Source organism: Danxiaibacter flavus, from assembly GCF_041060425.1.
In the GTDB taxonomy this organism is placed as follows: Bacteria; Bacteroidota; Bacteroidia; order Chitinophagales; family Chitinophagaceae; genus Danxiaibacter; species Danxiaibacter flavus.
In genome coordinates this window covers 432,495-490,165 of the sequence record NZ_JAULBC010000002.1, presented here as the reverse complement: position 1 = coordinate 490,165, position 57,671 = coordinate 432,495, and the positions used below count along the sequence as shown (strand labels likewise).

Below are 57,671 nucleotides of genomic sequence, written 5' to 3'. Positions count from 1 at the left end.
AAAAACAATCGGGTTCTTGAGCAACAGTGTAGGATCTGCTGCAATATGGTAATCAAATAGTTTATTAGTAAGATTGTCTGCAATTTCCTGCGTTACCTCATGCACAATTCCAATTTGTGGAACCGGAATGTTTCGTATTGCATTTTTCGTAACCCAGGGCAGTGTAGACGGATGATAATTGTAAATGATAGCGATCGGCGAATGTTCCGCAATCGCAGAATTCAGGTCACCCATATTGCTGCACTCAACATAAACAAATCTATTGAGCGTTGACTTGCTCAGTGCATTGCCTATATTGTTGCCAAATTCGTGTACACCACATTGTAAATTAGCATGCGATACAAAAAGTACCGTGTTTTTCATGTTGTTGATCGTTAATGAGTTTATTTTTTTACAATCTCAATTTTTGGCAGCGGGAAAATAAAGCCGGTGCCTTTCTCAATTGCTTCTTTTTCTCTTTCTACAAACTCTTCTTTAAAGTGCCATGGCAGTACAAGGTAATAATCCGGGTTCATTGCACGGCTTTCGGCTTCGCTTATTATAGGAATATTCGTGCCAAGAGTCATCGCACCATATTTATCCGGATTTCTTTCAGCTGCATAATCAATGAGTGTATGGTCTATATCACACCATTGGAGTATGGTATTTCCCTTTGTTGACGCGCCGTAAATATGAACTTTTTTGCCTTCTTTCTTAAAGTTTACAAGCAGATCATGCAATTCAACTTTAATTTTATTGATCCTTTCGGTAAACGCTTTATAAGGTTTATCAGTATCCAGTTCAAGGTCAAATTCAGCATGCCGTGTTTCAGTGATCAATTTTTGATCTTCAGCATTGTCGTATCGTGTGTTGGTATCATGCGTTGCATAACATCTGATACTGCCGCCGTTGATATCGTTAAATGCAATTTTGAATATTTTCATTCCGGCTTTCCTCAGAATAATCTCCAGCACAGCTAAGCTATAATATTCAAGATGTTCATGACAAATGGTATCGTATGAGTCAAGCTTTAGCATTGTTGGCATGTAAGACATCTCAAAAATCCATATCCCGTCTTTTGATAAAAGATCTTTAATGCCTTTTACAAAATCAACCGGACTTTCCAGATCATAAAACATAGCGATAGAAGTGATGATGTCAAGCTTCTTGCCGTTTAAAACTTCAACTATTTTTTTTGACGGAAAAATGTCCTGCACAACAGAAGTATTTGGAAGTTTGATCTCCTGAGCCACGTCGGATGGATCAACACCATATTTAAATACATCATCATTGTAATTGCTGAGAAGAGTACCGTCATTACAGCCTATATCCAGTACGCTAAGCTCTTTTTTAGTTGCAACAATAGATGTTACAGATTCAACAATACCTTTTAAGTGGTTGCGCATGGTATTGTTGGTTCCTGAACGGTACCAGTAGGCTGCATATAATATTTCAGGAGGTACACTGTGTTCCATTTGTAACAGACCGCAGGCGTTTTCGTCCAGCTCGGGGTTGCATCTTACGATAACACAAGGTATTTTTCTTGTGGATGGCATTTCTTTCCCTGGCTTAATGAATGAACCCTGTAAATATTGTTCACCAAGATCTATTGCCGGAGTTAAAGAAGCGGAACCGCAAACACGACATGTCTTCCTTGTTCTTATATGCATATATGTTTATTTCTTTAGTTTTTCAGATATAATTGTGGCGAATTGCTGGTTAATAGCATCAATACATTTGTTACGCTCAAGATTAAGTATAGCTAATTTTTTTACTACAACATCCTTTTCTTCAACCGGTACCTTCTCAAATTCATACACTTTTTCCTGTTCGTGCCAAAGGCGGCAGTTAACATCTGCCAACTGATAAAACACTTCGCCAATGGCTCCTGTGACTTCAGCTACTTCATTACCCTCTTTTTTAAATACCTTATTTGCTGCAAAGCTCATTTTTTCAACCGGAATGTTTCCGCTAACAGCATCAAAAACATACTCATTTATTTCTTCCTGAAGCTGAATGCATTGTGTATGCAGGCTTTTCAGACGCTCTGGATCCTCAGTATGATACTCCTTGAGTTTTACGATCGTCAGTTTATCACAAAGCATGCCTAAAGTTTCAGCCATAAGTCAATAAATTTGAGTGGCGAAAATATTATATTCTGCGACATGCCCTTAAAAAATACTGCAAATGTTAACAAACCACCATATGATATTTTAAACTCTCCCAAACCTCTTTTTCATATTTGACATATTAACTCCTATATTTGCCCCTCAAATTTTAATAAAGTGCCTACAAAGTTCTCTAAAGAAACTTATTTATACTGGTATGAGCTGATGCAGCTAATTCGCCAGTTCGAGTTAAAAGCGGAAGAAATGTATAAAATGGCCGGTAAAATTCGTGGCTTTTTCCACGCTTACGTTGGCCAGGAAGCTATCGCCGCCGGTTGTATGACTGCTACACGCCAGGAGGATCCATTTATCACTGCTTACCGCGACCATGGTCTGGGTCTGGCTAAGGGTATGTCTCCTAACTCTTGTATGGCTGAATTGTATGGTAAAGCAACAGGTTGTGCTAAAGGAAAGGGTGGAAGCATGCACTTTTTCAGCAAAGAACACTATTTCTTTGGCGGTCACGGGATCGTAGGTGCTCAGATTGGAGCTGGTGCTGGTCTTGCATTTGCAGAACAATACAGAGGCACTGATAATGTGGCTTTGGTTTTCTTTGGTGATGGCGCTGCCCGCCAGGGAATTCTGCATGAGACCTTCAATCTTGCCATGATTTGGAAATTACCGGTGATATTCATTTGCGAGAACAACAACTACGCAATGGGTACTTCGATTGAAAGAACTTCAAACGTTATTGATATCTATAAACTGGCTGATGCTTACGAAATGCCTGCTGACAAAGTAGATGGCATGGTTGCTGAATCAGTTCACGATGCGGTTGCACGCGCTGTAAAAAGAGCAAGAGAAGGCGGCGGACCTACTTTGCTGGAAATGAAAACCTACCGCTATAAAGGTCACTCTATTTCTGATCCTCAGAAATACCGTACCAAAGAAGAGGTTGACGAATACAAAGCAAAAGATCCGATCACACTTGTTTTGGATACGATCAAAGAAAACAAATTCGCTACAGATGAAGAGATCGCTGCCATTGATGAGCGTATCGGAAAAGTAGTTGAGGAAAGCGTGAAATTTGCTGAAGAAAGCCCATGGCCGGATGACAGCGAAGTGATCAAAGACGTCATGATGGATCAGAACTATCCGTACATCATGGATTTCCAGGGAGTTTAATATTTAAAGCTTGCCAAAGGCATTCAAAAAATGCCTTAAATGAAAACATTTATCAAACACAAAAATTAATTAGCACTATATATGTCTGACAAGAAAGTGCACGAAGTAGGAGAGGAAATAACTCACGACCCGTTATTACAGGTTAAAGGATTCTGGCAGAGATTCCAGAAACCGGTTTTGGGTGTAGTTATTGCCGCAGCAGTTGTTGGTGGCGGATTATATTATTACAAAAACAGCGTTGTAGGTCCGAAAGAGGAGAAAGCAGCAGATGCTATTTACAAGGCTCAGGAGTATTTCAGCGTCGATTCATTGCAAAAAGCATTGGATGGTGACGGTATTGGCAGCAAAGGTTTTGTTGCTGTAGCCAAAGAATATTCAGGAACAAAAGCTGGTAACCTTGCTGGTTATTATGCAGGCATTTCATATCTGCGCCTTGGACAGTTTGATAAAGCTGTTAAATACCTGAAAGACTTTTCAACTGATGCAAAACAAGTGCAGATGATGGCATACGGAGCATTGGGTGATGCATACAGCGAACAGAAAAAAGTTGATGATGCTGTTAGCGCCTACAAAAAAGCGGCAGAAGCATTTGATAAGGACGAAGTGAACGCTTCAGAATACCTTTTCAGAGCAGCGCTTTTAAGCGAGAGCAATGGCAAAACTGCTGATGCTTTAAAGCTGTACAAAGAAGTAAAAGAAAAGTTTCCTAATACAGATAAAGGCTTTTTGGCTGACAAATACATCTATCGTCTAAGCATTGAACCAAACGAATTGAGTGTAAAATAATGGCAACAAAAGGAAATAGCGAATTAAACAAAGGCATCCCTGAAATAAAGGATGCCTTTGTAGTTATAGTAAAAACAGAATGGAACGCCCACATCGTTAATAAGCTGGAAGCGGGCGCCAAACGTATATTGAAAGCTCAGGGAGCGAAAGTGAAAGTGATCACTGTTCCCGGTGCAGTTGAAATTCCCTTTGCTGTAAAGGCATATGCAGAAGGCTCTCAGCCGCTGGCCGATGCTTTCATTACGTTAGGAACTGTGGTACGCGGAGACACTCCTCACTTTGAATATGTTTGCAACGCTGTTACTGACGGAGTAACGAGCCTGAACCTGATGCTGGATGTTCCGGTTATCTTCGGCGTACTGACCGTTAATGACGAACAGCAGGCACTTGATAGGGTAGGAGGCGCTCACGGCCACAAAGGCGAAGAAGCTGCCGTTACTGCGCTTAAGATGATAGAGCTTAACAGGAAGTTGAGAAAGTAGTGAATCACATAAACTAAACTTACCGGCCACAAGTCTCGTGAGTCAGTATATATAGACGTTGCTCACTGAGGCGTTGGGTTGTTATTGCATCGATTGCATTGCTACTAGCATCGTCTGTTGCCACGCTCGCTTGTACTTTCGGTAACGTTACTCACCATGCCTCAGACTTCTTATATTTACGTATATATCTATTAGCATCAACCAGCTTAAGCTTATAGCTATAAGCTGACAGGTGATAGCTAAATCCGCAGTAATCATGAATGTAAGCATTTTCATACCTTGTTTTATAGATCAGTTATATCCGGCCGTTGCTTTCGACATGGTTAAAGTGTTGGAGAAAGCGGGCTGCAATGTTTCTTATAATACCAATCAGACTTGCTGCGGACAACCTGCCTTTAATGCCGGTTTCCAGGGTGAAGCAAAAGATGTTTGTACTAAATTTTTGAAAGATTTCGGGGATGCAGAATATGTTGTTGCTCCGAGCGCAAGTTGTGTTGGCTTTGTACGTAATTATTATGGTCAGTTGTTTGACAACTCATCTGTGCACAATGAGGTGAAATCACTTGGAGAAAGAACTTTTGAGTTCTCCGATTTTATGGTCAATGTACTGCAAGTGGATAATGTAGGTGCAAGATTGAATGGCAAAGCCACATATCATGATAGTTGCGCAGCTTTGCGTGAATGCAAACTTAAAAAAGAACCACGGCAGCTGTTAAGCAATGTGCAGGGACTTGAGCTGGTTGAAATGAATGATGTGGAGACCTGTTGCGGCTTTGGTGGCACATTTGCTGTAAAATTTGAGCCGATAAGCATTGCGATGGCTGATCAGAAAATCAATAACGCAGTTAGTACAGATGCTCAATATTTGATTAGCACAGACATGAGCTGCCTTATGCATTTAGGTGGCTACATAAAGAATAAGGGTGCCAATTTGCGTGTTATGCACCTGGCTGAAGTGCTGGCAAATGGATGGGAATAAAAAGGCTTAAAGCCCAAAGCTCAAAGCCTAAAACAAGTTGAGTTGTAAGTTGTACGTTCCACATTGTATGTTAAGGGGCGACAGGGCATCAACAGATTTTTAAACATGACTAACGACACATTATTTAAGCTCTGAGCTTTAAGCTTTGGGCTTTACGCTTAAAAATATATTCTATGGCATACTGGCTTGTAAAATCAGAACCTTTCAAATACAGTTGGGAACAATTTGAAAAAGACAAACTAACCTTTTGGGACGGCGTTCGCAATTACGCTGCGCGGAATAACCTCAAAGCCATGAAAAAAGGCGATGAAGTGTTATTCTATCACAGCAACGAAGGGCTGGCCATCGTGGGTATTGCAAAAGTAGCCAAAGAACATTACCAGGATCCAACAACGGATGATCCAAATTGGGTTGTGGTTGATCTGAAGCCTTACAAAAGAATAAAAACACCGGTTACACTTGCCCAGGTTAAGTCCGATGAAAGATTGGCGGATATGGCTCTTGTGAGACTCGGAAGGCTTTCTGTTCAGCCTGTTACTAACGAAGAATGGGAAGTAATTATGGAGTTGGGCGACATGAAGAAATAAACTTCCACTGAACAGATTCGACAGCGATAATCAAACACTTCAGTTTATACAAAACAAAGTCTGGTATTTTTTTAATACCGGACTTTTTTGATTTTAAGCTTATTGCAGGAAATGGCTATGAATTCTGCTTTAAGAGAGAATCTTCAAATTTGAATAATTCTCAGGAAGACATTTGCCAATGCAAAAAAAAGGGTCAAAAAAGGAGTATAAATAAGGAACTGTAATTAAACCAGGACAAAGATAATCCCCGGTTGCACTAATTGCAATAGGCGCACGTAATTTTTGCATTAAAACAACGAAGTCTGCCCTTTTGAGGCAGACTTCTGAATAAGTATAACGAAACTAATCGATTAGTATCTGTAATGTTCCGGTTTAAACGGACCTTCCTGAGGAATTCCCAGGTATTCAGCCTGAACATCAGTCAATACGTCCAGTACCACACCAATTTTAGCAAGGTGCAAACGTGCAACTTTCTCATCAAGATGTTTAGGAAGAACGTAAACTTTATTCTCATAGTTCTTGTGGTTTGTCCACAATTCAATCTGAGCAAGTGTTTGGTTAGTGAAAGAGTTACTCATCACAAAGCTGGGGTGACCAGTAGCACAACCCAGGTTAACCAAACGTCCTTCAGCCAATAGAATGATGTCTTTTCCGTCAACATTGTAAATATCAACCTGTGGTTTGATAGTATCTTTTGTGCTGCCGTAGTTTTCGTTTAACCATGCAACATCAATTTCGATATCAAAGTGACCAATGTTACACACGATAGCTTTATCTTTCATCAGGCGGAAGTGTTTGCCTGTAATAAGATCGCGGCAACCGCTTGCTGTAACTACAATGTCAGCTTCTTTAACAGCATCCTCCATCTTTTTAACTTCAAAACCGTCCATAGCAGCCTGAAGTGCGCAGATAGGATCAATTTCAGTTACAATAACGCGGCAACCAGCTCCTGCTAAAGAAGCTGCAGAACCTTTACCAACATCACCATAACCACCTACAACGGCTACTTTACCGGCAAGCATCACGTCAGTTGCACGACGGATAGCATCTACCAGGGATTCTTTACAACCGTATTTATTGTCGAATTTGCTTTTTGTAACAGAGTCGTTTACGTTAATAGCAGGTACAGGTAAAGTTCCTTTAGCTACTCTTTCGTATAAGCGGTGAACACCTGTAGTTGTTTCTTCAGAAATACCTTTAACATGTTGAACAAGCTCTGGATATTTGTCCAATACAATGTTGGTTAAGTCTCCACCATCATCAAGGATCATATTCAGCGGACGCTCTGCACTACCAAAGAACAATGTTTGTTCAATGCACCAGTCAGCTTCTTCAATAGTCTGACCTTTCCATGCAAATACACCAATACCGGCAGCAGCAATAGCAGCAGCGGCGTGGTCCTGCGTAGAAAAGATATTACAAGAGCTCCACTTAACTTCAGCACCAAGTGCAACTAAGGTTTCAATTAGAACTGCTGTCTGAATAGTCATGTGCAAACAGCCAGCAATGCGCGCATCTTTAAGTGGCTGACTTGGACCATACTCAGCTCTTAATGCCATTAAACCAGGCATTTCAGCTTCTGCAAGACGAATTTCTTTACGGCCCCATTCTGCCAGGGTAATATCTTTTACCTTGTATGGCAAACTAAAATCGATGTGTGATGAAACTTTTGTAGACATAATATTTTGATTGTTTAGATCGCTGCAAAAGTAAGTTTATCTCCTTTTATATCAAAGCTTGTTTTTTAAGCTAAAAGCTGTGGATTTGTTAATGAATTTCAATGCATGCCAGGCACAAAATAAGACCTTTTGAGCTTTTGATGACGGGCTGTTCAAAGGATAAGTTTGTCCTTATTTTGAGTTTTGAGATTGTTTTTTCGTATGAATTGGACAGTTTTTTTCAGTTAAAGTGCCAGCTATTAAATTCTGACTGTTTTTTTACTGCTAAACGACTGATTATAAAAAAGTTATAGTCGTATTTCAGAAAGCCATTCCCGCAGTATTTTTTTGAATCGCAGGATTCGTGCAGCTGGTAATTCTATTGAATCTTTGCTGTGTCAAAAAACAAAAAGCTCTTTAGAAATACTGGTCTTGAACAAATCGGAAACCTCAACTCTTAGCTCAACCTTAACCTCTTAAATTCATTCATCAATCCACAAGGAACCCTGAAATCCTAAGCCCGAAAAATCTGCCCTTGTACCCTTATGATATTAAAAGGCTGCTTTGAACAAGCAGCCTTTTTTTGCAATTAGCTTTAGCGTATAGTAATAGCAAGCCATTTTTAATTTAACCCACTACGAAGCAAAAAGGTACATTTAATAGATAGAACAAGCGTTTCGACAGAATTAAACTTAAAGCGAACTGAATTTTCAATCAAACTCTCACAAAAAAATTTGTTCAATTAAATTTTCTGTGTCATATTCGCACAGCAATGGAAAAACAAATCTTAAATAATCATTGGTGGTGGCACACAAACCTCAGTCGGGGCTTGTAGTGGCATTGCCAGTACTATTTAATTTTAAATAATTACGCCTCGACTTATTAGTCGGGGCTTTTTTTTTCCGAAACTAACAACGGTTCATTACATAACATTTTATCCAGGCATGAAAAGAATACCGGTTACAACGAAATTCAAACAAATGCTCTCTGACATTTACACGCCAGTGGGTATTTACTTACGCTTGCGCGATCGTTTCAGAGACACGATTTTATTGGAAAGTGCGGATAGCCGTGCTGCGGAAAACAGTTATTCCTACATCGGCATCAATGCCATTGCAGGTGCAGAAATTATTGATTATTCTTCTATTGAGTTCAAGCTTCCGCTGCAAAAACCTGAAAAACAACCAATAGAAAAGGCAAGCGATATACCATGTCTTTTGTGGGAATTCATGAACCGGTTTGATGTTACTCCATCAGAAGAAAGAGCTGTAAAACTAGCCCAGGGCATGTTTGGATATACAACATTTGATGCCGTGCAGTTTTTCGAAACCATTCGCCTAAAGTCGTCTGACAAAGAAAAAGGCGCACCGGAAATACCGTTGATGCGATACCGTTTGTACCAGTATGTAATTGCTATCAATCATTTCAGAAATGAAATGTTTCTCTGCGAAAATGTAATTCCTGGCCTGGAAAGTGATATTGATGCTGTTGAATCGTTGATAAAAAGCAAAGATGTTCCCAATTATCCTTTTACAATAAAGGATGAAGAAGCCTCCAACATTACAGATGAAGGTTACAAAGAGATGGTTGAAAAAGGCATAAAAAGCTGCCTGAGAGGAGATGTTTTTCAAATAGTATTAAGCAGAAGATTTCAGCAGCCATTTTTAGGCGATGAATTCAATGTATACCGCGCACTGCGCAGTGTTAACCCTTCCCCATACCTGTTTTACTTTGACTACGGCGACTATAAGCTGATTGGTTCTAGCCCCGAATCTCAATTAATTATCAAAGATGGCAACGCCATCGTGCATCCTATTGCAGGTACGTTCAGAAGAACAGGAGATGCTGAGAAAGACAGAGAATTAGCTGCACTATTATTAAGCGACGCAAAAGAAAATGCGGAACATGTGATGCTGGTCGATCTTGCCCGCAATGATCTCAGCCGTTTGTGTGACGATGTTAAGGTTACACACTATAAGCAGGTTCATTACTACAGCCACGTGATACACCTGGTAAGTGAAGTAGTGGGCAAAGTGCGTCCTGATAGCAATCCTTTTGAACTGATTGCAAAAACATTTCCTGCCGGTACTTTAAGTGGCGCACCTAAGTTTAAAGCAATGTCGCTGATTGATGCTTACGAACCCACTGCCCGCAGCTATTATGGCGGAGGAATCGGCTTTATAGGATTTGATGGAAGCTGCAATCATGCAATCATGATCCGCACATTCCTCAGCAAACAAAATACGTTGCATTATCAGGCAGGAGCTGGCGTAGTGGCTGCTTCAAAGCCGGAAAGCGAATTGCAGGAAGTAAACAACAAGCTTGGCGCTCTTAAGAAAGCCGTAAAACTTGCTGAATCCATCTAATGACGAATTTTTTCGAATGATATCAAAGGTTAAAAAAGCACCGATGAAAATACTTGTTTTTGATAATTACGACTCGTTTACATATAACCTGGTACACCTCGTAGAAAAAATTATCCACGAAAGAGTTGATGTATACAGAAATGATCAGATACCGTTAGAGAAAGTAAACGAATATGATAAGATCATCCTGTCGCCTGGCCCAGGAATACCTGACGAAGCCGGCTTGTTGCTTCCTTTGATCAAGCAATATGCCCCATCAAAATCCATACTGGGCGTATGTTTAGGTCAACAGGCTATTGGTGAAGCGTTCGGTGGTAAACTGGTAAATCTTTCAACAGTTTATCATGGTGTTGCAACCAAAATTCATGTTAACGATGACAGGCTTGCTGTAGCCGGAAGTAATGATGTGTTTGAAGGGTTGCCTTCTGAAATTGAAGTCGGAAGATATCATTCATGGGTGGTAAGTACAGATGATTTTCCTGAAGAACTGGAGATTACAGCTAGAGATGAGAATGGGTACATAATGGCGCTGAGGCATAAAAAATATGATGTGCAGGGTGTTCAGTTTCATCCGGAAAGTGTATTAACGCCTGAAGGCGAAACCATCCTGAGAAACTGGCTCAAATAAAGTAGATTCTCAAACCGTTCCGAACGAAAGTTTATCATAGTTATTGCACCTTATTGATTTGCGCCGCTATGGCGAAAAATGAAATAAAAATGAAAAAGATCTTACAATTTCTCTTTGAGCACAAAACCCTGGGCAGGGAACAGGCAAAGGAAATTCTTACCAACATATCAAAAGGCATGTACAGTGAACATGAAGTAACTGCCTTTATTACTGTTTTCTTAATGCGGAGTATTACCATACAGGAATTGCAGGGCTTTCGCGATGCGTTGCTCGAGCTGTGTGTGAAGGTTGATCTCAATGGACACAAAACTATCGATATTGTGGGCACAGGCGGTGATGGTAAAAACACTTTTAATATTTCAACGTTATCTTGCTTTATTGTTGCAGGCGCAGGATACAAAGTGGCTAAGCACGGTAACTACGGTGCTTCGACCATAAGCGGTGCAAGCAACGTAATGGAGCAGCTTGGGTATAAATTCAAAAGTGATAATGTACAATTGGTAAAAGAAATTGAAGAAGCCAATATCTGTTTCTTACATGCGCCAACATTTCACCCGGCTTTAAAAACTGTGGGGCCAATAAGAAAGAATTTAGGTTTAAGAACTTTCTTTAATATGCTTGGGCCAATAGTAAACCCGGCTACACCAACGCATCAATTAGTGGGTGTATATAATCTTGAAATGGCGCGTATTTACAATTATTTGTTGCAGCAGGCTGGTAAATCATTTACCATCATTCATGGTCTTGATGGGTACGATGAAATATCTTTAACCAATGATACAAAGGTTATTTCCAATAAGGGCGAATTCATTATGACGCCGATCCAGCTTGGGAAGCGCCAGGTGGAAGCGAAGGATATTTACGGGGGAAATACGGTTGAAGAGTCTGCTAAATTATTTTCAACTATTATAAAGGGAGATGGCACCTGGGCACAAAATGCAGTAGTGCTTGCAAACGCAGCAATGGCGTTATTTTGCACCGGCGAATTTTCAACCTATGATGATGCCTACCATGCAGCGGTAGAAAGCCTGGACAGTGGTAAAGCGTATCAGTCATTACAAAAACTAATTGCAATACAATGAGCAACATCCTTGAAAAGATAGTAGCAGATAAACAACTGGAAGTAGCACAGAAAAAACAGGCCATTCCCGTTGAAACATATAAAGATTATCCCAACTATAAATTGGAAAGAAGGTCGCTTAAAGCTTCTTTGTTAAAGGAAGGGTCTACCGGTATCATTGCTGAATATAAGCGGAAATCGCCTTCAAAAGGAATTATCAATGCTACTGCGCAGGTTGAGGATGTTGTAAAAGCATACAGCAAAGCGGCCGCAGGAATTTCTGTGTTGACGGATGAAAAATATTTCGGAGGCACCAATGACGATCTGATTGCTGCAAGAAAAGTTGCTACAGTCCCTTTGTTGCGCAAAGAGTTTATTGTTGACGAATACCAGATTCACGAGGCCCGCGCGATAGGGGCTGATCTGATCTTATTAATAGCAGCCTGCCTTACACCGGAACAGGTAAAGCATTTTGCATCTGTAGCCAAACAACTTGAACTGGAAGTGTTGCTGGAGATACATGACGAAACTGAATTGGTGCATATATGTGATGAAGTGGATTTTGTGGGCGTAAATAATCGAAATCTTAAAACATTTTCTGTCGATATAAATACATCTTTACGACTCTTTGATTCAATACCCGCAGATAAACCGGCTATTGCAGAAAGTGGTATCAGTAATACCGATGCAATATTAACTTTGCGCGAAGCCGGATTCAAAGGTTTTTTGATCGGTGAGAATTTCATGAAAGAAAATGATCCTTCTTTTGCTTTTGCCTCATTTGTAGAATCGCTGCAAAGCAGCGTAAAAAATGAATAAAAGAAATGGATGAACAACAACTGAATTCAGGTAAGGAAAATGTACTGACAAAAATCCGTATCAAAGTATGTGGCATGACAATGCCATCACAGGTGCAGCAATTGGATGAAATGGGGGTTGACTTTGCAGGGTTTATCTTCTATCCCAAAAGTCCGCGTTACGCGCTAAAACAAATGACCGCCAATGAGCTTAAAAAGATCAAAGGCAAAATAAACAAAGTAGGTGTTTTTGTAAATGCAGAAGTGGATGAGGTATTGCGTATTGTTGATGAATGCGGTTTATATCTCGTTCAGCTGCATGGAGATGAAACTCCCCGCACATGTGAGATGATCTCTAACTATGTCTCTGTTATCAAAGCTTTTCGCATAAGTGAAGATGATAACATAGAGTGGAAGATACGAGAGTATTATGATGCTGCCGACATGTATCTTTTTGATACGGAAGGAGCTGGTTACGGAGGTACAGGTAAAAAATTTAACTGGCAGTTGTTGAAGGGTCAAAACATTCGCAAATCGTTCTTTTTAAGCGGAGGAATTCAGCCTGGTGATGAAAGCGCGATAGCTGAATTTGTAAAGGATCCGGTAGCTAAAGATCTTTTTTCGCTGGACATCAACAGTAAATTTGAAGTAATGCCCGGTGTTAAGGATATGGATAAGGTGAGGGAATTCGTAGAAAATTTAAAAGGTAAGCAAAGATGATAGTAAGGGAAGCAACTATAAGCGATCTTCCACAGATACTGGAGATTTACAATGATGCAATTGTAAATACCACTGCAGTATATGATTACGAACCACACACGCTTGAAATGAGAAAGCAATGGTTCGATACCAAGCAACAACAGGGCTTTCCTGTATTTGTAGCCGAAGAGGATAGAATCATTTGTGGCTTTAGTTCTATTGGTCCGTTCAGAGCCTGGGCCGCCTACAAGTACTGCGTGGAGAATTCAGTATATGTTAAACAGGGACAGCGTGGTAAAGGCATTGCAACGTTGCTCATGCAACCATTGATCGATTCGGCAAAGCAACTCGGCTTACATAGCATTGTGTCAGGCATAGATGCTACCAATGATATCAGCATTTCACTGCATAAAAAATTCGGTTTTGTTGAAGTGGCCCATTTTAAAGAAGTGGGATATAAGTTTGACCGATGGCTTGATCTGAAATTCCTTCAACTCATCATTTCTTAGAAAGCAGAACAAATGTTGACTGGATGAAATTTAACACATCCGGCAATTTTAAACGTACAACGTATAACTTATAACGTACAACTTTTATGGCAATTCAATCATATCAAAAACCGGATGACAAAGGTTATTATGGAAAATTCGGCGGGGCATATATTCCGGAAATGCTACACCGTAATGTAGAAGAACTTGTTTCTAAATACATGGATATTATCTATTCAGCATCTTTTCAAAAAGAGTATAATAATCTGCTGAAAGATTACGTAGGTAGACCTTCTCCATTATTTCTTGCCGAAAGACTTAGCAAGCAATTCAATACAACCATCTATTTAAAAAGAGAAGATCTTAATCATACCGGCGCACACAAAATCAATAATGCTATAGGACAGGTACTGTTAGCGCAACGCCTTGGTAAGAAAAGAATTATTGCGGAAACCGGTGCCGGACAGCATGGCGTAGCAACAGCTACCGTATGTGCATTAATGGGATTGGAGTGCATTGTTTACATGGGGGCCGTTGATATAGAAAGACAGGCGCCAAACGTAGCCAGAATGAAAATGCTTGGTGCTAAAGTAATTGCGGCGACCAGTGGCAGCCAGACGTTGAAGGATGCAACAAATGAAGCAATCCGCGACTGGATCAATAATCCAACAGATACACATTATGTAATTGGAAGTGTGGTAGGTCCACATCCTTACCCGGATATGGTTGCACGTTTTCAAAGCATTATCAGTGAAGAAATCAGATGGCAGTTAAAAGAAAAAACAGGAAGTGAATTACCTACGCATGTTATTGCTTGTGTTGGTGGCGGAAGCAATGCTGCCGGCGCGTTCTATCATTTTCTTGATGAACCTTCAGTAAAACTGGTGGCTGTGGAAGCAGCCGGTCTTGGTGTAGATAGCGGCATGAGTGCAGCTACAACAAAGCTGGGTTCTATAGGCGTTTTGCATGGAAGCAAAAGCATTGTAATGCAAACAGAAGATGGCCAGGTAGTTGAACCACATAGCATTTCTGCAGGACTGGACTATCCCGGAATTGGTCCATTACATGCACATTTGTTTGATAGCGGCAGAGGCATCTTTTTAAGTGCAACAGATGAAGAATCTGTGCAGGCCGCATTCAATCTTACAAAACAGGAAGGCATTATTCCTGCACTGGAATCATCACATGCGCTGGCGGGATTACATCAACTTAACCTTACAGATAAAGATGTAGTGGTATTGTGCCTGAGTGGAAGAGGCGATAAAGATATGAGTACGTATATGAAATATGTTGACGCTGAATAAAATTTAGGGATAAGTTTCGAATCAGATTTGCAATTGAAGAACTATATATTACAAAGGGCGACAAAGGAAGACAGTCAGTTTTTTTATCAGTTGAAAAAGCTGGTCTTGAGGCACTACGTAGAAACAATCTGGGGATGGGATGAGGAATTTCAATTGGCATTTCATCGCGATAACTATCGTCCGGAAGATACCTTTATTATTAAGGTTGAGGATAAATCTGCAGGCACGGTCGAAGTGAGGGAAGACGAAGAAAAGATCTTTATCTGCAGCCTTTATATTCATCCGGATTACCAGGGTAAATCGATTGGTACGTCAATGATCAAAGATTATCTGGCGTCCGCAGATCTTCAACGTAAGAGAACTGATCTTGAAGTGCTGCGATTGAACACGCGGGCACTTGAATTATACAAGAGATTGGGTTTTGTAGAAATAATTGAAAAGGGGGATGAAGTGAAACATTATTTGAGCAGGCCTTTTGACAACATGTAAAGAAGATTACAAAACGCTGCTTTTCAAAAAAGAATGCAGCTTAAGAAAATAAACTATGAGCAGGATTCAGGAAATATTCAAACATAAGAACAGCAATGTGCTGAACGTTTATTGCACCGCCGGCTTCCCTAAACTTGATAGTACGCTGGAAGTGATGAGGGCCTTGCAGGATAACGGAGCCGACCTTATTGAACTTGGCATGCCTTACAGCGATCCGTTGGCTGATGGACCGGTAATACAGGCAAGCGGATCAATTGCGTTGAAGAACGGCATGACTATCGCCAACCTTTTCAAACAGCTGAAAGATTTCCGTAAGGAAATTAATGTCCCGGTAATCTTAATGGGTTACATGAATCCTGTATTACAATATGGCTTTGAACGTTTTTGCGCAGATGCGGCTGCAGTAGGAGTTGATGGTTTGATATTGCCTGATCTTCCACAATATGAATTTGAAACAGAGTACGGTGATATAATAAAAAAATACGGGCTGGATTTTATCTTCCTGGTAACGCCTGAGACATCAGAAGAAAGGGTTCGCCAAATTGACGAATTAAGCAGTGGATTTCTCTACGCGGTTTCTTCTTCATCAACCACCGGTAATGAAAAAGATTTCGGCCTCGTTGAAAAATACCTGCAGCGTCTGCAAAATTTAAAACTCAAAAATCCTGTGCTGGTAGGTTTTGGAATTAAAGACAAACAGACTTTTGCATCTGCAGCCAAACATGCGAACGGCGCCATTATCGGCAGCGCGTACATAAAGGCGCTAAACGAAAACAGCAATGTGAAGGTTGCGACGAAGGAGTTTTTGCATGCTGTGTTGGGATGAGACGATGTACGGTGTTAGATGTACGATTTTAGATGTACGATATACGATGTGAAGACGCCTCAAGTACGAACTACGAGGTATGAAGTACGCAGGTGTGAAAGTACTAACTTATTGCAAACATTGCTTTGGTGAGGACAGAGGCTGATAGCTAATAGCTGACGGCTGATAGCTTCCTAAGTACGAATTACGAGGTACGAAGTACTCAGGTGCGACAGATCCGGATAAGACGAAAAACATCCGGTGCGGACAAAAAGCTGATAGCTAATAGCTGATAGCTGATAGCTCCCAGAGCGGCGAACCGGGTTCGAACCGGCGACCCTTTGCTTGGGAAGCAAATGTTCTACCAACTGAACTACCGCCGCTTTTGAAAAAAATGAATGATTAACATGTTGAATATACAAAAATGAAACTTACAATCATAAAATATAATGCCGGGAATATACAGTCGGTTTTGTATGCTTTGGAAAGGATTGGAATGGAGGCTGTTGTTACAGATGACCACCAGTTGATCAGGGAAGCGGATAAGGTGATTTTCCCGGGAGTTGGTGAAGCCAGCAGCGCCATGAAATACCTGAAAGAACGGGGACTGGACACGTTGATTAAAAGCTTGCAGCAGCCCGTACTAGGCATTTGCCTTGGCATGCAGTTGATGTGTAAGTACAGTGAAGAAAACAATACAGATTGCCTCGGAATATTTGATGAACAAGTAAGAAAATTTGTTCCGCAAAACGGAGAGAAAGTACCGCAAATTGGGTGGAACAATATTTATGACCTCAAGTCTCCGCTCTTCTCAAATGTTGCCGAAGAAAGCTATTGCTACTTTGTACATGGTTATGCCGCTTCTCTTGGTGAACACACCATTGGAACGACCAATTATATTCAGCCATACAGTTCAGCGCTGCATAAGGACAATTTTTACGGAGTGCAGTTTCACCCTGAAAAAAGCGCCACTGTTGGTGAACAGATCATTAAGAATTTTTGTACCAATATCTAGTCAATGACAATAGCTGCCGTGCCTTTGAAAGATGTTTGGGAACTGCGAAGAGAAGTGATGTACCCAGAATTGTCAATTGACGGGGTAAAACTCCCGGATGATGAATCGGGTAATCATTTAGGGCTGTATGATGGCGATGATCTTGTCAGCGTTGTTTCAGTGTTTGTGACGAATAATGAATTACAGTTCAGAAAGTTTGCAACCCGCGCGGCGATGCAAAACAAAGGTTACGGTACTACCTTGTTGAAGTATGTTATGGATGTTGCAGATCAGATGCAATGCATCAAAGTTTGGTGTAATGCGCGAACATCAGCGACGAAGTTCTATGAGAAATTTGGCATGAAAGCAACCGGCGACACATGGCTTGCAAAGGGACACGAGCTTATTAAAATGGAAAAACAATTATAATCATGCAGATTATTCCGGCAATTGATATTATTGAAGGAAAATGCGTTCGCCTTACACAGGGTGATTATTCGCAAAAAACAATTTATAACGAACATCCGCTGGAAGTTGCCAAGCAGTTTGAAGGCGTGGGATTGACAAGACTCCATCTTGTGGACCTCGATGGCGCAAAGGCAGGCTCCGTTAAGAACTGGAAAGTGCTGGAAACTATTGCCTCAAAAACATCACTTGTAATAGATTTTGGCGGAGGTATAAAGCAGGAGAAAGATGTGCAGATAGTTTTTGAATCCGGTGCGGCGTTAGCTACTGTAGGGAGTATCGCTGTGAAAGACGAAGCTACCTTTGTCCTCTGGTTACAACAATTTGGTGCTGAAAAGTTTTTACTCGGTGCAGATGTTAAAGACGAAAAAATTGCGATAGGTGGTTGGTTAGAGACAACCGATGTCTGGATCTACGATTTCATAGAAAAGTACATTCAGCACGGCGTTCAGCAAATTTTCTGCACAGATGTAAGTAAAGATGGAAAATTGGAAGGCCCAAGTATTGATCTCTATAAAAATATCATCAGCAAATTCCCTGAACTGCATTTCATTGCCAGTGGCGGTGTAAGCAGTATGGAGGATCTGGATGAACTCCAAAATATTGGATGTAGTGGAGCAATTGTAGGAAAAGCAATATATGAGGGGCGAATTTCAATTAAGGATTTGAAATTTGAAATTTAAGACAGTAACTACCACTTGTACAGTCAGGGCGCTATGTTTGTGTTAAATGATACGTATATTTCTGTTTTTGCTTATCTTTATACGTATAAATCTGAGGTATGAAATCCAAGTTAACATTATCAATTGATTCATCGCTAATGGATGAAATCAACAGGCTTTCAAAGCTGGATAAACATATAAACCTGTCGAAAATGGTAGAAAAGTTTCTATCACAGGAGTTTAAGCGCACGCCTCCATCTACAAAGAGTGATGTTCGCAGTTTAAGAGGAATATTGAAGGATGTTAATGCCGGTGAAGATTGGAAAGCTCAAAAAGTAGACCGGTTGACAAAAAAATATTTATAAGGTGAAAGTTTTTATCGACACAAACATTTTTCTTGACCTTTTTCTAGATAGAGAAAAATTTGCCGATGCCGCGGAATCCTTGCTTTTAGAATGCGAACAGGGAAGAATAGAAGGTGTGACCTCAGCAAGTAATGTGATCAATATTTACTATCTGGTAAATCAGCAAAAAACTAAAGTTGAAGCGAAGCGAATTATTAGAAAGCTTTTAAATTTTGTGTCGGTACCAGCAACCCATCATAAGGATTTGTTGCTGGCAATGGAAAGTGAATTTTCTGATTTTGAAGATGCGGTACAATACTTTACCGCTTTAAATGTAGTTGGGCTGAATTATATCATAACAAGGAACAAGAAGGATTATAAAACTTCCTCAATCGGAGTGCTGACAGCTGAAGAGTTTGTAAATAAATTCGGAATCTAGCAATTACAAGTGCCTGCCTGCTAAAAATATTGAATACACCTATAGCCAATAGTAAAGTTTTGAATCTTGACTTTTGAATCAGTAAAAATATGCTAACAAAACGAATCATCCCATGCCTCGATATCAAGGATGGGAGAACAGTAAAAGGAACCAACTTTGTTGATCTTCGTGATGCCGGCGACCCGGTTGAACTGGGTGCATTGTATGCCAAGGAAGGCGCCGACGAACTGGTTTTTTTGGATATTACAGCCACAGTGGAAAAGCGCAAAACGCTTAGTGAACTGGTGAACAGAATTGCGCATCATGTAAATATTCCTTTTACAGTAGGTGGCGGTATTAGCAGCGTAGATGATGTAAGCGTTCTTTTGCAAAACGGGGCCGACAAAATTTCTGTAAATACAGCGGCATTTAAACGTCCGGAGTTGATTGTCGAGCTGGAAAAAGAATTTGGCAGCCAGTGTGTGGTGCTTGCCATAGACACAAGACAGGAAGAAGACGGCGAATGGTATGTTTATCTGAATGGCGGAAGAACCAAGACGGACATGAAATGCCTGGATTGGGCCAAAAAAGGCGTGGATAATGGCGCGGGGGAGATTTTGCTTACCTCGATGAACCACGACGGAACAAAACAGGGTTTTGCATTGGATATTACCCGAACTTTGGCAACGCAATTGCCGGTTCCTGTTATAGCCAGCGGCGGAGGTGGTACGATGGACCATTTCATCGACGCTTTTGAGAAAGGAATGGCGGATGCGGCACTGGCAGCCAGCATTTTTCACTTTAAAGAAATTGCTATACCGGATCTGAAAGCATATTTGAAGGACAAGAACATTGAAGTGAGGGTTTAGAAGTGAATGGTCAATGGTGAATAGTGAAAGGTGCAGACTTGCGGAATTTCCTCTGTCATGTTCCTATTTAATGAAGTGAATGGCAGCAATGCAACCGGGTTTCAAATAATAAAAACTGATGGTATGTTGCTACTGACCTTATTTTTGGTAGTATTATCTTTTTACCTGTTTTACGTAGTGAACAGAAAGAGACGGGAGAAAGAAGAACAGCGGCGGGAAAGATTGCAACAAAAACAGGAAGATCTGATGAAGCAACTGGCAGCAAAAAAACATCAGTCAGGAGAGAATCAGCACGCAAATAATTAAAATACAGCAACAATTTATCGCGGATATAAATAATATGAAAGCGGACTTTACAAAATACCAGGATGGCCTTGTCCCGGCAATAGTGCAGGACTATGACACCAGCAAAGTGCTGATGCTCGGTTTTATGAATGAAGAAGCGTTGCATAAAACAGAACAAACAGGAAATGTTACTTTTTACAGCCGCAGTAAAAATCGTTTATGGACGAAAGGCGAGGAGAGTGGTAACTTTTTAAAATTGAAGTCCATTTTTCTTGATTGTGACAATGATACATTCCTCATAAAGGCACATCCCTTAGGCCCGGTTTGCCACACCGGCGCAGATACTTGCTGGAGCGAGAAAAATCACAGTGACAACTTTCTGTTGTATCTTGAAGATATTATCAAACTGAGAAGGCAATCGTCTCCGGAAGAATCTTACGTAGCCAGGCTTATGTCGAAAGGCATTAATAAAGTGGCACAGAAAGTGGGTGAGGAAGCTGTGGAGCTGGTGATTGAAGCAAAAGATAATAACGAGGATCTGTTTCTGAATGAGGCGGCAGATCTGTTGTTTCACTATTTACTTTTACTTAACGCTAAAGGCTATAATTTGCAATCAGTAATTGATGTGTTAAAACAACGTCATTCAAAATAAAGACCTATGAAGTTAACCGGTTTAGCTGCAGCCTTGTTTCCCGTTTTATTGCTTGCCCAATCACATGGCAATCCAAAGAATTTTACCATAACAGGGAAAATAAAAGGTCTTGCTGAAAATGCGCAGGTATATCTATCATCACTCAACGAGCAGGATACGCTTGCTTCAACCAGCGTAAAAGGCGGCACTTTTGTGCTTAAAGGAAAAGTTGACGATGTGGACAGCCGCTTTCTGCATCTTCCGTCCGTAAATCAACGGCTGGTATTGTTTATAGGTAGTGATAATATAGATATTACTTCTGATGTAAGCGACTGGCCTTCGACTAAAATATCCGGATCTGCTTCCCAAAAAGATTATGAGGATTTTTTGCAGTATGTCAGGCCGTTGAATGACTATGTGGGCTATTACAGAAATTCGCTGCAACAGGCAACCAGCACAGCATCAAGAGATTCTTTGGCAATAATGCTGAATACATCCTACGGCATCTGGCAGGGAGCTATCGACCGCTTTATAGCTCAAAAGAAAAATTCACCGGTGTCTGCTTTATTATTGGCTTACGCATATGATACAGATCCCAACAAGGATGCAAAAATTTTTGAAAGCAGGCTGACCAGCCTTGGACCTGTAGCGCAGGAAAACAAATACGCCAAAAATTTACAGGAGGCATTAAATAGTGATAAGATTGGGGCAGTAGGCACAAAGGCGCTTGATTTTACGCAGAATGATGTAAATGGCAAACCTGTATCTCTTTCGCAGTTTAAGGGTAAATATGTGCTCGTAGATTTCTGGGCAAGCTGGTGCGGTCCGTGCAGGAGAGAAAACCCTACTGTAGTTGCGGCATATAATGAGTTCAAAGAGAAGAATTTTACAGTGCTTGGTGTATCACTCGACCAGCAAAAAGATAATTGGTTGCAGGCTATAAAAGCAGATAAGTTGAGCTGGACACACGTAAGCGACCTGCAATACTGGAACAATGAAGCTGCAAGATTATATCATGTGCAGTCAATACCATTCAATATGCTGATTGATCCTGATGGAATGATTATCGGGAAGAACTTACGTGGAGAAGAACTAATAAATAAACTAAAGGCGATCTTGAAATAGGAAGTCTTGCGAGACGCTGAACATAAAAAAATGAGCGGTAATTTATGGTTGCCGCTCATTTTTTTATGCATACATCCGAAAACTATGCTGTAAGTTTTGAACGGAATTTTTCTTCGTAAGAAGCTGCATCGAATCCTACGCTGATCACTTCATTATTTAATTCAATCACCGGACGTTTGATAAGACTTGTATTTTCTTTCATTAAAGAAACTGCATTTTTCACGGAAGTAACGGTCGCCTGAACCGCAGGATCTATACCTTTCCACGTCGTACTTTTTTTATTCAACAACACTTCCCAACCCACCTGTTTGCTCCACTCTTTAAGTTTCTCCGCACTAATACCTTCCGTTTTGTAGTTATGAAATTCAAAAGGAATATTATGATCTTTCAGCCACGTTAATGTCTTCTTTACCGTATCGCAATTCGGAATACCATACACTTTGTACATCGTTGTAAGAAATTTCGCGCAAAAATAAAACAAATGTACGATGTGAGCACATGTACGATGTTAGATGTACGGTGTACGATGTAGATGCCGGGTGTTGGTGCGCCAATGTGAGTTTAAAGTACGAATTACGAAGTACGAAGTACGTTAGAACGACCATTGATTATTTGTTTTGAACAGCATCAGCTTTGAGATAGACTTGTACTGTTAAACCTGGGTACTTCGTACTTCGTAATTCGTACTTAAGGTGGTTCACATCTTACATCTTACATCGTACATTAATTGTTCTTTACAAACTCCCTATACGATGTTTGAATATACGTGCGCATATCGTCAGTTGATGCTTTGCGACAGAAAGAGTAAGTTGGCCGGTATTTGCTGAGAAAGGATTGAAGAGAATCACCTTTTAACGATGTTAACCTTGTGACCTGTTCAGGTGAGAACCGGAAGTCGATGTAAGAGGCTTCGTCCTCTTTTTTCAAACGTTTTTTTAGATCGCGGCGTTGTTTTTCCTGACGCGAAAAGTAGGTGAAGGGACTGAAATTAATTCCAAAGCCAACCGGAGTGTGGCCGCCCGTTACTCTTGACATTGGCCGGTTATACAACGATGCATATTCACTCCGGCGATTAATGGAATCCACCTTGTACTTGCTAATCACCGTTACTGAATCAAGCATGTTACCTGCCGGCTCAAGAATAATTTTATTATCAGCGTATAAATTTTTTGTAGTTACGGTAAATGAATAAGTAAAATAACCATCCGTTGAAAAAGTAATTTGATCATTTTTTGCCGCCATTATTTTGAAAAAGCCACCCATGTCCGAGCTTGCATAAGTATTATTGGTAAGATTATGGATTGTTACTGACATAAGTATTCTGCCAGAACCCTTTTCCACAATTTTACCTTGCAGAAATTCTTGCGCCGATAGAGGCTTTGCTATAATAAATGATGAAAGCAGAAGAATGGTAGCTGCACGCATATTCCTCTAATTTACCAAGCCCTGGCCAAACGTCTTACCAAATCAATGTTAAAGTAAGTTATCCGAACACAACGCCCAATACGCCGCAAACAGCTTTTGCGAGCATTAACCCGTCAATAATAAACAGGTAGTAAAGAATAGATTTTCGTTGATGCATTGAGTAAGCCACAATCAGTAAGAGAATAAAAGGGATGCTGTTAAACAATATGCGCTGAAACGTAAAATTTCTGAAATAGGCAAATACAAGAAAAGAAAGCCATCCTGCAAGACTAAGTGGAATAATGATGAGAAATATTGTTTTACGTAAACCTGCACGTACTACAAATGTTTTCAATTGCATGTTGTGGTCCGTCGCATAATCCTTAATATCAAACATAATGCATAGCACCGTTATGAACATCCAGTTCTTTATGAACAGCCACACGGCAAAAAAAGAAACCTGGAAAGTGCTTTCTGTCTGAATGATCTTAAACATGATCGGGTAGATGGTCACCACTCCGGCCCAGACTGCACCGATCACAAAGGGTTTAAGAAAACCATTTTCACGAAGATTCAAATGAAAAATATCGCTCCAGGAAAGTCCGTAATAGAGTATTGCAATTAGCGGGGTACAAAAAAGAATAAACCAATTGGATAAGGACAAGGATAGCAAACCCTTATAATAAGTTAGTGCAACGTAAATACTACCCGCGATAACCAGCCATAACAAAATTGTTTGCGTTAACCTGGCTTGTTTAGCATGATTCTGATACCATGCTTTTCTTTTATTGGTGGTTGGAACAACAGATTCGGTTATATATGCAGTATTATAGTAGTACACTGTGCCTGCTGCGAGCAACACGTAAAACAGAAAAGGATTCAGCGTGTATCCGAGTTGAACATTGGTTTCTATAGCCAACGCGACTGCGCATGATGCGTAAAAATAGTTACCAAAAAAGATTAACTCGGTTAGCTTTCTAAACAAAGGATTATTTTAAAAACGTGATAGGAGGAGATGAAATAGTATCGCTCACATGTTGCGCATTATCACGTATCCAAAACCTGAAAACACTGGTATCAGCCCTGAATCCGCAGCCTCCTAAAGACGGGTAACCGGTTCCGATTGAGTTGTAAGAAAATGTCATTGTTATTTCGCCGTTCACGTCGGCCCTGCTGTCGAATTTAGGCATTGCATAAGGAGAAGGGACATCTGACAGTTCATTAGCCCCCTCACCCTTGCAAACTTTAGATATTCGTTGAAACCATATAGAATCTTGTATATCACCCTCTTTATCAGTAACCTGCAGCTTGAATTCCAATACATCACCCTGATTTAATTCAGTGACGTTTACGCTTTTGAATTTTAATTGAGGTTTTGTTGTGAACTTATCCTTGCTACAAGCCGCCAAAACTGTTACCAATATGCTGAGGATTAATAATTTTGCTTTCATTTTCTTTACTTTCATGTCAAATTTATATAAAACAAACCATCAGTTGAAACATAGTTCGCCTGACGTTAACAATATTTTCACCGGGAAAATTGATTTTACAGCCACAGCGCTGAATTTCTTTAATTATCAGTATGCCGAAAATAGTGTGTATCGCCAGTGGTGCGATGTTACTAAAACAGATAACGTTCAAACGTTGCAGCAGATTGCCTATTTACCGATCTCTTTTTTCAAGACGCATGCGGTTAAGACGGGAGAATATGAACCACAAATTGCTTTCAGTAGCAGCGGCACAACTCAAACAATAAACAGCAATCATTTCGTCAGGGATGTGTCAGTTTATGAAGAGAGCTTTATCAAAGCATTCGAATTATTTTATGGCGACATAAAGGATTGGTGTATTATTGGGCTTCTTCCTGCATATTTAGAGCGGAAAGGATCTTCGTTGGTATACATGGTTGATAAGCTTATCGGCTTATCCGGTAATCCTTTGAGTGGTTTTTACCTCGATGAATTCGGAAAGCTTGCTGAAGTTTTGAAACAGACAGAATCTAATGGGCAAAAAGTGTTATTGATAGGGGTGACGTTTGCGCTGCTCGATTTTGCAGAACAATTTCCCATGCCGTTAAAACATACCACGATTATGGAAACCGGCGGCATGAAGGGGCGCCGGCGTGAACTAACGCGCCAGGAAGTACATGGCCTGTTACATAAAGGCCTGGGCGTTAGTGCCATTCATTCTGAGTATGGTATGACAGAACTATTAAGCCAGGCTTATTCAAAAGTTGAGGGGCGGTTTGTGTGCCCGCCGTGGATGAAAATATTGGTAAGAGATGAGGAAGATCCCTTTCTCGTCAAAACCTCAGGGCGAGGCATTATAAATGTTATAGATCTTGCCAACCACGACAGCTGTTGCTTTATAGCGACGGATGATGTGGGAATTGTTTATGAGGATGGGAGTTTTGAAGTGTGGGGAAGACTTGATAACAGCGATATCCGTGGCTGCAGTTTGCTGGTGGTATAAATTGAATAGTGTTTCCTGGCTACTCCCGGTTATTTTGTAGTGCTTAACCTATACAGATATATTCCGTACTAAATTTCCATCCCAGCCATAAATGGAGTATTTTAAAGTAGCGTTTGATTCTCGATTGTTGTTGGACTTAAACATTCTCCAGGCTATGAAACTAAGAAACTATTTCGCGATTGCCGGTTGCATGCTGTTGGCTACTGTAAATGCCCAGTCATACCAGGATTTATATCGTCCTCAGATCCATTTTTCGCCAAAGAAAAGCTGGATGAATGATCCCAATGGGATGGTTTACTATAAAGACATTTATCACTTATTCTTTCAATATTACCCGGAAAGTACGGTGTGGGGACCTATGCATTGGGGGCATGCTACCAGTAAAGACATGGTGCACTGGCAGGAGCAGCCAATTGCCCTATATCCTGATAGCCTTGGTTACATTTTTTCCGGAAGTGCCGTTGCAGATGTCAATAACACTTCAGGATTTGGAAAAAATGGCAAGGCGCCGCTTGTTGCTATTTACACCAATCATGATCCCGTAGGAGAAAAGGCTCAACGCAACAATTTTCAAACACAAAGTATTGCGTATAGTATTGACGAAGGAAAATCCTGGACAAAATACGAACATAACCCGGTCCTTGCCAATCCCGGGATCACTGATTTCCGGGATCCCAAAGTGCGATGGTATGAAGCCGGGAAAAAGTGGATCATGACGCTGGCGACAAAGGACAGGATTACTTTTTTTTCTTCCCCCAACCTTAAGGAATGGACCAAAGAAAGCTCTTTTGGCCAAGATCGTGGGGCTCATGGCGGCGTGTGGGAGTGTCCCGATCTTTTTCCGCTTAGTTATGAAGGGAGGACAATTTGGGTATTGTTGGTCAGCATAAATCCCGGTGCGCCCAATGGCGGTTCCGGTACGCAGTACTTTACAGGAACTTTTGACGGTCATTCATTTATGCCAGACGATAACCAGTTAAAATGGATTGATTATGGAAGAGACGACTATGCCGGCGTAACATGGTCAAACACAGGCAACCGCATAGTTTTTCTTGGCTGGATGAGCAACTGGATGTACGGGCAGGCTGTGCCAACGCAAGCCTGGCGCAGCGCGAACACAATTCCGCGGCAACTGAGCCTCAAAAAAGTAAATGGCAGCTATTACCTCGCTTCTGATCCGGTTAAGGAACTGAATACACTTGTCGCGAATAGCAAAACGGTCAACGCTGTGGATGGAAAAAATTACAACTATCCTGGCAAGCTAAATGGTCCATTTCGGCTCTCTTTTAATGTAGATAACCTGGTAGATCATAATATTATTTTATCCAACAGCAATGGCGAAAAACTGATCATCGGTTATGAGAAAAGTTCAAATCAATTTTTCATCGACCGCAGCAAATCGGGTGAAACAAATTTTGAACAGTCGTTTGGGAACAAGCAGATCGCGCCGAGGATAGCTACTTCTGCCAAATCTTCCATCACATTATATATTGACGTTTCTTCCGTTGAATTGTTTGCAGATAATGGCCTTACAGTGATGACGAGTATTATGTTCCCATCAAAACCTTATGATAGTTTTTTAATAGAGTCAGGAGCGAAAATGACGATCCAGAATTTATCGGTTGATGAATTGAAGAGTATTTGGAAATAGTTTCTGAATTGTTAGACAACCGCTGTTGTTGCAGTGCAGGGCACGCATGGTGGGCGAAGCCTCAATAACCAGTTAGGTGATCAATATTGATGAAATATCGGTCAGCACTCCGAGTTGTTGGTACGCTTGGCTCAAACCATTGCGGCATACCAACAACTACGGTCTTCCTTCTGTTTCAGATTACTTTGCCATGTGTTTTGACTGTTTAAGTTTGTAGGTCATGCCTTGGCTGCTAGTATTGGCATGTACTCGCCGTTGTTGGTATGCAGGGTTGGCTTAGTATGTGGCGTACCAACAACTAGTTAGGCCTATCCTCCATTTTATCCAATCCTTAAAACAACGAATAAATAAAAGGCGCCAAAGCAGAACCGCTGGTTGCAAAAATGAGCAAGCCCATCAGTAAGAGAAGCAGGATAAGTGGAACAAGCCAGTACTTTTTTCTTGTGCGGATAAAGGCCCAAAATTCCTTGAAGAACATAATTCTTTTTTGTCGGGTGAATAATTTGTTACTACTTAAGATCCCTTCGTCTCTACTGCTACAAAAAGTTAAACGTCCGGGAACTTAAGTACTTTGTACCCGTCCGAATGCGCATCGGCGCGGGCGGGCTTCATAAATCGTACTTGAACCCGCTCATTATCTAAACGGAGCAACATCGCCTATTGATACTTCTTTGCCACAGTTTCATATCCCAACTGGCGATAGAGCATTGCAATCTGGCTTCCTGAATTTTTTGATGCGTCTTTTGCAAATGCTTTCTTCAAAGAACAAACTTGTTGTATCACCTGTTGTATGTTCATCAATGCCTTCTTTGATAATGAATGACTGATGTTGTAATTCAGGTAATACAATGCGAGCTCAGGTTCATCAGATTGTAAATGCATGTTTGTTAATTCTTTTGCCAACTCACCACTTGGTTGTAATTGAAATGCCTTGTGCAGATACAATGCAGCCTGGCTGGTCTTTGATAATAATTGGCTGTACTTCCCGGCAAATACATAAAAGGTTGCATCGTTAGGGTATTCAAGCATGGCAGTTTCTGCAACCTTTAAAGCATTTACATAATCGTTTTTCTGCTCGTAGTAGGGCAGCAAAGTATCTAATGTCTGATTCCAGGTGACTTTGCCGGTCAGCATATCCGAAGCAAGTCTTTCTTCAAATGTATTCACCTGTAATTGTTGTTTGGGTTGATTAAACGGCCATCGCATTTTCAATGCGGCAATTTCATAAGCCCCTTTAATAGAGTCTACTTTAGTTACGGGCATTGCTGCAAACAAATTATCTAACGTAAAAGTTTGTGATGGAGAAGCCTTTAACAATTGATGTTGTTTTAGGGCGACATAAAAAGCCTCACACAACAATGCATAACCCGTAAGGTTTGGATGAACATGCTCCAATAATGTCTCGTTGCCAATTACGCCGTAGGGTGAATGTTGTTGAAAGATCTTTTCAGCATCAGCAACGTATACGCCTGCGTATTTAACAGGCAGTTCTTGAATGATGCTGTTTAATGTGTCAGGAGCTCTAAAGCGGAGGAGATCTAACTCTTTCGCAAGACGATAATATTTTTTTGCTTTAGAATAATCACCGTGTTGGTGTGCTTCGTTTCCTTTCTTGAATGCATCGTTAGCAGAGCCCTCTCCACTGGCATTTATAAAAGGGGCAAGATCTTTTTCATTACTTACCAATGTGCCTATGATGACTGGAATATTCTTTTTACTTAGTACTTCGCATGCTTCTCCCATGTTCCTGTTGAACTGTTCAATCCCTTTTTTATATAGTGGAGATTGATAAGGAATTTGTTGTTCTTTAGCCATGCGTTCCATTAGTGTAACGTCAATTTCATCATTCTTTGCATCGTGTCTTTTTAAAGAATGAATACCATTGGAGATAAGCTGCATTACGCGAAGTTCACGCAGATGAATCATTAGGTTTATCATAAAAGCGCTTCCTGCAGTTCTGCTTGTCGAACCAACGCCACATGCACCATAATACTCATTATGTCCGCTGTAGATCATGACAACATCGGGTGAGTAAACAGCAACTTCTTTTGCAAATTCCTTTACTGTGTATGAGTTAACTGCAGTAAGTGATACGTTGATGATCTCGGTATTCAGAGATGGATACTCATGCAGCAAGCGATATTGAAGCAAGCGATGAAATGATCCGTTATGCATGTAGGGATAACCGATTGTAGTAGATTCTCCCAGCACAAATACACGAAAAGTTCCCGGTGTTTTTTCCTTTTTAAAACGTTCTGCATTTCCCCTGGTTGCGTTTTCCGGGTTACTGAAAAACCGTTCAGATGCAAAGCGATTCATTACAAGATATTCTTCATTGTCCGTGTCGGTTATAAAAAGCTGCATGGAATGTCCATAACCAGCTACTCTCAAAATTATTTCCAGCAACACAATAAACAGCAAAGGCAAATAGGCTGCAATGCAGCGAAAGAGCCATTGCTTTTTTTTGCTTACTGGTTTCGTTTGTGATTGATCGCTGTTCATTTAATTTAGTTGAGCATTATTTCAGCTTTTTGTAAAGAAGTTGAATGATGTACCTGTTTGCCATTAATCAGTATATTGAACCCCTTGCCCCGGCTATATTTCTTTCCAGTCTTATCGAAGAAAATTGTAATTATTTTGCCATGGTATAAAACGTTATCCAGGCAGAAGTAATCCCACTGATCTTCACTTATAAGCGGATGGACAATTAACTTGTTGTCTGTAGATGGACGTATGCCAATCAACCCAGAAATAACCAGATCGCAAAAAGTTGAATGGTTATAATCTTTGCCGCGCTCTTTGCCACCTTTGTCTTTCGGCCATGGAGATCCGTTCCAGTTTGCCAACCTTGTTCTTGAGATCCAGTCTCCTGTAAATGGATTCAGATTTTCATCGATCCATGGAATGGTTTTGCCATTGTCAAGCGTCCGTCGCTGACTGTTGGAATAGATGCCCATCAGTTCGAAATAATCTTTTTTTGTTACCGGAGAATTCTTGTAGTTGTTTAACACATTGGCCATTGCAGTTAATGTTTGCGCAGTAGCATAAGGCCATGAAGGTCCGTTCCACTGACATTCATGATCGGTATAAGCAACGGAAAAATACTTGTGTCTGCGTTCACATGTTGTTGGTCCGTATGGCGCATTGAATCCGGATGTATCTTTTAACTGCAGCCATGCATTTCCATAAATGTTGTTATCATCGGGAAGATTAAAATACCAGGGAACAAAGCCAATCAGCTCTCTAACGGGCATGGGCTTTGCGTCATCTGTATCTTTGTCAAGTGGAATTGTGCCAAAAAAATGCAAACTGTCGCTCCACAAATTTTGTTGCACTTTATGTTTAATATCGGCAGCTTCGGATAAGTATTGTTTTGAAAGTTGTTTGTTTCCGGCGTTCAATGTCAAGGTGCCTAGGGCCCTTGCATCTCCATACATATAACTGTTAATGGTTGGCCTTATGCCTTTGTAACCATGAGCGGGAAGGCCATTGTTGTCGATCTGGCCACCCACACTCACTTCCATACCATCAGCTCCATCAACCTGCCAATAGAGATTATGCACCTGCTCACCATGCGTTTCCTTCCATGCCTCGTAGTTTTTTTCAAGCTTGCTTAAAATATCTTGCGACGTTGTGACAGAATTGTGTACCGAAGTGAATGCCAGCCACGCATCAGCGGACCAAAAGCTATAGCGTCTCAAATTATCCCCCGCGTCATTTAACCAGAAATGCATGTAATCGTTCAAAAAAAGGCTATTATGCAGCCAGCGGCCTTCATAAAAATGATGCGAAGCAGCACAACTGATCGTATTGTATTTTCCTGCCCAGGAAACGTCCGGCAAAAATTCGGATATCACAAAACCGGAGGGTGTTTGTTTGATATGTTTCCGGTATGTCCACCACCGGAAATAATAAGTTTCTTCCAATTGTTTATCGGGACACTCAAAAAAGGGGATATTGTTTTCTAAAAAAGTCCAGGCCTGGTTGTTGGGCACAAATTGTTTATACAGTTCATCATCATTTGCATTAAAGCTATCAATGTAATGTTTAAAAGATGCAGAAGACAATACTTTGCTTTGTGCAAAGATCGCCGTGCAGCTAACGATGAATATGTATAAGCAGGTTGCAAATTTCATAACAGCATAGTTAGTAACGGCGTGAACAGGTGCATTCACGCCGTTTAAATTTATCTTTTTCCTACTACCGGAAATTGTGAGATACGTAATTGCGTGCAGCCATAAGGGATTAGTTCAATGTCATCTTCTTTATCAGATTTCTCCAGCCTGTATGTTATGCTGTAAGGAATTGGTCCTGTCATTTCGTTGTATAATTGCCACGATGGTATTCTGAAAGCTTTTGTCTTAAGCGTAACCGGAGCATTTTTCTGCGTCCACGGATAATCTGCTAAAGCAGATTTCTTTTCCATTTGAAATGCGGATTCAAGCTTGTCATCGGCAACCAGTACCAATCCGTAATTCCATGGCGATGCAGAATGCACTTCATAGTAGTAATCACCAAACTCTTTTGGATCTTTTGTATTGCTTACTTTCTTAACCTCTTCCTGCATTTTTAACGCATAAGTGATCGGCCCGCGCTCGACTGATACAGAATTTTCGTACCATGTATTTTTGAAAATATGCATCGGTAATTGAAGCTCCACTACATCACCTGATTTCCATTCGCGATTTATTTTGGCAACCTGGTTGCCTTCAACTTCACGCACAACATTTCCATTCACTTTTATGGTTGCTTTTTTACACCATTGCGGCACGCGCAGGTGAAAAGGAAAGTTTACGGATTTGCTGTTTGATGGGAGTGTTACTGTAAACCTGATGCTTTCATCAAAAGGATAATTTGTTTCTTCCCTGATGTTTACTTCTGTTTTGTCTCCTACCAATGCTGTTACACTGCTTGCGGAATAAAGTAATGCCGCAATTCCTTTATCGGCTGTGGCATACCAAAGGTTCTGCGTGAATTTTGGCCAGCCCTGGTGCATGTTCGATGTGCAGCACGGATAACCGGACAGCAGACTATAGCAAACATCCGTTCCATCATGATTGACATCGAAGTTGCGCATATGGCGGGTTGCCATCACCTGGTTGGCCTGTTGAAAATACTGGCGGTTCACAAAACCTTCCATCACTTGAGACGGCAACGCATTGAACGCAATTTTTTCGATCTGATCAGCGTAATCAACATCTCCACTTACTTCCAGAATACTTTCCAGGCTGTACATCATTTCAACCGCAGTACATAACTCTGAACCTTGCGTAGGATTGGCACCATGCAATGCTTCGTCTCCTCCATACAGCCCATGCGCCATTCCATTGAATTTTCGCAGATCACTGAATCCTTTTTTTGTGGCCGAGATATATTTTTCTTCTGGATGTTGTTGGTAATAGATCATGGGTTCCTTAATACCCTGTGCAAGATTTACACCGTGAATGCTTCCCACAGTCTGTAAAAGGTCCGTGTTGAGAAAAGCATTGGTGTAATCAAAAGTCTGTTTGTGTAACAGATCACCAAGATCAAGCAAAAACCTGTCACCGGTAATATTGTACAACCAGTAAACGATCATTAAATTATCACCTGCGCGGTATTTCGCCCAGAAGGTCCAGTGATCAAGTGGTTTTGATGGCAATTCTTTTAGCTGGTACTTAAAATATTTTGTCATCAGGTCAATCACTCTCTTATCATTCGTTGCTTCATAATATTGCTTCAATACTTTAAGCATAACCATTTTGGGCCACCAGTCGCGACTGTTGTCGCGTTGAATACCGGCTTCATGCGGATAGTCTTTTGAAGGACCAAAATAGCCATCCGGTTGCAGGCTGTTTAATGACCATTCAACCCATGGCTTAACCTTTGCGATCAGCACAGGATCTTTCAGAATGTATGCAAGTGGCAAGAGCCCGTCAATCCAGTAAGGTCCGCGTTCCCATTGGTCTCCGTCGCCTCCCAGCCAGCCATTCCTTTGATTCATCACCAGCGGATATAATTCATCCAGATGTCCTGTTGCGCCTTCTTTTTGTTGCAGGAGCATTGTCTTCAACCATCCTTCCGGTTTAATAGCACCTAACGGTAGCTGGATATATGTTTTCTGCTTCAAAGGAACTCGATTATTGATGTAATTAGCCCCGGATTTATTGGCAGTAGTATTTTGCGCATTGGCCAGAAAAAATGTAATCAGTCCGAACGCGACTAGAAAATAGAACCTTTTCATTAAGAGATTTGAAATTTGAGATTTGAAATTTGAGATTATCCAGTTCATCCTTAAACTGCCAATACAGGCTTTTTAATTGACAATAACGATGCTGCATTTTTCACTTTTGACTATTCACCATTCACTATTCATTGTCCTTTCCTTAAGAGGTCACGAAAAACAAAGCAATCCTAAAATCAGGTACTTCGTACTTCGTAAATCGTACTTGATAAATGCCAATTATTCTTAAGGAAACGACATTGATTCAATATTCACTTTCTTTATTTCGTTCCCACTCTTACCTCAGTCGCTCTTCTCGGCATCCATACCTGCATTTCACCTTCACCTCTGTTGGCCCAGCTATAGTAGGGAATAGCGGTTACTTTCCTGCTGCTTGTCTCAACGGTTTTGCCATCGTTGGAAACTGTTACTACCGGAGTTTCTGCTTCAAGCGTTACTACTCCCTGTAACAACGAAGGATTGTATTCAGCTCTAAATATGGCATCGTCAGGAACGATGATATTCATTGTATTTCCGCCATTGTCAGGATGCTCAAAACAATAAACGATCGGGCCTCTTTGTAATGCCACGCGATTCACATTTTCTTTCACATCAGGAATCGCAATCACCTTGTTTACCTGCATTGGGAGGTTGATCGAGACTACATCGCCTTTTTTCCATTCTCTTTCAATTACTGCATAACCTTTTTCCATTGTATATGGTGTTGGTTTGCCGTTGACAAGTATTGCAATAGAATCAGCCGATGAAGTGTTTGCGACATTCATAAAAAAGTAAGTATTGCCGGGAACAGGTTTGTTTTGTGTCCACTCCGGAATGCGCACATGCAAAGGGAAGCTGACTTTCTTATCAGGAGAAACTGTCAGTGTAATATCGCCTTTCCATGGATATGTAGTTGTTTGTTGTAATCCAACTTTTGTTTTTTTAAGCGGAATTGTTGTATTGCTTCCAACAAAAAGATTAACCCAAACGCCGTTGTCAGAAGTTGCATAAATATAGTCACCAAGCGAAGCTACCAGGCGTGCTATGTTAGAGGGGCAGCAGGCTGTTCCAAACCATTCGCTTCTTTTATATCCACCATCGGAAGCAAGCGGATTGCCATAGAAGAAATGATCACCACTTAAAGCAAGACCGTCCAATGCTCCGTTATACAGACTCCTTTCCAGCACATCCATGTATCGTGCGTCACCTGTTAAAAGGTTCATGCGCTGGTTCCAGAAGACCATTCCCACTGATGCACATGTTTCACAATAAGCGCTGTGATTGGGCAGATCATAGTCATGCGAAAAACCTTCATTCCGTCCTGAGGAACCAATACCCCCCGTGATATACATGTTGCGATAAACCACATCTTCCCAAACAGTTTTCATCGCTTTCATATAACCGGTATCATTTTTAGCTGAAGCCACATCTGCGACTCCTGTATATAAATACATGGCCCTGACTGCGTGACCTGTTATCTCAGATTGATTTTTTACAGGAACATCATCCTGGCAATATTTTGGATCTTTCCATTGGTCCCATATAACTCCTTTACCATAGCCATGTCCACGTTCCTCAATGTACCATTCAGACAGGTCAAGATATTTTTTGTTGCCTGTAGTTTTGTAAAGTTTAACCAGCGCCAGTTCTATTTCTTCATGACCGGAAACCCAGTGGCGGTTTTGCTGACGGAAAGTTGAATCGATATGATCAGCAAAACGAATGGCTACATCCAATAATTTTCTTTTGCCTGTCGTATTATAATAGGCAACAGCCGCCTCAATCAAATGGCCTGCACAATAGTCTTCATGCTTTTCCATATCGGTCCAGCGCTTATCCAGTCCGTTCAAAGTGTAATAAGTATTGAGATAGCCATCAGGAAGCTGGGCTGCCGCAATCTTATCAATCCATTCATCTGCCGTCTTTTCAACGGTTGCATCAGGTTTATTCTTTAATGAATAAGCTATCGCTTCAAGCGCCTTATAAACATCGGAATCATCAAAATAAATACCTTCATGTTTTTCCCCTTTTTTTCTTGCAACCTTTTCAAAATTGCGGATGCGGGGAGTTTTGACTTCTGTCTGATCGATGCAAACCGGCACTGTTACGGTTGCGATCTTTTCAATGCGTGGCTTCCAGAATGCATCATTAATCTGGACCTGCGAAAAATTTACTGGCTCTATTTTCGGAAACGCAGATTGTGCTTGTGCCACCTGGCATCCCAGCACAAGGGCGATGCCGATGCTGATCTTGTTATTCATGTTAAGCGTCTTTAGGTGCAAATAATAAGGCAAGGGTTGCATGTTGCTTTGCCTCCGAAGGTATGTAATTGTACTGTTCCAAACAGTTACACCTGCTTCAGGAGGCGCCGCAACATTTGCCATGAAAAATAAGAGTGAAGGTGTCTATTGCAAGTTTGGATTTGCATTTACTGCGGACTGCGGTATCATAAACGTTTTTCTGTCATCACCTGTTGGCTTGTGTGAGAGCCAGCTTTTCTTTGTATACACGCCAAAACGAATATCATCCCTTCTGCGATGTCCTTCCCAGGCAAACTCCCAACCAAGTTCGTCAAGCATGCCGCCGTAAGGGATGGGAGATGTGTCGCCCGCATCTACTATTTTATAATTTTCTACATAGCCATACTTATACCTGCTGTTTGCTGTTAACTGTGCTGCAGTTACCGTTGCTTTTCCCGGATTGGCTTTAAAGGCTCTTGAACGAACGTTGGATACAACTGTTGCAGCCTCACCTGCATTGCCGGTTCTAAGCAGGCATTCTGCTTTCATCATTAATACTTCGGAATAGCGGAAGAACGGAAAATCATTACTCAGGCTTCCGCGCGCGCCTGTCTTCACTTCAAACTTATTCATGCGGTAGCCTTCTGACTCTCCTGTGTACAAACCATCAGGAATATCTTTTGTAAATACCAATGGTTTGCCGGCCTGATCGTATGATCCTTTAAGCGGTGTTACTCCGTCTGATGCAAATTGTGGTCCATACAGCCATGTGTCTGAAAGACGGCTATCCTGTGCATCGTATGTATCTATAAACTGTGAAACAGCCATTGCAGAACCAGAACCCCATGGTGTAGCCTGCATATTCACTTTATCTTTTAATGCGCCGTGCCAGGAGTACATGTGCGGCGATTGTCCTCCAGCCTGGTTTTCATCAAAAGGAATCGAGAACACAATCTCTGTTGAGTTCTGATTATCTGTAATAAAATTGCTACGATAATCAGCTTCTAATTGATATTTGTTGGATGCGATGATGTCGTTACACTGCGTAAGACAATCGGTCCATTTTGCTTCACCTGTATAAACCTCAGCGTTTAGATAAACATTTGCCAGCAATGCTTTAGCTGCCCACTTGTTGAAGCGGCCGTACATCAGCTGATTTTTGTCTTCGCTTAAGCCTGGAATAGCCTGCGTTAATTCTGTTACTACTAAGTTGTAAATATCCTTCCTTGTTGATTTTGCAGGAAGATCTTTACTTGTGCTGGTGATCAATGCGGCGTCTCCAAAGTTGTCCATTATCAGCCAGTAAAAGAAGGCTCTTGCCGCCCTGATCTCAGCGCCGAGTGCTTCTTTTGTAACGCCGGATGGCAAAGGAATTTTATCAGCATCCAGTTGTTCCAATAAGCTATTGGCATTAATAACACCGGGGTACAAGCTATTCCACATATTGGTTAATTGCGGATTCTCTGAGTTCCACGTATGCAGGTGCATTCTTTTGTAAATTCCACCATCGTCCCAGCCCGATGCATTGGCAGGCATTACCAGTTCGTCGCTGGATGTTTCATTGGCCATGTAATAGTTAACGTGATTAAAGAGACCTCGCATATTCGCATACAGTATGCCTATCGCCTGGTAGGCATCGGTATATGTGTAAGTTTCTTCCGTTACATCATGATACACTTTTTCATTTAAATCCTTGTTGCAGGAGTAACCACAAGCTGCAGCAAGGGAGAAATATATAATGTAGTTTTTTATCCGTTTCATTTCAAATTGTTAATGCGTTATAAAATATAACCGTTAAGCCTTTATGCTGCAGTTTAAAAGGTAAAGAATGCACCCAGTGTATAAGTGGTTGTTGCAGGGTATCTGTACTTGTCATCTACTCCCGGATCCATTCCCAAAATGTTCACTTCCGGGTCAATCCCTTTATATCCTGTAAAGGTTTTGATGTTGGAAGCGGAACCATATACCCTGATCCTTTTTACATACTTTGATTTGATTGGTACATTATAGCCCAGTGTTATATTATCAATTTTCCAATAATTGCCATTCTCTATGTAGTAGCTTACGTATTGCAGCTCCTGGTTGTCAGCAAGCACATGTTTTCCATACACTTTGTCGTATGCATTAGACAGCAGGTTACCTCTTGTGAGCATTACAGGCACTTCGTAGAACATACGTGGAGAGTTCAATATCTGGAAACCAAATGCGCCACGCATGGTTATGTTCAGATCAAAATTCTTGTAAGTGAATGTATTATTGAAAGCCAGGTATGTTTTAGGTAAACCGTTGCCCAGGATCTGTTTGTCATCAGCCTGTTGTTGCGCGATTGGTTTGGGCTTGCCATCTTTACCCTCAATGATCCAGTGGCCATCTTCATCTACATCTACACTTTTAAATCCCCAGAAATTACCGATTGGCTGACCAATCTGTACGCGGTGTGTGGATTGTTGAATGGGCTCGCCGGTATAGCCTTTATCAAAATAACCGCTGGCTAACTGGAAGTTCTTGTCTGATAATGACAGCATTTTATTGCTGTTGGTTGAAAAGTTAACCTGCGTGTTCCATACAAAGTTTTTTGTCTCAACCGGAATGGCATTCACCTGGATTTCCAATCCTTTGTTTTCCATTGATGCGGCATTCGCAAAAATGTTGCTGTACAGGTAAGGTGGTGTTGCTACCGGATAGTTGAACAGCAGATCTTTTGTAGTGCGCTTGTACACGTCAATTGAACCTGTGATACGGTTTTTCAGGAAGCCGAAATCAAGACCGATGTTGGTTTCTTCTTTCCTTTCCCATCTCAGATCGGGGTTAGGGTTTTGAGCAAGGTTAACTACCTGGATCCATTGACCGTTGATGTAAGTGTACGTGTCGAAGTTTAATCTTTTCAGTGATTGATAAGGCGCCGCAGGTTCGGTACCGGTAATACCAAAACCACCTCTCAGTTTTAGTGCGCTAATAAAACTTACATTGCTCATGAAAGCTTCTTTCTGGATGTTCCATCCTGCAGAAATAGCGGGGAAGTTTCCATATTTGTAGTTGGCGCCGAATTTAGACGAGCCTTCGCGGCGAATACTTGCAGCCAGCAGGTATTTTTCCTTGAACGCGTAGTTGAGTCTTACAAAATAACCGATCAGTTTATTTTGCTCCTGTGTAGAAGATTCCGGCGCCTGGCCTCTTTTCAAAGCCAACCCTGCACCCATGTTGTTGTAAGAGAACTGATCTGTCGGAAAGTCCCAGTTTTGCATCCAATAATCCTGGTAGTTCAATTCACGCCAGCTATAACCAAGCAATGCTGTAAGATGATGGTCACCAAAGAATTTGTTGTATGTGCCGGTAAGTTCCATGAGGTCCTCCTCTGTACGTGTAGTACCTCTTGATGCATAACCATTTTTGCCATCATGCACATTGGAGTAATGTTTCTTTGTTTCAGAATAACCTCTTACGCTGTTGTATAGATCGCGGGAACCAAGCAGTTTAATACTAATATCGTTGATAGGGGCGTAAGTAATCGTTGCTGAAGTTCTTAGATTCGTATTCTGATTTAAGCCGTTGGTTTCCTGTAATAATGCGACCGGGTTAGCATAATCTGTTTTGTCCGTATGTTCTGTCCAGCTTCCATCGGGTTGTTTAATGGGATCTGTGGGATTGTATGTAAGTGCGTTTTTGTAAACGGTAGTGTTATAGCTGCCACCATCAGATCCTGAGAAATAATGTTGCTCATAGCCACTAAGATTGGCATTCAATTTTAGCTTTCCATCAAACATCGAGTGATTTACTTCAATGCGGGGATAAAGCAAGATGTTGTCTGATTTTTTGATAATGCCATTTAAATTCCTGTAGTTGAGGTTCGCGATATAACTTGTATTCTTCGAACCGCCTTTCAGGCTGATATTGTACACCTGTGAAATAGGTGTTTGTGTTATCTCATCCAGCCAGTTTGTGTTCGCTCCGTAGTCGTACGCGCCGGGTTTACCTTCAGCCACCAACTGACGGTATTGGGTGGGATCCATAAATGATAACTTCTTGGTAATTTTCTGTGTGGTAACATACGCGTTCAAATCAACTGTCGGCTGCATGGCGCCATTCACTTTTTTTGTTGTGATAAGAATAACACCATTTGTACCCCTCGTTCCATAAATAGCGGCGGCAGAACCGTCTTTCAAAACATCGATGGATTCAATGTCTTCGGGTGCAACAGTAGTCAATGTTCCGGGAACACCGTCAATAATAACAAAAGGAGATGTGCTGGAACTGATGGTTGTAATACCCCTCAGGTTAATCTGGGAAGTGCTTGTAGGGTTGCCGTCGGGTGTAACAACAGCCAAACCTGCAACCTTGCCTCTAACAAGTTGTGCGGCGTCGGTAACTGCGCCTTTTACAAAGTTTTCAGACTTAACGCTTGCAATAGCTGCAGTAACATCCGCTTTTTTCTGCGTACCGTAACCAACCACCACCACTTCATTCAAACCGGTAACTATCTCTTTTAAAACGACATCAACAGGAGTGTCGCCGGTAACTTCGCGGCTTTGCTGTTCATATCCCACATACAAAAAATCAAGGGTGACTTTCTCATCAGAAACCGAAAGGCTGAATTTGCCATTCTGGTCGGTTGTGGTACCTATGGTTGTATTGTGCACCATTACAGATACACCCTGTATAGGGTCGCCTTTTTCAGTTTTTATGGTTCCGGTAATGACAGTTTTTTTCAATGCAGCCTGCAATAATTCCTGCAGGCTGACGTCGGAAACGGTGGAAGTATTTTTTGCAGGCTTGATGGAGATTACAATGTTTCCGCCAATTTGCTCGTATTGCAGCGCCGTGTTCTCAAAAAGAAGATCAAGCGTTTCTTTTACCGAACGTTCTTCCGCCGGAATGTCCTTTATCTCAATATTTATAACGTCCTTCTTGTTATAGGCAAAAGTGAAAGGCGTTTCCTTTTGTATCTTTTTTAAAGCATCCAGCAGGGAAGAATGCTTTACTTCCAGTTTAACCTTTATCTTGTTCATGTCCTGGCCGTTGGCATCTTTAGCCAAAAGCATGGTAGCAGAACAGGATACAAGTAGCATGATAAACAAACTCAATCTCATAAGACGGAGCAACCTTTTGTTGTTTTGAAAAAGCAGTTTTTTCGCGAGAGGCACGGGCGTGCCGGACCATTCTCCTGCAAATGCAGAAAAGTTCATAAATTTGATTGTTTAAATAGTTTGGCGAAATTGTTTAAATCGCCTCCGGCCATCCATGGCCGAAGGATCGCAAAACCGTTTTGGCCTCGACTCCAAAGCGGTTTTTTGTTGGTGGTTTTAAGGAGAGTGATTGTAGTTCATATTTTCTGTTTTATAGCAGGCTTTTAATTGGGAGTTATTATTATTTCGTTTCCTTTCCTGGCGTAATGCATGCCGTTTACTTTAGTAATTACATTCAGCATTTCATCAAGCGTTTCGTTGTTGTGAAAAATTACGGTCACATGCTTTTGTTTTAGAGCTGTGTCTGTAAAAGAGAATGATACGTTGTACTGCATTTCCAGCGCCACCGCTATTTCTTCCATCGGCAGGTCGTCAAAGATCAATTCTTTCTGTTTCCATTCAACCGCTTTATCTGCGTTAACTGTCTGTTTTACACTGGCGTTTTCGTCAGCGTTTACAGTCACTTGTTGATTAGGTGTAATGATGGCTACAGGGTGATGGTTGTTTTCAACTTTCACTTTTCCCCGGGTTACAGTAACTATAATATTCTTTTGATAGGCATTAATGTTGAAAGCTGTACCCAGTACAGTAGTTGCAACAGATCCCGTATGTACGATAAAGGGTTTATTTTCAAGATGCTGAATGTCAAAATACCCTTCGCCGGTCAGGTAAACTTCTCTCGTTTTTCCATTGAAAGCGGGCGACCAGGTTAAGGTTGAGCCGTGGTTAAGTACTACACGGCTCCCATCCGGAAGCTGAATATACCGGCGATTCTGTGATTGGGCAGCAGCCATAATATTCTTTGAAGGACGAGGAGTGGCTGCCTGCTCCTTGTTGATAAAATACCAACCTAAACCTGCCAGAACTGCGATGGAAGCTGCTACAGCAAAGCGTTTCAGCATAACTTGTACGCGTCGCGGTTTCGGAATTGCTAATTCTCCATGTGATAATATATTCCGGAATATTTCATCCGCCTTGTCGTCTGATTGTTTGTACAAAGGCGTAGTGTTCCAGGTTTCCTTTATCAGGTCATGAAGCTGTTCTTCCGTTTGATTTTGGGTGATGTATTCTGACAATTCGTTGTATTCAGCAGAAGTTATTCTGCCGGAAACATAACGGTCATACAAATACTTGAGTCGTTTAGGTTGCATTTTCGGTTATTTGAGAAATCAGTTTGAAAGACCGGCATTCTGTTTTGAGGCCTTTACATCATAATGACGACGGAGAGAGAGGATAGGAGTAGGGCAGGTAAAATTTTTTTTGAAAAATGCTGTGCACTTAGAAAAGATATAATGAAATGACTGCAAGATGCAAATGTGGCAGCAAATGTTTCCTCATCGCGCGTAATGCCTGTACCAGATGTGTTTTAACGGTATTGGTTGAGATATTAAGCTGGCTGGCTATTTCCTCGTGTTTCAGGCCTTTTTTGCGGCTTAAATTGTAAATGAGTTGTTGTTTGGGTGAAAGTGTATCGATGGCTTCATCAACAAGGTGGTCATATTCCCTTGCCAATAACAGCTCCTCTGTTTCATTCGTGACAACTGTTAACGGAACCGCGTTTTTGAAAGTGTTTTCGCGCATCTGGAACTTGAGCGCATCTATCATTTTGTTCCTCGCAACGGTATACAGCCATCCCCTGAAATGTAGAATGCCATTAAGTTGATCGCGCTGCAGCCACACTTTCAGGAAAACATCCTGTATGATCTCATCCGCCAGTACCTCATTTTTAAGCAGGTGCATGGCATAAGCATATATAGGTTTCCTGTAATAATCAAAGATTTCACGGAATGCATATTCATCACCCGCTGCAATTTCCGAAAGAAGTCTTTTTTCGTTAGGCAATGCAATAATGGTATATGGTACGTTGCTGCTATTCATGTACACATACTTGTTTTGGGGATGCTGCCAGCGTCAGTGGCCATTGGTTACAGTCTGATTTTGGCTCCGCAATCGTTTACGTTGTAAATATAAGTATAGTTTGAAATTCCGTCGGGATAATTTTTTTCGATGGATTTGCTCAAACTTTTCACCTGATTTAGAAGAATAGCTTACCCTCCAGCTGAGCTTTTGGCGATTCTTTTTCCGGACAGAAGCAGGATGCTCATATAGACCAGGTTAGGGAAAAACCTTTATTAGATAAACATGAGTTTTAACTTATAAGTCTGTTGGGCGATATTATCATCAAATAAAAAAGAACAAAGGCATCGCCCCTGTTCCTTGTCTTACCCATTATTACTGATTGAAATTATTTTCCATCAGGCGCCATAATACTTATGGCAGCACCGCCACCGGCAGCAAGCGGTATCGAGAGCACTGTTTCGCTTGTTACAGTTTGGCTGCTGATGGTGTACGCTTCCGGATTATTCTTCCAATCGGCATTTGGCGCGTCCGCATAAACTGTTGCAGTGTATTTTTTCCCTTTATCCAAAAAGGAAAGTGGTATAGTTGCCGTCCGTTTATTTTCATTTGTTATTGCACCTGCAAACCAGTTGTTTTTGTTCTTTTCCTTGCGTGCGATAGTGAGATATTCACCGGGCTCAGCATTTATAATTTTGGTGTCATCCCAATCAACCGGAACATCTTTTATAAAACGAAATGCATCCATATGCGTTTCATAATTCTCAATAAGATCGGCAGCCATTTGCAAAGGGCTGTATAACGTTACATACAAGGCCAGCTGTTTGGCAAGTGTTGAATGGACCTGTCTGCCGGGCACATTCGAGTATCCCTGTATCTTAAAAATGCCAGGCGTATAATCCATCGGGCCACCCATTAATCTTGTGAATGGCAATATAGTTTCATGCGATGGTGCATTACCAACGCTGAACCCGTTATATTCATTTCCTCTTGCAGCTTCTGAAGCCATCCAGTTAGGATAAGTACGCTGCAGGCCTGTTGGTCGCATAGGTTCATGCACATCTATCATCACCTGGTATTGCGCTCCTTTTTCAGCAACACGTGTGTAATGGTTGATCATCCACTGCCCGTCATGATGTTCACCGCGCGGTATGATCTTTCCTACATAACCTGTTTTTACAGAGTTGTAGCCATGCTCTTTCATAAAACGGAAGGCAGTATCCAATCTTCTTTCATAATTGGTGGCAGATCCCGATGTTTCGTTGTGCATGATAATGCTAACACCTTTTGATTTTGCATAGCTCATCACTTCATTAATGTCAAAATCCGGATAGGGAGTAACAAAATCAAACACATCTTCCTTCCATTTACCAAACCAGTCTTCCCAGCCGGTGTTCCAGCCTTCCACCAGCACACCCCGGATGCCATTTTTTGCTGCAAAATCAATATAACGTTTTACATTAGCCGTGGTTGCTCCGTGACGGTTATTCGGGATGGGGCGGCCCTGGGCATCAGTGCTGTCCGCAAAATCTGAATAGCTCCAGGTGCTTTTACCGATCTGCATTTCCCACCATACGCCTACGAATTTCATGGGTTTTATCCATGATGTGTTTTGAATTTTTGAGGGTTCGTTCAGGTTGAGAACAGTTTTGGATGCGAGGATGTCCGTTGCTTTGTCACTTATAATAATCGTCCTCCATGGCGTGCTGAAAGGTGCATGCAGGTAAGCTTTGTTGCCAACTGCATCCGGCACCAGGCTGGACGATAATGAATAAGTGGCTCTGTCAACATGCAACTGCATGGCGGGATAGTTCAGCAATGCCGCTTCATGTACATTAATGTACACCCCGTTAGCTGTTTTCATCATTAACGGAGTTTGCACGGCATAAGGGTCAGGAGCAACACGTACGGCAATGTCGGTCGATTTTTCTACCAGCTCTTTATTGTCTACTGCGCTTAGTTTGGAAAGCGTGTAAGAATATTCATTCGTGTCATAATCCCCGGGGATCCAAAATGTATTGTGATCGCCGGTCATGTTGAACTGTGTAAGTTCATTCTTTACCACAAAATAAGTGAGGTTGGCTTGCTTGGGAAAACGGTAACGGAAGCCCACACCATCTTCAAATACACGAAAAACAAGATCCAGCAGGAGAGAAGGATTGGCTTTTCTTCTTAGGTGGATTGTCATCTCGTTATAGTGGTTGCGGATATTTTTGGTTTCACCCCAAACAGGTTGCCAGGTTTGATCAAATGTCGCACGTTCTGTTCCCACCAGTTCAAAATCTCTGTAAAAAGCACTGTCCTCCTGCAGTACAAAGCCAAGGCGGGAAGGTTGTACAACCTGTTTGTCCTGGAAAAAAACTTCGTATTCCGGCCGTCCTTCTCCGTCAATTGAGAATAACAGTTTTATTTTGTTCATTTCAACTGTTTGCTTTTGCTGTCCCCCGCATATCAGAAACGCCGGAAGAAGCAGCAAGCAGATGATCGTTTGTTTAATGAACATATTCTTCTTTAGAATTTATTTTTGATACTTCACTGGCGTTTGTCGAATATTTTGCGAACCAATTCCGATTCCACAGGTGGAGTCTACCCGGCAAACTGGGCAACCCCTTTACCTGTGAGTCGGTCGGTTTTCGTATTTGTTGTCAGTGTTTGTAATTGGAATCGATGGGGTATTTGCTGTGGATCATCGGGGCCTTCATGTGAACTGAAAAAACAGCAGTCAACAACATAAAGCCATAACGGTTATTCATTTATGCAAGCATTTTTTCCGGGAAATGTTACTACAATTGTGTAGCCGGACAAATCCTCAGAAGCATCGTTCTCATTTACCAACCAAAAGAAAAGAATATAATCGCGAAGTGCAACTAATAAACGTGATGTATAATGAAAATCAGGTGATCGCGCGGATTTTATAATTCTACAATGTTGATATTCAAATAATTGTAGTTAGTTTAAAATAATTTATATATAATGCGAATTAAAGGATTTTTGACTATTATAGCTTTAAATAGTGTTTTTTTCAGTCCCCGTTCTGATCTTAAACCGTTCTGATTTTCATGATTCGCTTTTCAAATTCTTCGTTCGGAATGGTTGACTTGTTCTTGACTTTTGTCTTATAGGTATTAATGGTATGAACAGAATATTCCAAAATTTCTGCTATTTTGTCTGTATCGTGCACGCCCATCCGGATAAGTGCAAAAATCCGCAGATCAGTATTCAGTAATTCATTTTCTTTCAATCTGATCCAATCGTGTTCTGCAAACAAGGCATTGAATTCGGTCACAAAATTGGGGAACAGTTTCAGGAACACAGTGTCGAAGTTTTTCAATAGTTCCTCTTTTTCCTTTTTAAGGTTGATGTTATTAACTGCAGCGATAATATCATCTATTTTGCGGTAGGCTATTTTTTGTTCAAGGTTCTTTTTAAACTTTTCGATCCGGCTAAAGAAAGCTGAGTTGGTACCAAAAAAGTAACCGATATACTCTTCCTTTATTTTGTTGGAGTCTGATAATAATTGATTGAAATCTGACAGGCGCTGGTTGATTTCACGTTCTTTAAGATGCGCTTCAGAAATTGTTTTTTGCGCAATCTTCAATTTTTTGATCTGGCGAAAAATAACCACAGTAAGGCCAACCACGGCGATCAACAGAACTGTTACCAAAACAGCATATAATACAAGTTGCTGTTTTTGGCTTTCCACCAGGTTTAGCTTTTCCGACTCGATTAATGGCAGGATGGTGCTTACCTGAACCTTGCGCTGACGGGCGCCGTAAAACACTGCATCTGTAATAGCCTTGTTGATGCAAACGAAAGCATTTTTCACATCGCCTTTTTTATACAGCAGATTCGCAAGATTGAAGGCTGCTGAAGTTTCTTTCGTGGATGATTGTATATCGGCAATTGTTGCACGCACCAATAGGTTAATTGCTTTTTCTGTTTGGCCCTGTTGCACATAAATGTCGCTGAGCGTGGATGCAGTGATAGCCAGCTGGTGGGGTGTGAGTGTTTGCTGTGCCAGCAAATTCTGAAACAGCCGGATTGCATCATTTGAGTTACCCGATTTGAGATCTTTTAGTCCTTTAAAATAGTCAAACTGGTAACTACCTGGCTTCCAAAGAACCAAAGCAGAGTCAATATATTTTCCTGCGCTGCTATCATAAACAGGCGTATGTATTTTATCGTTGGCATAATCACCAAGGTCATAGTAATATCTCCCCATCACTGAGTAATACTCAGCCTTAATGCTATCGGACACGCCGGAAATGTCGATCCTGTTTAAAGCGTCCAGCGTTTCTTTGAACATGCCGGATGAAAGCAGACCGAAGCAAAGTTGAATGTCGGCCCTGACGCCGCGCGGATGATCGTTCATCAACACTGCCACGTCTTTCATTTTGTGGGCATACAGAAAAGCAGAGTCATAGTTGAATACTTTGTATTCTTCATACAGGTTATTGTAAACATCAAAGATCGCGTCGGAATGTTCGTTGTTGCTATTTCCTAATTGTTGTCGGAGGGTCGCAATTCTTTTGTTTTTTGTTGAATCGTAAACAGGCGCTTTTTGAATTGTCTCGGTCAGCTCAGCCAGCATTTTATTTGTTTCAGGGCCGGTACAACCTGGCAATACACAGGCAAGCAAGCAGAAAAAATACAGCAATTGTTTCATAACTCGGAAATAGGGAAAAATCTCTATATGACGTTTCGTTTGCACAATAATACGACAGATTGTTGTCGAATATTTTTTAGATATCTGTAATATTTATTTTGCGGAAATAAAGATTCCTCTATATTTGCAGCCCTGAATGCCCAGGTGGCGAAATTGGTAGACGCACTGTGTTCAGGTCGCAGCGTCCGCAAGGATGTGCTGGTTCGAATCCAGTCCTGGGCACTCAAAAAGAAGCCTTGTAATTTTGAATTGCAAGGCTTTTTTGTTTTGGCTTTTGCCACGAAGGCGCAAAGCCAGGAAGTTGCACAAAGTTTCTAGTTGACAAACGAAAACGGCTGTGTATTCCTGATGCTCCTTTGTATCTTCGGGTCTTTGTAGCAGAATAATAGACAATTGAAACTTCCTGCCCGGCTGAGTTCATTCAGGATAATTGAACATGTGGATTCTTTCAATTTAGGGCTAAACTCTTTGTGCCCCCTTTGCGCCTTCCCGCCTTCGTGGCAAAAAACTTAGCGTTTCGCTCTGTCGCCATGCCTCCGTGGTTAAATCCTTTGTGCTTCTTTGCAACTTCCTGCCTTCGTGGCAAAAAGCTTAGTGTTTCGCTCTGTCGCCATGCCTCCGTGGTTAAATCCTTTGTGCTTCTTTGCGACTTCCCGCCTTCGTGGCAAAAAGCTTAGTGTTTCGCCCTGTCGCCGTGCCTCCGTGGTTGAATCCTTTGTGCTTCTTTGCGCCTTCCCGCCGTCGTGGCAAAAAACTTAGTGTTTCGCTCTGTCGCCATGCCTCCGTGGTTAAATCCTTTGTGCCCCTTTGCGCCTTCCAGTCTTCGTGGCAAAAAGCTTAGTGTTTCGCCCTGTCGCTGTGCCTCCGTGGTTAAATCCTTTGTGCCGCTTTGCGCATTCAGGTCTTAGTGGTAGAATTACTATTTTTGCAGCTTAAACAGTTTCTTTTGAGCACTCCGGTTTTTCTTATAACACCACCTTTTACGCAGTTAAATACGCCTTATCCGGCGACAGCTTATCTGAAGGGATTTTTAAATACAAAGAATATCAGCTCTTTCCAGGCTGATCTGGGTATTGAAGTTACACTGGCGTTATTTTCCAGTCGGGGACTGGTCAGGGCGTTCAAAGAGGCTTCGACCAACAGTGCAGCGCATTCTGAAAACATCCAGCGAATTATCGCTCTTCAGGACGATTATATTCAAACCGTTGATGATGTAATTCTTTTTTTGCAGGGTAAGAATCCAACATTGGCTCATCTTATCTGCAAGAGAAATTTTCTTCCGGAGGCTTCGCGCTTTCAACAATTGGATGATTTGTCCCACGCTTTTGGTACAATGGGTACCCAGGATAAAGCCAAACACCTGGCAACGATGTACCTGGAAGATCTTTCTGATTTTATTACAGAATGCATTGATCCTCACTTTGGATTAAGCAGGTATGCAGAAAGACTTAGCCGTAGTGCCAACAGTTTTGATGAGTTGCATGATGCCTTACAAAAGGAATACACTTTTATCGATCAGTTAATGATCGATATCCTGGAACAGCATGTTGCAGATCTAAAGCCTTCGCTTGTAGCAATCTCGGTTCCGTTTCCCGGAAATCTTTATGCCGGGTTGCGTTGCGGTCAATGGATTAAACAGCATCATCCGCATACAAAAGTGGCAATGGGAGGAGGGTTTCCAAACACTGAGCTCCGTTCGTTGAGTGATGCCCGCGTATTTGAGTTTGTCGATTTTATTACATTGGATGATGGCGAGGCACCGATGGAAAACCTGGTATTGCACTTATCAGGACAAAAAGAGCAGCAGGAGCTGAAAAGAACATTTGTACTGAAGGATGGGGTAGTTACCTATATAGATAACAAATCATGCAGTGATTATAAACAAGGGCAGGTAGGAACGCCTGATTACAACGATTTTTGGCTGGACCGGTATGTGTCTGCAATCGAAGTCGTCAATCCCATGCATAGTTTGTGGAGCGATGGGCGTTGGAATAAACTTACCATGGCGCACGGTTGCTATTGGGGTAAGTGCACTTTCTGCGATATTTCCCTGGATTATATCAGGCTCTACGAGCCAATAACGGCGCAGTTGTTGTGTGATAGAATGGAGGAAATTATTGCACAAACCGGCCAGAACGGTTTTCACTTTGTGGATGAAGCAGCGCCGCCTGCTTTAATGCGTGCGCTTGCATTGGAGATAATCAGGAGAAAACTGAATGTGAGCTGGTGGACAAATATCCGGTTCGAGAAAAGTTTTACGCGTGATCTGTGCCAGTTGCTCAAAACATCCGGCTGTATTGCAGTTTCAGGTGGACTGGAAGTGGCGTCGGATCGCTTACTGCAATTAATACAAAAAGGCATCACCGTTGCCCAGGTGGCGAAGGTGAATAAGAACTTTACCGAGGCTGGCATTATGGTGCATGCATACCTGATGTATGGATTTCCCACGCAAACTGCGCAGGAAACAATTGATTCACTGGAAATGGTTCGTCAAATGTTTCAGGCGGGTGTGCTGCAGTCTGCTTTCTGGCATCAGTTCGCTATGACGGCGCACAGTCCGGTTGGTCTGGAGCCTGAAAAATTTGGCGTGAAGAGGGAATCCGATGCAATCGGCACATTTGCTAACAATGATGTGGTACATGTGGATCCAACAGGGGCGGATCACGACAGTTTTAGTTACGGGCTGAAGAAGTCGCTCCTTAATTATATGCACGGTGCATGTTTTGATTACCCGCTGCAAAAATGGTTTGAGTTTAAAGTACCCAAGACGAGTGTTGCACCGGATTATATAATTAAAGCATTGGAAGAACAGGAATATTTATCCGCAAAACCCACATCAAAAGTTGTATGGGTAGGGAAAGATCCGCAGGTAGAAAGTTTTACCAAATCGAAAAAAGGTAATCAGTGGGAGATGGCTTCACTTACTTTTCAAGGAAGACGGGAAATGCTGAATATTAAGGTTGACCAACAGCAAGGTTTGTGGTTGGCAGATATGCTTTCAAAGCTATCTGTCAATAATCTTAAAACTTACACGCTGCAGGAAGTAAAAGAAAACTATGAAGCTGCCGGTCTCGAAGATTTTGAGCTATTCTGGGATAATAAACCGGTGAATGGGCTGTATAAGATGGGGCTGTTGAGACTTTAGTAAGCTCAAAGCCTAAAGCCTAAAGCATTGAGTCGACAGACCTGGAACGTTTTCGGTTTATTGAAATTAAGGAAAGGATCAGGAGATGCAATATATTTATATAACGAATCACATCTTTAGAAGACTAAACCAGTTTTAAGCTTTAGGCTTTAAGCTCTAAGCTTTCTCTTTAAGGTTTAGGCTTTAAGCTTTGAGCTTCTTCAAAAATTTCCGCTATGAGCCAGGCATTTGTAAAAGAAAGTGAAGGAGAGTGGCTGCATGATATTACACCCACTTTGCCAGCATTGATCAATTATCTCACAAGAGAAAATAACGGTGTGCGGGTTTATGAACAAAAAATGATCACAGACAAATCCGGTCGTGAAGTGCATGTTATGAGTAACGGCCTTTCCTATGCAAAGGATAAAGAGGGAAAGTGGGAGATTGTGTGGTGAGGGCAGCTATCAGCTATCAGCAGTCAGCAATCAGCCTGGAATACAGTGCGTCAGGGATCAGGTAGGAGGTATGAGGCATAAGGAAATGTAAGATGTACGGTGTACGATGTAAAATGTAGCTATACAATGTTGGATGTGTGCAGTGTTTAATTTAACTGCTACACCGGAAAAGATCAGACATCAGAAAACCCGGCATTAGACATCGGCATACATCTTACATCGTACATCTAACATCGTACATTTTTCAGAACAGTTTCTGCAATATCGCACTTAAAAACGCATGGCAGGCTTCATAGTTTCCGGGTATTTGCGTTATTTCATTAACCTGCTGAATGTATCTTCCTTCAACGATTTCATCTTCTCCAAATTCAAACATGGTTGCGATATCTCTTGTAGTCATTTCAGGATGAAATTGCAGTCCCGCGATATTTTCTCCATAAGTAAAAAGCTGGTTGCTGCAGCCATCAGATGAAGCATGAAGTATCGCATCTTCCGGAATTTCGAATGTCTCGCCATGCCAGTGAAAAACCTTTAATTTATGTGGTGCAGGGGCATTCATCCATCTGCCGAGAGAAGATTCTATAGTTATATCGAACCAGCCGATTTCCGTGAACGTACTTTTTGAAATTGGTGCGCCAAGACAACTGGCAATAAGTTGGGCACCCAGGCAAATACCCAATATGTTCTTTCCGGCATCTATGCAATCTGTAAGAAACTTTTTTTCGGTACTTAGCCAGGCAAGATGATGCTCATCATTCACGCTCATCGGGCCTCCCATCAAAATAAGGCCGTCAATTGAATTGAGCGATGGAAAATCCTGGCTTTCCCAGACTTGTGTGGAACTAACGGTATGGCCCTTGTGTTGAAGCCATTCCTCTATAAAACCAAGTCCTTCAAAAGGTGCATGTTGAATGTAGTGGATATGCATGTTTAGTGGTGGTTGTGATAGTAAAAGTAAGCGATAGACACTATTGCAAGGAAGGCTTTTTTCAATTGAAAATTGAAAATTCCTGCCCGACTGACGTCATTCAGGCGGGGACAATTGAAAATGGGGGCAAACCAAATGTGTCCGGCGGGGAATGTAAACCTGCGTCCTCTGTGAAAACAACTCCATTACCTCTGTGGTTAAAAAGTGATTCAGTGGTAAAGTACATGCACAAAAAAAGGCTCCGTTTAACGGAGCCTGTAACTAACCCACTGAATATCTTACAGGTGAGCCTGAATTTTCTTCTCAAGCATTGACTTAGGAACAGCACCTATTTGTTTGTCAACTACCTGGCCACCTTTTATGAATAAAATGGCAGGAATAGATGTAATACCATAATTTAAACTCAGGTTTGGATTATGGTCAACATTTACTTTACCAACGTTTATCTTACCATCGTATTCTTTTGCTAAATCCTCGATAACCGGACCTATTGCACGGCAAGGTCCACACCACTCAGCCCAAAAATCCACTACTGTTAATTTATCGCTTTCAATCACTGTATTTTGAAAGTTGGCATCTGTTAATTCTAAAGCCATAATATGTTTGTTTTAATTATTAATTAGTGGTCAAAAATAACTCCAAATCGGTATATACTGATTAAATGACTTATCCACCTCCGTGAATATGACAAAAATATTACCTCTATGACAAGGCTGCAGTATAATAAAGGTTATGACAATAAATTTTGGCGGGCAAGAAATTCCAGCTTTTTATTAGCGTCCAGTAACTGGTCGGTAAGTTCAATATTTTCTTTTCGAAGCCTGTAAACTTCGTAGGCTTTTTCAACATAGTTACGGATGTCATCTTCGTTCCATGGTTTGGTCAGATACTTATATACCTGGCCACGGTTAATGGCATCAATCACTGCGTTAATATCAGTGTAGCCTGTGATGAGGATTCTGATAGGATCTGGATAGCGACTAATAATAGATTCAAAAAATTCTATACCTGTCATTTTGGGCATGCGTTGATCGCTCAAAATAACATGTATCTCCCCCTCAGCCTCTAATATTTTTCTCGCCTCTTCTGCAGATTCTGCAGTAAAAACGCGAAAAGTTCTTCTAAATGCTGCTTTGAATGCTATTAAATTATGCGGCTCATCATCAATATATAAAACTGTTATCATTCTGTCTGGAGCCTATTTTTTGAAAAGGATTTTTGAATGCTGGTTATATTTGTTCGCTAATTAATTATATCTTATTTTCACAAATATATATACCACAAAATTACTACTATCCGTGCAAATTTTACCAGTTTTTTACAGAAGAAGGAAAAGTAATGAAGATGAACAATATGAGCTGCTTTTACGGGAGAAACCTTACATTAAAATATTCGACGGCATCCGGTCTCAACTGAAAGAGTTTGTTAAAACTGCCAATCCCTCTCAAAAACTGTCACCCGGTGATATTGACCAACTGGTTAGCAACGAGCTTGCAGGACTAGAGGAAAAGGATTATGGCGTGTGGGTCTATTATCCCTGGTCTGAACGAATGGTTCATTTGCTGGACGAACAGGAATTTTCTATACTGAGAACAAATCGCAATAAATACAAAATAACGGATGAGGACAGGGAAAATCTTTCCGGCAAAAAGATAGGTGTAGTTGGAATGTCAGTAGGGCAATCGGTTGCACTTACGCTGGCGATGGAAAGGAGTTTTGGTGAACTGCGCATTGCAGACTTTGATACGCTTGATCTAAGCAACCTGAACAGGATACGCGCAGGCGTTCATAACATCGGGGAATTGAAGGTAAACATAGTAGCACGGGAAATAGCTGAAATAGATCCTTTTCTCAACGTAACGACATTTGAAGAAGGCTTAACGATCGACAATATTGAAGAGTTCTTTTTGAAAAATGGCAAGCTCGATGTGATAATTGATGAGTGCGACAGCCTTGAAATGAAAATATCTTTACGTTTCTTTGCACGAAAGCATGGTATTCCTGTAATTATGGATACCAGTGATCGTGGCATGCTGGATATAGAACGCTTTGATCTGCAACCAGACCGTGCCCTGTTCCATGGCAGAATTCCTGAAGAATCCCTAACTAACCTGGAGAATTTACAACCGCATGAAAGATTTCAGCTCACGGCTGCTATCGTTGGCGTAGAGCAAATATCTCAAGGGTTGAAAAAATCGCTGGGCGAAATTGGAAAAACAATTTCAACATGGCCTCAATTGGCTTCCTCTGTTTTGGCTGGCGGCGCTAACGCAGCCCACGTATGCAGGAAGATCAGTTTGGGAGAAGATGTTCCTTCAGGTAGGTTTTACATTGACGTGGATGATATCGTGACAAACAAACAGTAATATACAAGAAATGGTGCAGGACAAGGATAGCAGAATGACTGTAGATATCCGGATATTCAGAGCTGATGAAAATCCGGATGACACCATGAGGTATATTCAGGGGCACCGTAAAATCCTGGAAGCATACGGCGTTACACAGGTAACATCTGCCAGCCTTGACTGGATGAATGAACCTTATACTTTTATCGTAATGGTGGAGTCTGCAGAGCTTGGAAAAGTAATGGGTGGCGCCCGCATTCAAATTGCGAGTGGCCAGTTGCCGTTACCTATCGAGACTGCCATCGATGATCTTGATACATCTATTTTTGACTACGTAAAGGCTAAGATACCTGGCCGCACTGCCGAGTTCTGTGGATTGTGGAACTCCCGTGAGGTGGCAGGATTTGGCATTGGAAGTATTTTTCTTGGAAGAGTGGGAGTCGCAATTATTGAACAGTTAAGATTGGGAAGTTTGTTTGCATTTGCCTCACAAGCCACTTATAAAAACTGTATGCGTGTTGGTTTTCGCATCATAAAAAAACTTGGAATAAATGGTACTTTCTATTATCCAAAAGAAGATTTGCTTGCGACCGCGCTGATAATTGAAGATCCGGCAGATTTAGAAGGTGCAAATGAAGAAGACAGGGAAAGAATACTCGATATGAGAAACCGACCCGTTCAGACAGCCATTGAAAAAGGACCCAAAGGCGAAATCATTGTAAATTATGATTTGCGCGTAAATTCGGCAAGTGTACTTAACTTGCCGTTAGAATCCCATTTTGCTACAACATGAAGAAATTTGTCAGCTTAATTGTTTTACAGCTTTTCACCATACTTCTGCACGCAGCCCCCGATGCACTTTCTCTGAATGAGAAAAGCACGGTTTTGATCAATAGCCAACACATTTCTTTGTTTGAAGATAAAGCGGATACAGCCGGTTTTAACTATGTGATGAATTCCAATAATTGGACCCCGGTTGAAGGACGCGTTCCCAATAAAGGAATTTCAAACTCGGCTTTCTGGTTGAAATTTTCAGTAACCAATACTACTTCAAAATCGGAACTGATGATTTATGTGCATAATTCCCAGCTGAATTATGTAGATCTCTATTACCAGGACGATTCTATCACAAAAGCGATTCATTCCGGAAACCAGGTTTTGATAAGCAAACAAACCTATAACAACCAAAACCCTACATTCTTTGTAAAAGTGCCTAAAAACACTACCAAAACTTTTTATCTGAAAATAAAAAGTCATGGTCAAATAATCATACCTACCTATGTAGGTTCTCACGAAAATGTTCAGGCAGATCTTGGCCGGGATGACTTCCTTTTCGGCATCTACATCGGGATAATACTTGTAATGTTCTTCTACAACATATTTGTATACTTTACCGTAAGGGATATCAACTATCTCTACTATGTAATGTATATCTTTTGTGTGGGCCTTGCGCAATTCTGCATTTATGGTTACGGTTACCGTTTTGTATGGGGGGAGAACAATTACATCATCAGCCAGAGCCTTAACTGGTCCGGTGCCCTGTCCGGTATTTCAGTAGCTCTTTTCTTAAGGGTATTTTTGCAAACATCTCACAACATACCCGTTTTTGATAAGATATTGCAACTGTTTATTTTTTCTTACTGCATAAGTCTTGCACTTACGATGTTTGGTTTATATAACATCGGCTACATTATCATTGACGTAGTGGCTTTTGTTGGCTGTATCTCCATCTGGATTGCGGGCTTCAGACTTTCGTTAAAGGGCAACCGTGCGGCGAGGTTCTTTATAGTAGCCTGGTCTTTCTTCCTGCTTAGTGTAATTTTCTTTGTGTTAAAAGATCTGGATATAGTGCAATACAACCTTTTCACTAATTCGTTGTTGTTGATAGGTTCAGCACTTGAGGTAACCTTGCTGTCATTTGCATTGGCCGATAAGATCAACATCTTACAGAAAGAAAAAGAATTATCGCAGGCTGAAGCGCTTAGGGTATCGCAGGAGAATGAAGGTCTTGTGAGAGAGCAAAACGTTATCCTGGAAAGAAAAGTAGCAGAGCGAACAGACGAGTTACAAAACTCAAACAATCAGCTTAATAGTGCGCTTACGGAGTTGAAGGATGCACAAACGCAACTCGTTGAAGCGGAGAAGATGGCCTCTCTCGGTCAGCTTACTGCCGGTATTGCGCATGAAATTAACAATCCGATCAATTTTGTTAAATCGAATATCAAGCCGCTGCAACTGGATATAAATGATCTTTTCGATATAATTGACGAGTATAACAAGCTGCATGAAGTAAACGGCGATGATGTTAGACCCCATCTGAAGAAAATAAACAGCTTACAGCAACAGATCGACGTGCCTTTTGTGAAGAGTGAAATAAAAAGCCTTATAAAAGGAATAGAAGAAGGTGCGGATAGAACAGCTGAAATAGTTCGTGGTTTAAGAACTTTCAGCAGGCTTGATGAAAGCGAAATGAAGACAGTAAATGTGCATGAGGGTATTGACTCCACGCTGGTGTTGCTGAAAAATAGCACTCCCTACAACATTGCCATTAAAAAAGACTTTAAAGCCAACGGAGAGATTGATTGTTATCCCGGAAAGCTGAACCAGGTGTTTATGAACATTATCAACAACGGTATACAAGCTATCATGGCCAAAAAGCCGATGGGCGATAGTGAATGTATCACGATCAGCACGCGGGATACAGAGGATGAAAAAATACAGATCTCGATAAAAGATAGTGGTATAGGTATGACTGAAGAGGTGAAACAGAAAATTTATGAGCCGTTCTTTACAACAAAGGATGTTGGTGAAGGAACGGGGTTGGGAATGGCCATTGTGTTCAAAATAATTAACAACCATCATGGTAAAATAGACATTATATCCAGTCCGGGTAACGGGGCAGAATTTGTGTTAACTCTCCCTCATACCCTAACCTAAAAAACCAGTAACCG

Annotated in this window: 52 protein-coding genes and 2 tRNA genes (1 of these 54 only partly in view); 31 read left to right on the top strand and 23 right to left on the bottom strand. The window is 41.3% G+C overall.

Features of this window, described 5'->3' with window-relative positions; translation table 11 throughout:
* The 3 genes in view from QTN47_RS07730 to QTN47_RS07720 are tightly spaced (at most 20 nt apart) and all read right to left on the bottom strand, a layout consistent with a single transcriptional unit that may run on beyond the window.
* Positions 1-363, bottom strand: partial view of a methyltransferase domain-containing protein gene (locus QTN47_RS07730; protein WP_369328774.1) — the 5' portion only. 1,404 nt of this gene lie to the left of the window's left edge; only the first 363 of its 1,767 coding nucleotides appear in the window; its start codon is at positions 361-363; the stop codon falls past the left edge of the window.
* Between the two features lie 20 nt (positions 364-383).
* Entirely contained in the window at positions 384-1,649 is a 1,266-nt protein-coding gene (locus QTN47_RS07725) for a class I SAM-dependent methyltransferase (RefSeq protein WP_369328773.1), read from the bottom strand.
* Between the two features lie 6 nt (positions 1,650-1,655).
* On the bottom strand, positions 1,656-2,102 hold the full coding sequence (locus QTN47_RS07720) for a hypothetical protein (RefSeq protein ID WP_369328772.1): 447 nt from the start codon (positions 2,100-2,102) through the stop codon (positions 1,656-1,658).
* Between the two features lie 162 nt (positions 2,103-2,264).
* Here QTN47_RS07720 and pdhA point away from each other — a divergent pair, with 162 nt between their 5' ends.
* The 5 genes from pdhA to QTN47_RS07695 all read left to right on the top strand — a co-directional run bounded on the left by pdhA (position 2,265) and on the right by QTN47_RS07695 (position 6,106).
* Positions 2,265-3,272 (top strand): pyruvate dehydrogenase (acetyl-transferring) E1 component subunit alpha, encoded by a 1,008-nt coding sequence (gene pdhA / locus QTN47_RS07715; RefSeq protein ID WP_369328771.1) that lies wholly within the window; start codon positions 2,265-2,267, stop codon positions 3,270-3,272.
* Between the two features lie 81 nt (positions 3,273-3,353).
* Entirely contained in the window at positions 3,354-4,058 is a 705-nt protein-coding gene (locus QTN47_RS07710; RefSeq protein WP_369328770.1) for a tetratricopeptide repeat protein, read from the top strand.
* Positions 4,058-4,540: a 6,7-dimethyl-8-ribityllumazine synthase gene (gene ribH, locus QTN47_RS07705; protein WP_369328769.1), complete on the top strand. Its 483-nt coding sequence runs from the start codon at positions 4,058-4,060 to the stop codon at positions 4,538-4,540. The genes QTN47_RS07710 and ribH overlap by 1 nt, the downstream gene beginning before the upstream one ends.
* Before the next feature lie 256 nt (positions 4,541-4,796).
* A complete protein-coding gene (locus tag QTN47_RS07700; protein WP_369328768.1) occupies positions 4,797-5,519 on the top strand; it encodes a (Fe-S)-binding protein in 723 nt (240 codons plus the stop codon).
* Between the two features lie 173 nt (positions 5,520-5,692).
* Complete coding sequence (locus tag QTN47_RS07695; protein ID WP_369328767.1) at positions 5,693-6,106, top strand: EVE domain-containing protein; 414 nt, start codon at positions 5,693-5,695, stop codon at positions 6,104-6,106.
* A gap of 350 nt (positions 6,107-6,456) precedes the next feature.
* Here QTN47_RS07695 and ahcY read toward each other — a convergent pair whose 3' ends face one another.
* Complete coding sequence (gene ahcY, locus QTN47_RS07690; RefSeq protein ID WP_369328766.1) at positions 6,457-7,785, bottom strand: adenosylhomocysteinase; 1,329 nt, start codon at positions 7,783-7,785, stop codon at positions 6,457-6,459.
* Between the two features lie 923 nt (positions 7,786-8,708).
* On the opposite strand from ahcY, the gene QTN47_RS07685 reads away from it, so the two are divergent.
* From QTN47_RS07685 to trpA, 9 genes are all read left to right on the top strand, one after another.
* Positions 8,709-10,130 carry an anthranilate synthase component I family protein gene (locus QTN47_RS07685; protein WP_369328765.1) on the top strand — a complete coding sequence of 474 codons (1,422 nt, stop codon included), beginning with the start codon at positions 8,709-8,711 and terminating at the stop codon, positions 10,128-10,130.
* 43 nt (positions 10,131-10,173) lie between these two features.
* On the top strand, positions 10,174-10,758 hold the full coding sequence (locus tag QTN47_RS07680; protein WP_369328764.1) for an anthranilate synthase component II: 585 nt from the start codon (positions 10,174-10,176) through the stop codon (positions 10,756-10,758).
* An 89-nt stretch (positions 10,759-10,847) separates the two neighbouring features.
* Positions 10,848-11,840, top strand: coding sequence for an anthranilate phosphoribosyltransferase (trpD, locus tag QTN47_RS07675; protein ID WP_369328763.1), 993 nt, complete (start codon positions 10,848-10,850; stop codon positions 11,838-11,840).
* The gene (trpC, locus tag QTN47_RS07670; RefSeq protein WP_369328762.1) at positions 11,837-12,637 is read left to right on the top strand and encodes an indole-3-glycerol phosphate synthase TrpC; all 801 of its coding nucleotides are present in this window, start codon (positions 11,837-11,839) and stop codon (positions 12,635-12,637) included. Before trpD ends, trpC begins: the two co-directional genes overlap by 4 nt.
* Before the next feature lie 5 nt (positions 12,638-12,642).
* Positions 12,643-13,335, top strand: coding sequence for a phosphoribosylanthranilate isomerase (locus QTN47_RS07665; RefSeq protein ID WP_369328761.1), 693 nt, complete (start codon positions 12,643-12,645; stop codon positions 13,333-13,335).
* Complete coding sequence (locus QTN47_RS07660; protein ID WP_369328760.1) at positions 13,332-13,823, top strand: GNAT family N-acetyltransferase; 492 nt, start codon at positions 13,332-13,334, stop codon at positions 13,821-13,823. Before QTN47_RS07665 ends, QTN47_RS07660 begins: the two co-directional genes overlap by 4 nt.
* Positions 13,824-13,909: 86 nt before the next feature.
* Entirely contained in the window at positions 13,910-15,106 is a 1,197-nt protein-coding gene (trpB, locus tag QTN47_RS07655; RefSeq protein WP_369328759.1) for a tryptophan synthase subunit beta, read from the top strand.
* 105 nt (positions 15,107-15,211) lie between these two features.
* The gene (locus tag QTN47_RS07650) at positions 15,212-15,595 is read left to right on the top strand and encodes a GNAT family N-acetyltransferase (protein ID WP_369328758.1); all 384 of its coding nucleotides are present in this window, start codon (positions 15,212-15,214) and stop codon (positions 15,593-15,595) included.
* Positions 15,596-15,650: 55 nt separating this feature from the next.
* Positions 15,651-16,421 carry a tryptophan synthase subunit alpha gene (gene trpA, locus QTN47_RS07645; RefSeq protein ID WP_369328757.1) on the top strand — a complete coding sequence of 257 codons (771 nt, stop codon included), beginning with the start codon at positions 15,651-15,653 and terminating at the stop codon, positions 16,419-16,421.
* Between the two features lie 289 nt (positions 16,422-16,710).
* On the opposite strand, the gene QTN47_RS07640 is transcribed toward trpA, so the two are convergent.
* Positions 16,711-16,783, bottom strand: a tRNA-Gly gene (locus QTN47_RS07640).
* Positions 16,784-16,824: 41 nt separating this feature from the next.
* On the opposite strand from QTN47_RS07640, the gene hisH reads away from it, so the two are divergent.
* The 9 genes from hisH (at position 16,825) to QTN47_RS07595 (ending at position 22,193) form a co-directional block, all read left to right on the top strand.
* Positions 16,825-17,415, top strand: a complete 591-nt coding sequence (gene hisH / locus QTN47_RS07635) for an imidazole glycerol phosphate synthase subunit HisH (RefSeq protein WP_369328756.1) — start codon at positions 16,825-16,827, stop codon at positions 17,413-17,415.
* Positions 17,416-17,418: 3 nt separating this feature from the next.
* Positions 17,419-17,823 (top strand): GNAT family N-acetyltransferase, encoded by a 405-nt coding sequence (locus QTN47_RS07630; protein ID WP_369328755.1) that lies wholly within the window; start codon positions 17,419-17,421, stop codon positions 17,821-17,823.
* A gap of 2 nt (positions 17,824-17,825) precedes the next feature.
* A complete protein-coding gene (hisA, locus tag QTN47_RS07625; RefSeq protein ID WP_369328754.1) occupies positions 17,826-18,542 on the top strand; it encodes a 1-(5-phosphoribosyl)-5-[(5-phosphoribosylamino)methylideneamino]imidazole-4-carboxamide isomerase in 717 nt (238 codons plus the stop codon).
* 98 nt (positions 18,543-18,640) lie between these two features.
* Complete coding sequence (locus QTN47_RS07620; RefSeq protein ID WP_369328753.1) at positions 18,641-18,886, top strand: DUF6364 family protein; 246 nt, start codon at positions 18,641-18,643, stop codon at positions 18,884-18,886.
* 1 nt (position 18,887) lies between these two features.
* The gene (locus QTN47_RS07615) at positions 18,888-19,304 is read left to right on the top strand and encodes a type II toxin-antitoxin system VapC family toxin (protein ID WP_369328752.1); all 417 of its coding nucleotides are present in this window, start codon (positions 18,888-18,890) and stop codon (positions 19,302-19,304) included.
* Between the two features lie 89 nt (positions 19,305-19,393).
* Positions 19,394-20,152, top strand: a complete 759-nt coding sequence (gene hisF, locus QTN47_RS07610) for an imidazole glycerol phosphate synthase subunit HisF (RefSeq protein WP_369328751.1) — start codon at positions 19,394-19,396, stop codon at positions 20,150-20,152.
* A 57-nt stretch (positions 20,153-20,209) separates the two neighbouring features.
* Positions 20,210-20,458, top strand: coding sequence for a hypothetical protein (locus tag QTN47_RS07605; protein WP_369328750.1), 249 nt, complete (start codon positions 20,210-20,212; stop codon positions 20,456-20,458).
* A 34-nt stretch (positions 20,459-20,492) separates the two neighbouring features.
* Positions 20,493-21,089, top strand: coding sequence for a bifunctional phosphoribosyl-AMP cyclohydrolase/phosphoribosyl-ATP diphosphatase HisIE (gene hisIE, locus QTN47_RS07600; RefSeq protein ID WP_369328749.1), 597 nt, complete (start codon positions 20,493-20,495; stop codon positions 21,087-21,089).
* Positions 21,090-21,095: 6 nt separating this feature from the next.
* Positions 21,096-22,193 (top strand): TlpA disulfide reductase family protein, encoded by a 1,098-nt coding sequence (locus QTN47_RS07595; protein ID WP_369328748.1) that lies wholly within the window; start codon positions 21,096-21,098, stop codon positions 22,191-22,193.
* 82 nt (positions 22,194-22,275) lie between these two features.
* Here QTN47_RS07595 and QTN47_RS07590 read toward each other — a convergent pair whose 3' ends face one another.
* The 4 genes from QTN47_RS07590 to QTN47_RS07575 form a co-directional block, all read right to left on the bottom strand.
* Complete coding sequence (locus QTN47_RS07590) at positions 22,276-22,641, bottom strand: Spx/MgsR family RNA polymerase-binding regulatory protein (RefSeq protein ID WP_369328747.1); 366 nt, start codon at positions 22,639-22,641, stop codon at positions 22,276-22,278.
* 275 nt (positions 22,642-22,916) lie between these two features.
* Positions 22,917-23,618: a carboxypeptidase-like regulatory domain-containing protein gene (locus tag QTN47_RS07585; protein ID WP_369328746.1), complete on the bottom strand. Its 702-nt coding sequence runs from the start codon at positions 23,616-23,618 to the stop codon at positions 22,917-22,919.
* A 58-nt stretch (positions 23,619-23,676) separates the two neighbouring features.
* Entirely contained in the window at positions 23,677-24,582 is a 906-nt protein-coding gene (locus QTN47_RS07580; RefSeq protein WP_369328745.1) for a UbiA prenyltransferase family protein, read from the bottom strand.
* Between the two features lie 4 nt (positions 24,583-24,586).
* A complete protein-coding gene (locus QTN47_RS07575; RefSeq protein WP_369328744.1) occupies positions 24,587-25,063 on the bottom strand; it encodes a hypothetical protein in 477 nt (158 codons plus the stop codon).
* A gap of 28 nt (positions 25,064-25,091) precedes the next feature.
* Here QTN47_RS07575 and QTN47_RS07570 point away from each other — a divergent pair, with 28 nt between their 5' ends.
* Both QTN47_RS07570 and QTN47_RS07565 read left to right on the top strand, forming a co-directional pair.
* Positions 25,092-26,069, top strand: coding sequence for a LuxE/PaaK family acyltransferase (locus tag QTN47_RS07570; RefSeq protein WP_369328743.1), 978 nt, complete (start codon positions 25,092-25,094; stop codon positions 26,067-26,069).
* A 154-nt stretch (positions 26,070-26,223) separates the two neighbouring features.
* Positions 26,224-27,720 carry a glycoside hydrolase family 32 protein gene (locus tag QTN47_RS07565; RefSeq protein ID WP_369328742.1) on the top strand — a complete coding sequence of 499 codons (1,497 nt, stop codon included), beginning with the start codon at positions 26,224-26,226 and terminating at the stop codon, positions 27,718-27,720.
* Between the two features lie 331 nt (positions 27,721-28,051).
* Here QTN47_RS07565 and QTN47_RS07560 read toward each other — a convergent pair whose 3' ends face one another.
* The 11 genes from QTN47_RS07560 to susR form a co-directional block, all read right to left on the bottom strand.
* Complete coding sequence (locus tag QTN47_RS07560; RefSeq protein ID WP_369328741.1) at positions 28,052-28,198, bottom strand: DUF5989 family protein; 147 nt, start codon at positions 28,196-28,198, stop codon at positions 28,052-28,054.
* 179 nt (positions 28,199-28,377) lie between these two features.
* Complete coding sequence (locus tag QTN47_RS07555; RefSeq protein WP_369328740.1) at positions 28,378-30,222, bottom strand: hypothetical protein; 1,845 nt, start codon at positions 30,220-30,222, stop codon at positions 28,378-28,380.
* A 5-nt stretch (positions 30,223-30,227) separates the two neighbouring features.
* Positions 30,228-31,856, bottom strand: coding sequence for an MGH1-like glycoside hydrolase domain-containing protein (locus tag QTN47_RS07550; protein WP_369328739.1), 1,629 nt, complete (start codon positions 31,854-31,856; stop codon positions 30,228-30,230).
* A 50-nt stretch (positions 31,857-31,906) separates the two neighbouring features.
* Positions 31,907-33,943 (bottom strand): beta-L-arabinofuranosidase domain-containing protein, encoded by a 2,037-nt coding sequence (locus QTN47_RS07545; protein WP_369328738.1) that lies wholly within the window; start codon positions 33,941-33,943, stop codon positions 31,907-31,909.
* Between the two features lie 260 nt (positions 33,944-34,203).
* Positions 34,204-36,306: a glycoside hydrolase family 127 protein gene (locus tag QTN47_RS07540; RefSeq protein ID WP_369328737.1), complete on the bottom strand. Its 2,103-nt coding sequence runs from the start codon at positions 36,304-36,306 to the stop codon at positions 34,204-34,206.
* Between the two features lie 21 nt (positions 36,307-36,327).
* Complete coding sequence (locus QTN47_RS07535) at positions 36,328-37,923, bottom strand: RagB/SusD family nutrient uptake outer membrane protein (RefSeq protein WP_369328736.1); 1,596 nt, start codon at positions 37,921-37,923, stop codon at positions 36,328-36,330.
* 53 nt (positions 37,924-37,976) lie between these two features.
* On the bottom strand, positions 37,977-41,345 hold the full coding sequence (locus QTN47_RS07530; RefSeq protein ID WP_369328735.1) for a SusC/RagA family TonB-linked outer membrane protein: 3,369 nt from the start codon (positions 41,343-41,345) through the stop codon (positions 37,977-37,979).
* 164 nt (positions 41,346-41,509) lie between these two features.
* On the bottom strand, positions 41,510-42,496 hold the full coding sequence (locus QTN47_RS07525; RefSeq protein ID WP_369328734.1) for a FecR family protein: 987 nt from the start codon (positions 42,494-42,496) through the stop codon (positions 41,510-41,512).
* 127 nt (positions 42,497-42,623) lie between these two features.
* Positions 42,624-43,223: an RNA polymerase sigma factor gene (locus QTN47_RS07520; RefSeq protein ID WP_369328733.1), complete on the bottom strand. Its 600-nt coding sequence runs from the start codon at positions 43,221-43,223 to the stop codon at positions 42,624-42,626.
* Between the two features lie 367 nt (positions 43,224-43,590).
* Entirely contained in the window at positions 43,591-45,621 is a 2,031-nt protein-coding gene (locus tag QTN47_RS07515; protein ID WP_369328732.1) for a glycoside hydrolase family 97 protein, read from the bottom strand.
* 621 nt (positions 45,622-46,242) lie between these two features.
* A complete protein-coding gene (susR, locus tag QTN47_RS07510) occupies positions 46,243-47,868 on the bottom strand; it encodes a SusR family glycan utilization regulator (protein ID WP_369328731.1) in 1,626 nt (541 codons plus the stop codon).
* 138 nt (positions 47,869-48,006) lie between these two features.
* Between susR and QTN47_RS07505 the strand changes: the two genes are divergently transcribed.
* The 3 genes from QTN47_RS07505 to QTN47_RS07495 all read left to right on the top strand — a co-directional run bounded on the left by QTN47_RS07505 (position 48,007) and on the right by QTN47_RS07495 (position 51,447).
* Positions 48,007-48,090, top strand: a tRNA-Leu gene (locus tag QTN47_RS07505).
* 724 nt (positions 48,091-48,814) lie between these two features.
* Complete coding sequence (locus tag QTN47_RS07500) at positions 48,815-51,013, top strand: B12-binding domain-containing radical SAM protein (protein WP_369328730.1); 2,199 nt, start codon at positions 48,815-48,817, stop codon at positions 51,011-51,013.
* A gap of 215 nt (positions 51,014-51,228) precedes the next feature.
* Positions 51,229-51,447 (top strand): hypothetical protein, encoded by a 219-nt coding sequence (locus QTN47_RS07495; protein WP_369328729.1) that lies wholly within the window; start codon positions 51,229-51,231, stop codon positions 51,445-51,447.
* Between the two features lie 244 nt (positions 51,448-51,691).
* On the opposite strand, the gene QTN47_RS07490 is transcribed toward QTN47_RS07495, so the two are convergent.
* The 3 genes from QTN47_RS07490 to QTN47_RS07480 form a co-directional block, all read right to left on the bottom strand.
* Positions 51,692-52,375, bottom strand: a complete 684-nt coding sequence (locus QTN47_RS07490) for a type 1 glutamine amidotransferase (RefSeq protein ID WP_369328728.1) — start codon at positions 52,373-52,375, stop codon at positions 51,692-51,694.
* A gap of 278 nt (positions 52,376-52,653) precedes the next feature.
* Complete coding sequence (gene trxA / locus QTN47_RS07485) at positions 52,654-52,971, bottom strand: thioredoxin (RefSeq protein WP_369328727.1); 318 nt, start codon at positions 52,969-52,971, stop codon at positions 52,654-52,656.
* A 134-nt stretch (positions 52,972-53,105) separates the two neighbouring features.
* Entirely contained in the window at positions 53,106-53,561 is a 456-nt protein-coding gene (locus tag QTN47_RS07480; protein ID WP_369328726.1) for a response regulator, read from the bottom strand.
* A 112-nt stretch (positions 53,562-53,673) separates the two neighbouring features.
* On the opposite strand from QTN47_RS07480, the gene QTN47_RS07475 reads away from it, so the two are divergent.
* From QTN47_RS07475 to QTN47_RS07465, 3 genes are read left to right on the top strand one after another with little or no spacing between them, the layout of a single operon-like run.
* Positions 53,674-54,741, top strand: a complete 1,068-nt coding sequence (locus QTN47_RS07475) for a ThiF family adenylyltransferase (RefSeq protein ID WP_369328725.1) — start codon at positions 53,674-53,676, stop codon at positions 54,739-54,741.
* Positions 54,742-54,751: 10 nt separating this feature from the next.
* The gene (locus tag QTN47_RS07470; protein ID WP_369328724.1) at positions 54,752-55,513 is read left to right on the top strand and encodes a hypothetical protein; all 762 of its coding nucleotides are present in this window, start codon (positions 54,752-54,754) and stop codon (positions 55,511-55,513) included.
* Entirely contained in the window at positions 55,510-57,657 is a 2,148-nt protein-coding gene (locus QTN47_RS07465; protein ID WP_369328723.1) for a sensor histidine kinase, read from the top strand. The genes QTN47_RS07470 and QTN47_RS07465 overlap by 4 nt, the downstream gene beginning before the upstream one ends.
* Positions 57,658-57,671 lie beyond the last annotated feature (14 nt).

Bases quoted from the DNA above. Each gene is read 5' to 3' on its own strand.
- ahcY (WP_369328766.1), bottom strand. From the start codon at position 7,785: ATGTCTACAAAAGTTTCATCACACATCGATTTTAGTTTGCCATACAAG.
- QTN47_RS07480 (WP_369328726.1), bottom strand. From the start codon at position 53,561: ATGATAACAGTTTTATATATTGATGATGAGCCGCATAATTTAATAGCA.
- susR (WP_369328731.1), bottom strand. From the start codon at position 47,868: ATGAAACAATTGCTGTATTTTTTCTGCTTGCTTGCCTGTGTATTGCCA.
- QTN47_RS07535 (WP_369328736.1), bottom strand. From the start codon at position 37,923: ATGAAACGGATAAAAAACTACATTATATATTTCTCCCTTGCTGCAGCT.
- ribH (WP_369328769.1), top strand. From the start codon at position 4,058: ATGGCAACAAAAGGAAATAGCGAATTAAACAAAGGCATCCCTGAAATA.
- QTN47_RS07630 (WP_369328755.1), top strand. From the start codon at position 17,419: ATGACAATAGCTGCCGTGCCTTTGAAAGATGTTTGGGAACTGCGAAGA.
- QTN47_RS07685 (WP_369328765.1), top strand. From the start codon at position 8,709: ATGAAAAGAATACCGGTTACAACGAAATTCAAACAAATGCTCTCTGAC.
- QTN47_RS07555 (WP_369328740.1), bottom strand. From the start codon at position 30,222: ATGAACAGCGATCAATCACAAACGAAACCAGTAAGCAAAAAAAAGCAA.
- trpA (WP_369328757.1), top strand. From the start codon at position 15,651: ATGAGCAGGATTCAGGAAATATTCAAACATAAGAACAGCAATGTGCTG.
- QTN47_RS07515 (WP_369328732.1), bottom strand. From the start codon at position 45,621: ATGAACAAAATAAAACTGTTATTCTCAATTGACGGAGAAGGACGGCCG.
- QTN47_RS07725 (WP_369328773.1), bottom strand. From the start codon at position 1,649: ATGCATATAAGAACAAGGAAGACATGTCGTGTTTGCGGTTCCGCTTCT.
- QTN47_RS07660 (WP_369328760.1), top strand. From the start codon at position 13,332: ATGATAGTAAGGGAAGCAACTATAAGCGATCTTCCACAGATACTGGAG.
- QTN47_RS07550 (WP_369328739.1), bottom strand. From the start codon at position 31,856: ATGAAATTTGCAACCTGCTTATACATATTCATCGTTAGCTGCACGGCG.
- hisIE (WP_369328749.1), top strand. From the start codon at position 20,493: ATGAAAGCGGACTTTACAAAATACCAGGATGGCCTTGTCCCGGCAATA.
- trpC (WP_369328762.1), top strand. From the start codon at position 11,837: ATGAGCAACATCCTTGAAAAGATAGTAGCAGATAAACAACTGGAAGTA.
- QTN47_RS07495 (WP_369328729.1), top strand. From the start codon at position 51,229: ATGAGCCAGGCATTTGTAAAAGAAAGTGAAGGAGAGTGGCTGCATGAT.
- QTN47_RS07720 (WP_369328772.1), bottom strand. From the start codon at position 2,102: ATGGCTGAAACTTTAGGCATGCTTTGTGATAAACTGACGATCGTAAAA.
- QTN47_RS07590 (WP_369328747.1), bottom strand. From the start codon at position 22,641: ATGTACAAAGTGTATGGTATTCCGAATTGCGATACGGTAAAGAAGACA.
- QTN47_RS07695 (WP_369328767.1), top strand. From the start codon at position 5,693: ATGGCATACTGGCTTGTAAAATCAGAACCTTTCAAATACAGTTGGGAA.
- QTN47_RS07520 (WP_369328733.1), bottom strand. From the start codon at position 43,223: ATGAATAGCAGCAACGTACCATATACCATTATTGCATTGCCTAACGAA.
- trxA (WP_369328727.1), bottom strand. From the start codon at position 52,971: ATGGCTTTAGAATTAACAGATGCCAACTTTCAAAATACAGTGATTGAA.
- QTN47_RS07710 (WP_369328770.1), top strand. From the start codon at position 3,354: ATGTCTGACAAGAAAGTGCACGAAGTAGGAGAGGAAATAACTCACGAC.
- QTN47_RS07525 (WP_369328734.1), bottom strand. From the start codon at position 42,496: ATGCAACCTAAACGACTCAAGTATTTGTATGACCGTTATGTTTCCGGC.
- QTN47_RS07560 (WP_369328741.1), bottom strand. From the start codon at position 28,198: ATGTTCTTCAAGGAATTTTGGGCCTTTATCCGCACAAGAAAAAAGTAC.
- QTN47_RS07470 (WP_369328724.1), top strand. From the start codon at position 54,752: ATGGTGCAGGACAAGGATAGCAGAATGACTGTAGATATCCGGATATTC.
- QTN47_RS07620 (WP_369328753.1), top strand. From the start codon at position 18,641: ATGAAATCCAAGTTAACATTATCAATTGATTCATCGCTAATGGATGAA.
- QTN47_RS07595 (WP_369328748.1), top strand. From the start codon at position 21,096: ATGAAGTTAACCGGTTTAGCTGCAGCCTTGTTTCCCGTTTTATTGCTT.
- QTN47_RS07585 (WP_369328746.1), bottom strand. From the start codon at position 23,618: ATGCGTGCAGCTACCATTCTTCTGCTTTCATCATTTATTATAGCAAAG.
- QTN47_RS07575 (WP_369328744.1), bottom strand. From the start codon at position 25,063: ATGAAAGTAAAGAAAATGAAAGCAAAATTATTAATCCTCAGCATATTG.
- QTN47_RS07665 (WP_369328761.1), top strand. From the start codon at position 12,643: ATGGATGAACAACAACTGAATTCAGGTAAGGAAAATGTACTGACAAAA.
- trpD (WP_369328763.1), top strand. From the start codon at position 10,848: ATGAAAAAGATCTTACAATTTCTCTTTGAGCACAAAACCCTGGGCAGG.
- QTN47_RS07545 (WP_369328738.1), bottom strand. From the start codon at position 33,943: ATGAAAAGGTTCTATTTTCTAGTCGCGTTCGGACTGATTACATTTTTT.
- QTN47_RS07530 (WP_369328735.1), bottom strand. From the start codon at position 41,345: ATGAACTTTTCTGCATTTGCAGGAGAATGGTCCGGCACGCCCGTGCCT.
- trpB (WP_369328759.1), top strand. From the start codon at position 13,910: ATGGCAATTCAATCATATCAAAAACCGGATGACAAAGGTTATTATGGA.
- QTN47_RS07565 (WP_369328742.1), top strand. From the start codon at position 26,224: ATGAAACTAAGAAACTATTTCGCGATTGCCGGTTGCATGCTGTTGGCT.
- QTN47_RS07490 (WP_369328728.1), bottom strand. From the start codon at position 52,375: ATGCATATCCACTACATTCAACATGCACCTTTTGAAGGACTTGGTTTT.
- hisF (WP_369328751.1), top strand. From the start codon at position 19,394: ATGCTAACAAAACGAATCATCCCATGCCTCGATATCAAGGATGGGAGA.
- hisH (WP_369328756.1), top strand. From the start codon at position 16,825: ATGAAACTTACAATCATAAAATATAATGCCGGGAATATACAGTCGGTT.
- QTN47_RS07700 (WP_369328768.1), top strand. From the start codon at position 4,797: ATGAATGTAAGCATTTTCATACCTTGTTTTATAGATCAGTTATATCCG.
- QTN47_RS07465 (WP_369328723.1), top strand. From the start codon at position 55,510: ATGAAGAAATTTGTCAGCTTAATTGTTTTACAGCTTTTCACCATACTT.
- hisA (WP_369328754.1), top strand. From the start codon at position 17,826: ATGCAGATTATTCCGGCAATTGATATTATTGAAGGAAAATGCGTTCGC.
- QTN47_RS07680 (WP_369328764.1), top strand. From the start codon at position 10,174: ATGAAAATACTTGTTTTTGATAATTACGACTCGTTTACATATAACCTG.
- QTN47_RS07540 (WP_369328737.1), bottom strand. From the start codon at position 36,306: ATGGCAAATGTTGCGGCGCCTCCTGAAGCAGGTGTAACTGTTTGGAAC.
- QTN47_RS07605 (WP_369328750.1), top strand. From the start codon at position 20,210: ATGTTCCTATTTAATGAAGTGAATGGCAGCAATGCAACCGGGTTTCAA.